Annotated in this window: 55 protein-coding genes (2 of these 55 only partly in view); 20 read left to right on the top strand and 35 right to left on the bottom strand. The window is 57.0% G+C overall.

What is annotated here, in order from left to right; genetic code table 11:
• The 4 genes from galU to cysQ form a co-directional block, all read right to left on the bottom strand.
• Positions 1–289: the beginning of a UTP--glucose-1-phosphate uridylyltransferase GalU gene (gene galU, locus MK745_RS11855; RefSeq protein WP_243613510.1), read on the bottom strand. 605 nt of this gene lie to the left of the window's left edge; 289 of the gene's 894 nt are visible here — the first part of the coding sequence; the start codon lies at positions 287–289; the stop codon falls past the left edge of the window.
• A gap of 205 nt (positions 290–494) precedes the next feature.
• Positions 495–1,577 carry a polysaccharide biosynthesis/export family protein gene (locus MK745_RS11850; protein ID WP_243613509.1) on the bottom strand — a complete coding sequence of 361 codons (1,083 nt, stop codon included), beginning with the start codon at positions 1,575–1,577 and terminating at the stop codon, positions 495–497.
• Positions 1,578–1,745: 168 nt separating this feature from the next.
• Positions 1,746–2,546: a 3-deoxy-manno-octulosonate cytidylyltransferase gene (locus MK745_RS11845; protein WP_243613508.1), complete on the bottom strand. Its 801-nt coding sequence runs from the start codon at positions 2,544–2,546 to the stop codon at positions 1,746–1,748.
• The gene (gene cysQ, locus MK745_RS11840; protein ID WP_243613507.1) at positions 2,547–3,344 is read right to left on the bottom strand and encodes a 3'(2'),5'-bisphosphate nucleotidase CysQ; all 798 of its coding nucleotides are present in this window, start codon (positions 3,342–3,344) and stop codon (positions 2,547–2,549) included.
• Positions 3,345–3,461: 117 nt separating this feature from the next.
• Between cysQ and MK745_RS11835 the strand changes: the two genes are divergently transcribed.
• A complete protein-coding gene (locus tag MK745_RS11835) occupies positions 3,462–4,283 on the top strand; it encodes an ABC transporter permease (protein WP_243613506.1) in 822 nt (273 codons plus the stop codon).
• Positions 4,280–4,918 (top strand): SH3 domain-containing protein, encoded by a 639-nt coding sequence (locus MK745_RS11830; RefSeq protein ID WP_243613505.1) that lies wholly within the window; start codon positions 4,280–4,282, stop codon positions 4,916–4,918. The genes MK745_RS11835 and MK745_RS11830 overlap by 4 nt, the downstream gene beginning before the upstream one ends.
• Here the strand turns inward: MK745_RS11830 and MK745_RS11825 are convergent.
• Positions 4,905–5,516, bottom strand: a complete 612-nt coding sequence (locus MK745_RS11825; RefSeq protein WP_243613504.1) for an alpha-ketoglutarate-dependent dioxygenase AlkB family protein — start codon at positions 5,514–5,516, stop codon at positions 4,905–4,907. The genes MK745_RS11830 and MK745_RS11825 overlap by 14 nt on opposite strands.
• Positions 5,517–5,725: 209 nt before the next feature.
• Between MK745_RS11825 and dnaK the strand changes: the two genes are divergently transcribed.
• The 3 genes from dnaK (at position 5,726) to radC (ending at position 9,839) form a co-directional block, all read left to right on the top strand.
• Positions 5,726–7,642 carry a molecular chaperone DnaK gene (dnaK, locus tag MK745_RS11820; RefSeq protein ID WP_243613503.1) on the top strand — a complete coding sequence of 639 codons (1,917 nt, stop codon included), beginning with the start codon at positions 5,726–5,728 and terminating at the stop codon, positions 7,640–7,642.
• Between the two features lie 78 nt (positions 7,643–7,720).
• Positions 7,721–8,869: a molecular chaperone DnaJ gene (dnaJ, locus tag MK745_RS11815; protein WP_243613502.1), complete on the top strand. Its 1,149-nt coding sequence runs from the start codon at positions 7,721–7,723 to the stop codon at positions 8,867–8,869.
• Between the two features lie 205 nt (positions 8,870–9,074).
• The gene (gene radC / locus MK745_RS11810) at positions 9,075–9,839 is read left to right on the top strand and encodes a RadC family protein (RefSeq protein ID WP_243613501.1); all 765 of its coding nucleotides are present in this window, start codon (positions 9,075–9,077) and stop codon (positions 9,837–9,839) included.
• Here the strand turns inward: radC and MK745_RS11805 are convergent.
• The 3 genes from MK745_RS11805 to secA form a co-directional block, all read right to left on the bottom strand.
• Positions 9,836–11,395 carry a phosphate ABC transporter substrate-binding/OmpA family protein gene (locus MK745_RS11805; protein ID WP_243613500.1) on the bottom strand — a complete coding sequence of 520 codons (1,560 nt, stop codon included), beginning with the start codon at positions 11,393–11,395 and terminating at the stop codon, positions 9,836–9,838. The two genes, radC and MK745_RS11805, sit on opposite strands and share 4 nt — an antisense overlap.
• Positions 11,396–11,417: 22 nt before the next feature.
• Positions 11,418–12,425: a translocase gene (locus tag MK745_RS11800; RefSeq protein WP_243613499.1), complete on the bottom strand. Its 1,008-nt coding sequence runs from the start codon at positions 12,423–12,425 to the stop codon at positions 11,418–11,420.
• 96 nt (positions 12,426–12,521) lie between these two features.
• Complete coding sequence (gene secA, locus MK745_RS11795) at positions 12,522–15,215, bottom strand: preprotein translocase subunit SecA (protein WP_243613498.1); 2,694 nt, start codon at positions 15,213–15,215, stop codon at positions 12,522–12,524.
• Positions 15,216–15,386: 171 nt separating this feature from the next.
• On the opposite strand from secA, the gene MK745_RS11790 reads away from it, so the two are divergent.
• Genes MK745_RS11790 through MK745_RS11780 form a run of 3 tightly spaced genes read left to right on the top strand, consistent with a single transcriptional unit; the run spans position 15,387 to position 17,887 of the window.
• Positions 15,387–16,256 (top strand): peptidylprolyl isomerase, encoded by an 870-nt coding sequence (locus MK745_RS11790; protein WP_243613497.1) that lies wholly within the window; start codon positions 15,387–15,389, stop codon positions 16,254–16,256.
• Between the two features lie 3 nt (positions 16,257–16,259).
• Positions 16,260–17,489 (top strand): bifunctional glutamate N-acetyltransferase/amino-acid acetyltransferase ArgJ, encoded by a 1,230-nt coding sequence (argJ, locus tag MK745_RS11785; RefSeq protein ID WP_243613496.1) that lies wholly within the window; start codon positions 16,260–16,262, stop codon positions 17,487–17,489.
• The gene (locus MK745_RS11780; RefSeq protein WP_243613495.1) at positions 17,486–17,887 is read left to right on the top strand and encodes a (deoxy)nucleoside triphosphate pyrophosphohydrolase; all 402 of its coding nucleotides are present in this window, start codon (positions 17,486–17,488) and stop codon (positions 17,885–17,887) included. Before argJ ends, MK745_RS11780 begins: the two co-directional genes overlap by 4 nt.
• 379 nt (positions 17,888–18,266) lie before the next feature.
• Here the strand turns inward: MK745_RS11780 and infB are convergent, their stop codons facing one another.
• From infB to pip, 9 genes are all read right to left on the bottom strand, one after another.
• Positions 18,267–20,771, bottom strand: a complete 2,505-nt coding sequence (gene infB / locus MK745_RS11775; protein WP_243613494.1) for a translation initiation factor IF-2 — start codon at positions 20,769–20,771, stop codon at positions 18,267–18,269.
• Positions 20,768–21,400: an RNA-binding protein gene (locus MK745_RS11770; RefSeq protein WP_243613493.1), complete on the bottom strand. Its 633-nt coding sequence runs from the start codon at positions 21,398–21,400 to the stop codon at positions 20,768–20,770. The genes infB and MK745_RS11770 overlap by 4 nt, the downstream gene beginning before the upstream one ends.
• A 22-nt stretch (positions 21,401–21,422) precedes the next feature.
• Positions 21,423–23,042: a transcription termination factor NusA gene (gene nusA, locus MK745_RS11765; RefSeq protein ID WP_243613492.1), complete on the bottom strand. Its 1,620-nt coding sequence runs from the start codon at positions 23,040–23,042 to the stop codon at positions 21,423–21,425.
• 2 nt (positions 23,043–23,044) lie between these two features.
• Positions 23,045–23,629 (bottom strand): ribosome maturation factor RimP, encoded by a 585-nt coding sequence (rimP, locus tag MK745_RS11760; RefSeq protein ID WP_243613491.1) that lies wholly within the window; start codon positions 23,627–23,629, stop codon positions 23,045–23,047.
• 181 nt (positions 23,630–23,810) lie between these two features.
• Positions 23,811–25,355 carry an ABC transporter substrate-binding protein gene (locus MK745_RS11755; protein WP_243613490.1) on the bottom strand — a complete coding sequence of 515 codons (1,545 nt, stop codon included), beginning with the start codon at positions 25,353–25,355 and terminating at the stop codon, positions 23,811–23,813.
• A 31-nt stretch (positions 25,356–25,386) separates the two neighbouring features.
• Entirely contained in the window at positions 25,387–27,051 is a 1,665-nt protein-coding gene (locus MK745_RS11750) for an ABC transporter ATP-binding protein (protein WP_243613489.1), read from the bottom strand.
• Between the two features lie 12 nt (positions 27,052–27,063).
• A complete protein-coding gene (locus MK745_RS11745) occupies positions 27,064–28,251 on the bottom strand; it encodes an ABC transporter permease (RefSeq protein WP_243613488.1) in 1,188 nt (395 codons plus the stop codon).
• Between the two features lie 8 nt (positions 28,252–28,259).
• The gene (locus MK745_RS11740; protein ID WP_243613487.1) at positions 28,260–29,258 is read right to left on the bottom strand and encodes an ABC transporter permease; all 999 of its coding nucleotides are present in this window, start codon (positions 29,256–29,258) and stop codon (positions 28,260–28,262) included.
• 108 nt (positions 29,259–29,366) lie between these two features.
• The gene (gene pip / locus MK745_RS11735; RefSeq protein WP_243613486.1) at positions 29,367–30,344 is read right to left on the bottom strand and encodes a prolyl aminopeptidase; all 978 of its coding nucleotides are present in this window, start codon (positions 30,342–30,344) and stop codon (positions 29,367–29,369) included.
• Between the two features lie 49 nt (positions 30,345–30,393).
• Between pip and ubiG the strand changes: the two genes are divergently transcribed.
• Positions 30,394–31,140: a bifunctional 2-polyprenyl-6-hydroxyphenol methylase/3-demethylubiquinol 3-O-methyltransferase UbiG gene (gene ubiG / locus MK745_RS11730; protein ID WP_243613485.1), complete on the top strand. Its 747-nt coding sequence runs from the start codon at positions 30,394–30,396 to the stop codon at positions 31,138–31,140.
• 3 nt (positions 31,141–31,143) lie between these two features.
• On the opposite strand, the gene MK745_RS11725 is transcribed toward ubiG, so the two are convergent.
• The 4 genes from MK745_RS11725 to MK745_RS11710 are packed head-to-tail and all read right to left on the bottom strand — an operon-like array spanning position 31,144 to position 33,454.
• Positions 31,144–31,584: a MarR family winged helix-turn-helix transcriptional regulator gene (locus MK745_RS11725; protein WP_243613484.1), complete on the bottom strand. Its 441-nt coding sequence runs from the start codon at positions 31,582–31,584 to the stop codon at positions 31,144–31,146.
• A complete protein-coding gene (locus MK745_RS11720) occupies positions 31,585–32,415 on the bottom strand; it encodes a carbon-nitrogen hydrolase family protein (RefSeq protein WP_243613483.1) in 831 nt (276 codons plus the stop codon).
• Between the two features lie 3 nt (positions 32,416–32,418).
• The gene (gene grxC / locus MK745_RS11715) at positions 32,419–32,676 is read right to left on the bottom strand and encodes a glutaredoxin 3 (RefSeq protein ID WP_243613482.1); all 258 of its coding nucleotides are present in this window, start codon (positions 32,674–32,676) and stop codon (positions 32,419–32,421) included.
• 40 nt (positions 32,677–32,716) lie between these two features.
• Positions 32,717–33,454, bottom strand: a complete 738-nt coding sequence (locus tag MK745_RS11710; RefSeq protein WP_243613481.1) for a ComF family protein — start codon at positions 33,452–33,454, stop codon at positions 32,717–32,719.
• On the opposite strand from MK745_RS11710, the gene MK745_RS11705 reads away from it, so the two are divergent.
• Both MK745_RS11705 and hemH read left to right on the top strand, forming a co-directional pair.
• Positions 33,425–34,291 carry a methyltransferase domain-containing protein gene (locus MK745_RS11705; protein ID WP_347813652.1) on the top strand — a complete coding sequence of 289 codons (867 nt, stop codon included), beginning with the start codon at positions 33,425–33,427 and terminating at the stop codon, positions 34,289–34,291. The genes MK745_RS11710 and MK745_RS11705 overlap by 30 nt on opposite strands.
• 56 nt (positions 34,292–34,347) lie before the next feature.
• Complete coding sequence (hemH, locus tag MK745_RS11700; protein ID WP_243613480.1) at positions 34,348–35,403, top strand: ferrochelatase; 1,056 nt, start codon at positions 34,348–34,350, stop codon at positions 35,401–35,403.
• Positions 35,404–35,476: 73 nt separating this feature from the next.
• On the opposite strand, the gene MK745_RS11695 is transcribed toward hemH, so the two are convergent.
• Together MK745_RS11695 and MK745_RS11690 are read right to left on the bottom strand one after the other, a co-directional pair.
• Entirely contained in the window at positions 35,477–35,653 is a 177-nt protein-coding gene (locus MK745_RS11695) for a hypothetical protein (protein WP_243613479.1), read from the bottom strand.
• 146 nt (positions 35,654–35,799) lie between these two features.
• Complete coding sequence (locus MK745_RS11690) at positions 35,800–36,396, bottom strand: L,D-transpeptidase (protein WP_243613478.1); 597 nt, start codon at positions 36,394–36,396, stop codon at positions 35,800–35,802.
• A 167-nt stretch (positions 36,397–36,563) separates the two neighbouring features.
• On the opposite strand from MK745_RS11690, the gene MK745_RS11685 reads away from it, so the two are divergent.
• Positions 36,564–37,085: a CAP domain-containing protein gene (locus tag MK745_RS11685; protein WP_243613477.1), complete on the top strand. Its 522-nt coding sequence runs from the start codon at positions 36,564–36,566 to the stop codon at positions 37,083–37,085.
• Here the strand turns inward: MK745_RS11685 and MK745_RS11680 are convergent.
• Genes MK745_RS11680 through MK745_RS11660 form a run of 5 tightly spaced genes read right to left on the bottom strand, consistent with a single transcriptional unit; the run spans position 37,076 to position 41,576 of the window.
• Positions 37,076–37,570, bottom strand: a complete 495-nt coding sequence (locus MK745_RS11680; RefSeq protein ID WP_243613476.1) for a L,D-transpeptidase family protein — start codon at positions 37,568–37,570, stop codon at positions 37,076–37,078. The two genes, MK745_RS11685 and MK745_RS11680, sit on opposite strands and share 10 nt — an antisense overlap.
• A 45-nt stretch (positions 37,571–37,615) precedes the next feature.
• Positions 37,616–38,833, bottom strand: coding sequence for a class I SAM-dependent RNA methyltransferase (locus MK745_RS11675; RefSeq protein WP_243613475.1), 1,218 nt, complete (start codon positions 38,831–38,833; stop codon positions 37,616–37,618).
• A gap of 10 nt (positions 38,834–38,843) precedes the next feature.
• Positions 38,844–39,998, bottom strand: a complete 1,155-nt coding sequence (locus MK745_RS11670) for a CCA tRNA nucleotidyltransferase (RefSeq protein WP_431978972.1) — start codon at positions 39,996–39,998, stop codon at positions 38,844–38,846.
• Positions 39,995–40,591, bottom strand: a complete 597-nt coding sequence (locus tag MK745_RS11665; protein WP_243613474.1) for a CoA pyrophosphatase — start codon at positions 40,589–40,591, stop codon at positions 39,995–39,997. Before MK745_RS11665 ends, MK745_RS11670 begins: the two co-directional genes overlap by 4 nt.
• Positions 40,584–41,576, bottom strand: a complete 993-nt coding sequence (locus tag MK745_RS11660) for an Hsp33 family molecular chaperone HslO (RefSeq protein WP_243613473.1) — start codon at positions 41,574–41,576, stop codon at positions 40,584–40,586. The genes MK745_RS11665 and MK745_RS11660 overlap by 8 nt, the downstream gene beginning before the upstream one ends.
• 75 nt (positions 41,577–41,651) lie before the next feature.
• Here MK745_RS11660 and MK745_RS11655 point away from each other — a divergent pair, with 75 nt between their 5' ends.
• Positions 41,652–42,089, top strand: coding sequence for an NUDIX domain-containing protein (locus MK745_RS11655; protein ID WP_243613472.1), 438 nt, complete (start codon positions 41,652–41,654; stop codon positions 42,087–42,089).
• Here the strand turns inward: MK745_RS11655 and MK745_RS11650 are convergent.
• A complete protein-coding gene (locus tag MK745_RS11650) occupies positions 42,086–43,357 on the bottom strand; it encodes a PP2C family protein-serine/threonine phosphatase (protein WP_243613471.1) in 1,272 nt (423 codons plus the stop codon). The two genes, MK745_RS11655 and MK745_RS11650, sit on opposite strands and share 4 nt — an antisense overlap.
• Before the next feature lie 156 nt (positions 43,358–43,513).
• Between MK745_RS11650 and MK745_RS11645 the strand changes: the two genes are divergently transcribed.
• The 3 genes from MK745_RS11645 (at position 43,514) to MK745_RS11635 (ending at position 45,527) form a co-directional block, all read left to right on the top strand.
• Positions 43,514–43,834 (top strand): Hpt domain-containing protein, encoded by a 321-nt coding sequence (locus MK745_RS11645; protein WP_243613470.1) that lies wholly within the window; start codon positions 43,514–43,516, stop codon positions 43,832–43,834.
• A 105-nt stretch (positions 43,835–43,939) separates the two neighbouring features.
• Positions 43,940–45,166: an argininosuccinate synthase gene (locus MK745_RS11640; RefSeq protein WP_243613469.1), complete on the top strand. Its 1,227-nt coding sequence runs from the start codon at positions 43,940–43,942 to the stop codon at positions 45,164–45,166.
• Positions 45,167–45,245: 79 nt separating this feature from the next.
• The gene (locus tag MK745_RS11635) at positions 45,246–45,527 is read left to right on the top strand and encodes an SCP2 sterol-binding domain-containing protein (RefSeq protein ID WP_243613468.1); all 282 of its coding nucleotides are present in this window, start codon (positions 45,246–45,248) and stop codon (positions 45,525–45,527) included.
• Between the two features lie 16 nt (positions 45,528–45,543).
• Here the strand turns inward: MK745_RS11635 and MK745_RS11630 are convergent, their stop codons facing one another.
• Entirely contained in the window at positions 45,544–46,257 is a 714-nt protein-coding gene (locus MK745_RS11630) for an HAD family hydrolase (RefSeq protein WP_243613467.1), read from the bottom strand.
• Between the two features lie 59 nt (positions 46,258–46,316).
• The gene (locus MK745_RS11625) at positions 46,317–47,231 is read right to left on the bottom strand and encodes a D-amino acid aminotransferase (RefSeq protein ID WP_243613466.1); all 915 of its coding nucleotides are present in this window, start codon (positions 47,229–47,231) and stop codon (positions 46,317–46,319) included.
• A 149-nt stretch (positions 47,232–47,380) separates the two neighbouring features.
• On the opposite strand from MK745_RS11625, the gene msrA reads away from it, so the two are divergent.
• Entirely contained in the window at positions 47,381–48,040 is a 660-nt protein-coding gene (gene msrA / locus MK745_RS11620) for a peptide-methionine (S)-S-oxide reductase MsrA (protein ID WP_243613465.1), read from the top strand.
• A 63-nt stretch (positions 48,041–48,103) separates the two neighbouring features.
• On the opposite strand, the gene MK745_RS11615 is transcribed toward msrA, so the two are convergent.
• Positions 48,104–50,359: an NADP-dependent malic enzyme gene (locus tag MK745_RS11615; protein ID WP_243613464.1), complete on the bottom strand. Its 2,256-nt coding sequence runs from the start codon at positions 50,357–50,359 to the stop codon at positions 48,104–48,106.
• Positions 50,360–50,534: 175 nt separating this feature from the next.
• Between MK745_RS11615 and mutS the strand changes: the two genes are divergently transcribed.
• A complete protein-coding gene (mutS, locus tag MK745_RS11610) occupies positions 50,535–53,150 on the top strand; it encodes a DNA mismatch repair protein MutS (RefSeq protein WP_243613526.1) in 2,616 nt (871 codons plus the stop codon).
• Here mutS and MK745_RS11605 read toward each other — a convergent pair whose 3' ends face one another.
• Genes MK745_RS11605 through hrcA form a run of 3 tightly spaced genes read right to left on the bottom strand, consistent with a single transcriptional unit; the run spans position 53,151 to position 55,876 of the window.
• Entirely contained in the window at positions 53,151–54,200 is a 1,050-nt protein-coding gene (locus tag MK745_RS11605; RefSeq protein WP_243613463.1) for a TPM domain-containing protein, read from the bottom strand.
• 40 nt (positions 54,201–54,240) lie between these two features.
• On the bottom strand, positions 54,241–54,801 hold the full coding sequence (locus MK745_RS11600) for a nucleotide exchange factor GrpE (RefSeq protein WP_243613462.1): 561 nt from the start codon (positions 54,799–54,801) through the stop codon (positions 54,241–54,243).
• Positions 54,802–54,811: 10 nt separating this feature from the next.
• Positions 54,812–55,876 carry a heat-inducible transcriptional repressor HrcA gene (gene hrcA, locus MK745_RS11595; RefSeq protein WP_243613461.1) on the bottom strand — a complete coding sequence of 355 codons (1,065 nt, stop codon included), beginning with the start codon at positions 55,874–55,876 and terminating at the stop codon, positions 54,812–54,814.
• A gap of 114 nt (positions 55,877–55,990) precedes the next feature.
• Here hrcA and rph point away from each other — a divergent pair, with 114 nt between their 5' ends.
• Both rph and rdgB read left to right on the top strand, forming a co-directional pair.
• Positions 55,991–56,704, top strand: coding sequence for a ribonuclease PH (rph, locus tag MK745_RS11590; RefSeq protein ID WP_243613460.1), 714 nt, complete (start codon positions 55,991–55,993; stop codon positions 56,702–56,704).
• Positions 56,701–56,871, top strand: the beginning of a protein-coding gene (gene rdgB, locus MK745_RS11585; protein WP_243613459.1) for an RdgB/HAM1 family non-canonical purine NTP pyrophosphatase. The gene runs 441 nt beyond the window's last position; the window shows 171 of its 612 coding nt (coding positions 1–171); the start codon lies at positions 56,701–56,703; its stop codon lies beyond the right edge, outside the window. The genes rph and rdgB overlap by 4 nt, the downstream gene beginning before the upstream one ends.

Raw genomic sequence — 56,871 nt, 5'->3', positions numbered from 1 at the left:
CCATATTGGTGCTGCGCAAGGTCTTGAGAAGCTCTGTCTTCCCCTTCTTGCGAAGCTCCTGTTCAAGCACCGGGCTATTGTCGAAATAGTCCTCAAGCGCGCTCTTGCCGCGCGACGTCACAAAGATGAATTCCTTGATACCAGCTTCGCGCGCCTCGTCGATTGCATATTGGATGAGGGGCCTGTCCACGAGCGTCATGATCTCTTTCGGGATCGCTTTCGTGGCCGGAAGAAAGCGCGTGCCTAGCCCCGCCACGGGGAAGATCGCCTTGGTGACTTTTTTACGCATGAAGTAACTCGCTGATGTGTGACTAGGGCTTTGCCAAACGGCTTAAATTCGATTGAACCGTATCCGCTAAATCCCACGCGTTCAACTCCGCGTCAGGCAAGAAAACGCCGAAAAACACCTATAAAACAAAGCGTGCTGAAACAGGTATCATAGCAAGCGGCACATCGAATCCAGCGCGGGAATACAGGCCTCCCGCGCTGACACCTTAGTCAAATGCGTTGCTAAGTCCGAACACCGATCCGATAAGCGCCATGACCGACTGCGCCGGCTTGACGGCGGATTCTGTTGCCATGACCGTATCGCCGGGATGGATATAGAAATTCCGCGCACCAAAGATGCCGTCGGCGCTTGTCATGTCCATGGTGAAGACAACGTATTGCTTCTTCGGACCTGTCCCGTCTTCACGCACCTGCGCAGGGGCGTATTCGCGCATCACGAGAAGCCCGGCAGGGTTTGCGCGCGTGTCATTCACACCACCAAGCATCGAGACCGCTTCGAGACCCGAGATTTTTTCCTTGTGAAAGTAGACAAGCTCTTCCCGGGCCGTCGCGCCCAGCGCAACAAAGGATCGGCGGTCCTCGTCGATCAAGACCTGATCGCCGCCACGCACGATGATGTTTTTCGCCGGATCGGCAAAAAGCGCCGGGGCCGGGATCTCATAGGTCTTGCCATTGCGAATAAGACGCACGACCGGGTTCTTGATAGAGGGCGAAATACCGCCGCCTCGCGAAATCAGGCTCAGAATCGAAAAATTGCGGTTCGGAAGCGCCTGCGGCCCTGGCTTGACCACTCCGGACACGAGATCGGCAGAGTTCCCGACCCCTTCGACGAGCTCAAGCTGAACCTGTGCCGAGGGCGCGATCTCGGTCATCTCTTCCTGAATCTTGGCGCGCGCCTCGGTCGCCGTCAGGCCGAGCACATGCACATCGTCGACATAGGGCACAAAGACCATGCCGCTTGCATCGATCTCCACACTGGCGACATCTGCGCTACGCTGATCTTGCCCGGTGATGAGAGAGTTTTCGGAGTTGTCCCAGATCCGAAGATTGAGCGTATCCCCGACACGGAGCACGTTCGACGCCGGGCCACGTTGCCGCGCAAGCCACGAATAGTGCCCACGCCAACCGGTTTGCGGCCACGATTGGATACGACCGGCACTTTCGCGAGTGATTGGGACGACCGAGATATTGTCGGCTTCCGATTGTTCGGCAGAACGCCCTGCAACCTCAGTTACGATCGGCGCGCCGCGCGGCAAGGCGCAAGCGGTCAAGACACAGAGAGCTGCCAACAGCCCGACTTTCCTTGCCACGTCAAAATTCATTCGGAAAATGCCCCAGGTTTGATGACCGCGTTTTAGTCCGAAAAAGGGCAGAGCGGCAACGAAATTCGGCCCTCGCTGGCCCGGTTCTTTTGCTACATCTTGTCTCTTGGCCGGAATTCAGGCGCACTCTGTGGTTTAGGGTGTCCCCATCTCCGCCATCATGGCCTCGATCTTCGGCACGTCCTCGGGGTTATTAAGTTCCCAGAACTGACGCCCCCGCGCTTCAACCTCGACACAGAGAACCCGATGCCCGTGTTCCATGAACCGGAGCTGCTCGAGCCCTTCGAGGCTCTCAAGTGGGCCCGAGGTCCACCGCGGATAGGCGCCAAGCGCCGAAGGACGATAGGCATAGACCCCAACATGATGGAACACCGGGGTCTCCTCCTCGTCGCCATAGGTCTTCGAGGTGAATGGGATAACTTCCTTCGAGAAATAGAGCGCGTGCCGATCCTTGGTGAACACGGCGGTCGTGCCGCCGACACGCCCCGCCTTGCGATCCTCAAGGAACCCGTTGAGCGCCCGTCCGTCACAGCGCAGGACCGGCGTCGCCACCTCCGCCATCGGATCCCCCTTCAAGCCTTCGACAAGCTCTTCTACGAACCATGCCGGGGTCAACGGTGCATCGCCTTGCAGGTTGACCACGATATCGAACCCGCCGCCAAGATTGTCGAATGCCTCGGCGCACCGCTCGGTCCCATTGGCGCACGCCTCTGATGTCATCACGACCTCGGCCCCAAACGCCTCGGACGCCTCGCGAATACGGTCGTCATCTGTCGCCACCACGACGCGATCGACCCCCTTCACCCCACAGGCCGCTTCCCACGACCGCTGGATTAGGCTCTTGCTCTCTCCCGTCGCGCCCTTGAGCGTTGCGAGTGGTTTTCCGGGATAGCGGGTCGACGCATAGCGCGCCGGGATAGCAATCAGGACAGACATTCAGGCCTCTTTCAGAACAACATTCGGCGCATAGGCGATGAAGAACGGATTGGCGAACCCGTCCTTACCATAGACCAGCGGCGTGTGATCGTCGAACCGCACGACATCACCTCCGGCCCCAAGCAAAACGGCATGGCCCGCAGCCGTATCCCATTCCATCGTCCGCCCGACGCGCGGATAGATATCCGCCTCGCCCGTCGCCACGAGACAGAATTTGAGCGACGACCCCGCGCTCTTCATGTCCTTGACGGCATATTTGTTGATGTAGTCATCGGTGGCCTGATCCCGGTGCGATTTCGACGCCACCACGTAGAGCGCGTCATTGTCGCTTTCGGCAACTTGGATCGGTGTCACCTCGCCCACCGTGTCGGGCGCGAAATCCCCGGTTTCCTCGACCGACTGGCCGTCGGCCTGGGTAAAGAACATACGGTTGCGCGCCGGGGCATAGACAACCCCCCGCTGCGGCACACCGTTCTCCACATAGGCGATGTTGACCGTGAAATCGCCCCGGCGGTGGATGAACTCCTTGGTGCCATCAAGCGGATCGACGATCAGAAACGTATCGCCCTTGGCGGCATGGCTCTCCGCCTGTTCTTCGGTCACCAACATCACATCGGGGAATGCCGCACGAAGCCCTGCCGAGATGATCGCATCGGCCGCTTCGTCGGCTTCGGTGACCGGGCTATCATCCGACTTCACCTTCACCTCGAAATCATCTGCGTTGTAGATCTCCATGATCTTCTCGCCCGCTTCGATGGCAAGGCGGCGGATGACGGGGACAAGTGCGTTATGATCCAAGAGATGTCTCCATATGCAGGAAAGTTGAAATAAAAACTCGCGCCCCTTATGCTTTGGTCCTAACGGAACGGCAAGATTTCCCTACTATCCCCCGAGCACACACGGCGTACTGAGGCAATGTTTCAACAAACTGCACCCAAGACCACATTTGCGAGCGCCCTGAACATCGCCGAATTGATCTATCATTCGGTCGTGCACAACATTCGCAAGACGCATGGCAATGCGATGATGTCGATCCTGCGCAACATGCTGCAGGCGGCGGTCTTCGTGATGATGTTCTTCCTGATGTTCTCGATCCTCGGGATGCGGAGCGCTGCGCTAAGGGGCGATTTCCTGCTCTACATCATGTCGGGGATTTTCCTCTTCATGACCCATACCAAGACGCTTGGCGCGGTGGCCGGGGCGGAAGGGCCCTCATCGCCGATGATGAAGCACGCGCCGATGAACACCATCATCGCCATTTCTGCCGCTGCCCTAAGCACACTCTACATTCAAATTCTCTCGCTCTTCGCGATCCTTTTCATCTACCACGCCGCTTGGACCCCGATCACCATCGACCAACCCATCGCCGCCTTTGGCATGCTCTTGCTCGCATGGTTTACCGGAATCGCCATCGGCATGGTCTTCCTCGCATTGAAACCTTGGTTCCCAACCTTCGTGGGCATCATGACAACGGTCTACCAGCGCGCCAATATGATCGCCTCGGGCAAGATGTTCGTTGCCAACACGATGCCAAGCTTCATGATCGCTATGTTCGACTGGAACCCGCTCTTTCATTGCATTGACCAATCGCGCGGCTTTGTGTTCATCAACTACGCCCCGCGCAATTCGAACATCGACTACCCCTTCTGGTTCGGCGTGGTCTTCCTAATGCTCGGCCTCATGGGCGAATTCTATACGCGTCGCCACGTCTCGCTAAGCTGGAACGCCAAACGATGAGACGGTTGGCCTTTCTGCTGGCCTGCCTCTGCGTGCTTCCCTTCATAGCTAAGGCCGATGGTTTTCCGGCTCTGCATGACGTCGTCGATGTGGCCTCGGATGACGTGCTCAATATCCGCTCCGGCCCAACGGCCGGCGCCGAAATCATCGGCACGTTGGCCCCGGATGCCCGCAACATCGAGGTGACGGGAACAAATGAGAGCGGCACATGGGGCCGCGTGAATACCGGCGAACGCGCCGGTTGGGTCTCAATGCGGTTCATGCAAGCCACCGCGCAGGGCCATTGGACCGATCCCACAGCCAAGCTACGCTGTTTCGGAACGGAACCGTTCTGGTCCCTGATCCTATCTCCAGCAACCAAGCGCGCGGACTACATTCGCCCAGACGCCGCACCTGCGACCATAGGGATCACCCAATTTCTGACATCTGCACCCGGCTATCCCCCTGCCGCCTGGATGATGTTTGAAAAGGGAGCGCTCGAATGGGTCCAGCTTGAACAAACGTCTTGCAATGACGGCATGTCAGACCGCGATTTCGGTATTTCCGCGCGACTGGCAGTATCACAGCCCATGAAAGACGCGCTGACTCTCCCCAATTATGTCGTGCACGGCTGCTGCTCGGTTATCCTGCACTGACCGCCCGAAGCGTCACGTTGATCCGCCCACCCTTATCCAGAAGGCGCGATGATCCAAACCGGATGCGGTCAACGCCATGATGGCAAAGCCGCGCCGCACCCCCCATCACCACAACATCCCCTGACTCGAGCCAGATCGACTCCGTCTTGCCGCCTTTTTCCACATTCCCCATCCGGAAAAGCGCACTATCGCCAAGCGACAAGGACACCACGGGCCACGAGAAATCGCCCTCGTCCTTGTCCTGATGCATCCCCATCCGCGCGCCCTCGCCGTAGAAGTTCACCAGACAGCTATCAGGAAGGCGCTCCGCCGCCACCAGATCGCGCCAGATATCGAGAATACCCTCCGGGATCGCGGGCCAATCCATCCCCTCCGGATGATGCGGTTCATACCGATACCCGCGCCGGTCCGTGACCCAACCAAGCCGCCCCGCCGAGGTCATCCGCACCGACATCTTCCGCCCCCGCGCGGTTTCAGGCGCAAAGAACGGCGCGACCTGCGCTACACCCCGCAACGATGCCACGATCTCACGCTGCGCTTCGGGATCAAGATACCCCTTGTGAACCTGAAAACCCCGGATGTTGAGCGGTTCTGCCACGTGCTTCCCCCCTTTGCCGTGCCTACCTTCGGAAAAACCCTTCGATTCTTCACGTTCCCGCGAACACAGACGCTTGCAGGCGCTTTTCCCCCTCCCTATATACCCTGCGAAGCGCGGCTGACGAGTGTCGGTCGCAATCGGAATCGGGGCCCGGATGCCATAACGGGTTCGCGTCCCGGAACATCGCCTTAATTGAGAAGGGATATAAAATGGGTAAAGTTATCGGTATCGACCTCGGTACGACCAACTCCTGTGTTGCCATCATGGACGGCGCACAAGCCAAAGTAATCGAAAACTCCGAAGGCACGCGCACGACCCCGTCGATCGTCGCCTTCACGGATGACGAGCGCCTCGTCGGCCAGCCGGCCAAGCGTCAGGCCGTCACCAACCCGGAAAACACCGTCTTTGGTGTCAAACGCCTGATCGGTCGCCGTTACGACGACGCTGACCTCGCCAAAGACCTCAAGAACATGCCGTTCAACGTCATCAATGGCGGCAACGGCGACGCATGGGTCGAAGCCAAGGGTGAGAAATACTCCCCGTCGCAAATCTCGGCCTTCATCCTCGGCAAGATGAAAGAGACCGCCGAAAGCTATCTCGGCGAAGAAGTGACGCAGGCCGTCATCACCGTCCCCGCTTACTTCAACGACGCCCAGCGTCAGGCGACCAAGGACGCTGGCAAGATCGCTGGTCTCGAAGTGCTGCGGATCATCAACGAACCGACCGCGGCCGCACTGGCCTATGGTCTCGACAAGGAAGAAACCCACACCATCGCGGTCTATGACCTTGGCGGCGGTACTTTCGACGTGACCATCCTCGAGATCGACGATGGCCTGTTCGAAGTGAAATCGACCAACGGCGATACCTTCCTTGGCGGTGAAGACTTTGACATGCGCATCGTCAACTACCTCGCCGACGAGTTCAAGAAAGAGCACGGCGTTGACCTGACCAAGGACAAGATGGCCCTCCAGCGTCTCAAGGAAGCCGCCGAGAAAGCCAAGATCGAGCTCTCCTCCTCGAGCCAGACCGAGATCAACCAGCCGTTCATCTCGATGGACCCGAACGGCGGCCAGCCGCTGCACATGGTCATGAAACTGACCCGTGCCAAGCTTGAATCGCTGGTCGGCGACCTGATTAAGGCATCGCTCAAACCGTGCCAGGCCGCTCTCAAGGACGCCGGCCTCTCGGCCAACGAGATCGACGAAGTCGTGCTCGTCGGCGGTATGACCCGTATGCCCCGCGTGGTCGAGGAAGTGACCAAGTTCTTCGGCAAAGAGCCGCACAAGGGCGTGAACCCGGACGAAGTTGTCGCCATGGGCGCCGCCATTCAGGCCGGTGTTCTTCAGGGTGACGTCAAGGACGTCGTTCTGCTCGACGTGACCCCGCTCTCGCTCGGCATCGAAACGCTCGGCGGTGTCTTCACCCGCCTGATCGACCGCAACACCACGATCCCGACCAAAAAGTCGCAGATCTTCTCGACCGCCGAAGACAACCAGTCGGCCGTGACCATCCGTGTCTTCCAGGGCGAGCGTGAAATGGCCGCCGACAACAAGATCCTCGGTCAGTTCAACCTCGAGAACATCCCGCCGGCCCCGCGCGGCCTGCCGCAGATCGAAGTGACCTTCGACATCGACGCCAACGGCATCGTGTCTGTCGGCGCTATGGACAAGGGCACCGGCAAGGAACAGAAGATCACGATCCAGGCCTCCGGTGGTCTCTCGGACGAGGACATCGAGAAGATGGTTCAGGACGCCGAGGCCAACGCCGAAGCGGACAAGGAACGCAAGGATCTCGTCGAGGCGCGCAACCAGGCCGAAAGCCTCATCCACTCGACCGAGAAGTCGATGGAAGAGCATTCGGACAAGGTCGACCCGACCACCATCGAAGCGATCGAACTGGCCATTTCCGCACTCAAGGACGACCTCGAGAAGGACGACGCCTCCGCCGACAAGATCAAAGGTGGCATCCAGAACGTGACCGAGGCCGCAATGAAGCTTGGTGAAGCCATCTACAAGGCAAGCCAGGACGAAGGCGCGGGTGAGCCGGACGCGGCGGATATGGGTCCGGGCGACGACGACATCGTCGATGCCGACTTTGAGGACCTCGACGACGACAAGCGCAGCTAAGAGGCGCCATCGGAACTGAAACCAGGGCCGGTCCGCTCGCCGGATCGGCCCTTTTCATTCCGGCCAAAGGAGTAACCCATGGCAAAACGTGACTTCTACGAGGTGCTTGGCGTCGGCAAGGGGGCTTCCGCGGACGAGATCAAGAAGGCCTATCGCAAGAAGGCCAAAGAGTTTCACCCGGACCGCAATGCGGACAATCCCGAGGCTGAGACTCAGTTCAAAGAAGCGAACGAGGCCTACGAAGTCCTCAAGGACGCCGAGAAGAAAGCAGCCTATGACCGTTTCGGCCACGCCGCCTTCGAAGGCGGCATGGGCGGCGGTGGCGGCCCGCGCGGTGGCCATCCCGGTCAGGGCGATTTCGCCTCGGCCTTCTCGGATGTGTTCGACGATCTTTTTGGTGACTTCATGGGCGGACGCGGCGGCGGTGGCCGTCAGCGCGCCGCTCGAGGCGCTGATCTGCGCTATAACCTGCGCGTTACCCTCGAAGAGGCCTTTTCCGGCCTCCAGAAGACAATCAACGTCCCGACCTCCGTGCCCTGCGATGCCTGCGAAGGCACAGGCGCCGAAGGCGGCGCAGAGCCAACCACCTGCCCGACATGCTCCGGCATGGGCAAGGTGCGTGCACAACAGGGCTTCTTCACGGTCGAGCGCACCTGCCCGACATGTTCCGGCCTCGGCCAGATCATCAAGAACCCCTGCAAATCCTGTGCTGGCCAAGGCCGCATCGAGAAAGATCGCGCGCTTTCGGTCAACATCCCCGCCGGTGTCGAAACCGGTACCCGCATTCGCCTCGCTGGCGAAGGCGAGGCCGGGATGCGTGGCGGGCCGTCTGGCGATCTCTACATCTTCATTGAGGTCTCCAAACACGCGCTCTTTGAACGCGAAGGCAACAACCTCTTCTGCCGTGTGCCCGTGTCGATGACCTCGGCCGCGCTTGGTGGCGATATCGAGGTGCCGACGATCGACGGTGGCCGCTCGCGGGTCAAGATCCCTGCCGGGTCGCAATCCGGTCGCCAGATGCGCCTGCGCAGCAAGGGCATGCCCGCGCTGCGCGGTGGTGGAGCCGGCGATATGTTCATCGAGCTGGCTGTCGAAACGCCGGTCAACCTCACCAGCCGCCAGAAAGAGCTTCTACGCGAGTTCGAGGATCTCTCGGAAGAGAACAACCCCGAGAGCAGCAGCTTCTTCAAATCGGTGAAGAACTTCTGGGATTCGATGAAGGGCTGACCGGCCCTACATCACCCAATCGAAAGGGCGTCCTTCGGGGCGCCCTTTTCTTTTGCCCGGCGTCCAAAGGTTAACAAATGGACGGTGAGTGAAATCCGCACATATGCAATACCGACGTAATACCGACGTGATACCGACATAAGATTTTGGCGTTAACTTCTGTTCGGTTAACCCTTCTTCAACCATGTTTCACGACCCTTGAAACATGTCTGATCCGCGTGCTTTTGCTGAGGTGCCCTTGCCGCTTTTCCCCTCTGACGAGGCGGCGGAGACGGCCCCTTTGCCTGCGGGAAAGCTGCCTTCCTACATCGCCGATCACCGCAAGCGCCTGCGCGCCCGCTTCCTATCGGGCGGGGCCAATGCCCTCCCGGACTACGAGCTTCTCGAGCTTGTCCTGTTCCGCGCCATCCCGCGCCAGGATGTCAAACCGCTTGCGCATAAACTCTTGGAAACATTCGGAGACTTCAACAGCGTCCTTTCCGCACCCCCGGCCCGCCTTCGGGAGGTAAAGGGCGTCGGAGAGGCCGTGCTTTGCGAGTTGAAGATCGTCGAGGCCGCCGCTCACCGCCTCGCCCGTGCCCGCGTCATGCAGCGTCGGGTCTTGTCGAGTTGGGATGCTCTGCTTGACTATTGCCGCACCACCATGGCGCACCGCGAGGTCGAACAATTCCGCGTGCTCTACCTCGACACGAAGAATACCCTTATCGCCGACGAGGAGCAGGCACGCGGCACCGTGAACCATGTCCCCGTCTACCCCCGCGAGATCCTTAAACGCGCTCTCGAGATCGGCGCCACAGCCTTGATTTTAGTGCATAATCATCCATCTGGAGATCCAACCCCTTCGTCCTCCGATCTCTCGATGACCGAGCAGATCCGAACAGGCGCCGAAGCCTTGGGGCTCGTTCTACACGACCACCTTATCATCGGGAAATCCGCCGAGCTAAGCTTCCGCGCCTCGGGTTATCTCTAGCGGACCCAGATCTCGACGCGCCGGTTAACCTGTCGCCCCCAAGCGCTATCGTCACAGGCCATGGGCAGCGCCTCGCCAAACGCCATAACCTCGATCGTCACTTGCTCAAGGTTTGCAGTCTCCGCGGCGGCAACGACGGCCTGCTTAACGATTTCTGCACGCTTTCGTGCAATGCTCATGTTTCCAGGAGCTGGTCCAACGCCGTCGCTAAACCCGACAAACGCGATCTTGCGCCCGTCATAGATGCCCGCTTCGATCGCTCGGGCAAGTTGTTGCACGTTCGACCGCGACTGCGCGTCGAGCTTTGTTTCGCCTGTCTGAAACCGGAAGGAGGTCGTCAGGCGTTTCATCGGTGCGAGACGCTTTGTCATGCGCTGCAGGCCTTCGAGCGGAAGCTCGTCTCCCGCAACGGATATCGCGTTAACGAACCTGTCACCCTGAAGATCGACGGGGATTTCCTCTGGCGCCTGATCAACGAAACCCGCGCGCCGGATCACGACTTGCGCAGATGGGCTTCTTGTATACGCAAGGAACTCTCGCGCGATCTTCGGCAACCGCCGCGCAGGAAAATAAAGGAACATCGGCGCGGTTAGCGGGTAGTCTTCGGTCTTGAGGGTGCGGCGCGACGCAGCCAACGCGAACCCACATGTCCCCCGAAGCACGATCGTCTGCGCATTCCCTGTCTCTGAAAACGGTGCGATGCCAATAGCAAACGGATCCCGGATTACAGAAGCCACCAAGGATTCGTTCCGGTCATGGCGCTGCACATCGTCACTGATTTCTCGTCTGGACGGCGCCATGAGTTGATCTTCCACGGCCTGCGCTAACCCGGTTTTCTCATCAAGAAGATGCAGCCCAATAGGGGCATCCGGCCCGCCCAGATCGACCCAGTTATCAATCTGTCCCGCGAATACCTGCGAAAGCTGCTGCGGCGACAATGCCCGTACCGGATTCCCCGGCGAGACCACAGCGACAAGCCCATCAAGCGAAAGAACCCGGCTCCGGTTTGTCTCTGTCATGTCTCCAAGCCCGGCATCATAGCCGCGCCGCGCCTCATCCTTCCGAATCTCTCGCAACGACATCGCGATATCCGCCTCATTTGCGAGAAGGTCTGCAAAGCCTTCATCAGAACTGCTCGCATGGAAATGAAACCGGGCGAGCTTTCGATCTGTCTTGCCGTCAGAAAGATGATAGGTGAACCGCCTGTCGCCAAGCGCCTCGCGCGTGACGTCATATCCATGCCGTAGCGAAAAAGCCTCGATCAGCGCAGGCATAAGCACCTCCGCCATAGAGGATGCCCCGGAGACAGACACATCAGCGATATAATGCAACAAGCTCGGGCAGGCAGGCCCATCACAAAGCACTCCCGAGCCATCCACTGTCAACTCACCATAGATCGTCTCGACCCGGTAGAACTCACCATCAAAACCAAGAAGCGTTCCCGTGATCTCGACCTCACCGTCGCGGGACGTCAGGGTAACGTCCTGTGCGAACGCAGGAAGCGTATGGCTAAACAGGAAAAGTGCGGCAAACACTGCCGCACACCACTTGTACATTTGATCGACCTTGTTGCCTGCCTTACTTGCTGGCGATCTTCAGGTCTTGGAGCAGGTTTTTCAACACCAGAAGTTCACCCACCGCATCGCATTCCGGCATTTCGACGCTCAATTGATGGGTCACGGCCGGCTCTGATCGGCGGACTTCTATAGATCCTGCGGAAATCTGTCGCCCGCAATTTGCCTGGCTGACATCTGCCTCCACACTCAGGGCAACTTCACCCGCCTTTTTCGCGGATCCGGTCGGAAAGGTGTAGACCTCTGCAAGAAGCGGCTCTGGTAAATCTGCGTTCCCAAGCCGGACAAGGAACCCCTTGTTACCCTCGACAATCGCCGTCACGTCGCGCCGCGCCTCTCTCCAGACATGTCCTGCGCTTTCGTACTCTGCACCGTATTCCCGCGCATGAAGCGCCAGGCCCGTGTCCCCCTGCCATTGAACGGCAACGCGGTCATAAAACTGAAGCGACGGGACATCCGCCTTGGCAACGGCGCCGTCTCCGTTGGTCAGGACCGCAACAAATGTGGCGCTTTCGGTCAGGGCAGGCACATCCACGCGGAGGCTGCCATCCGGACCAATCGTATCGGCGAACTTGAGATCACCATGGTGCACAACAACCCGCTCACCGGTCAGGCAGGGGGCCGTCAGTTGTAGCGCGACAAGGGCAGCCGGGAGTGGCTCGGCGGTCAGCGACACGTCACATGCGAGGTTCGGAGTCGCGACCTCCTCAGGCATATCGCTCACGGGTGCATCGCTTGAAACGATGAGCGCGACTGTCTTGTGAGACAAGCTCTCATCAAAGCTGACTTCGCGCGGAAGTGCCGGAAGCCCACCGATCTGGACGGTCTCCGAGGTGGCATTGGGTAAGCTCGCCTCGATCACGTTGCCCACCAGGCTGATACCAGGTTCAGGCAGTTGGTGGCCTGCGTATCCAGGTTCGCTCGACTGCATCAAGAACCCGATAGACGCCGCACAAGAAAGCGTTGCACCTGCAAGGGCATACCGACGATACACATTGATTTTTCTTACCATACTACACTCCTGACTCGCGCTGCCCCAAAAGTGTGATGCCAAAAGAAAAGGGCGCTCATAAGGCGCCCTCTTGAAGTTTGTTTGTTGCAGCGCTCTCTACACGAGACGCCCGTGGCAGTGCTTGAACTTCTTGCCAGATCCACAGGGGCATGCCTCGTTCCGTCCCGGATTCCCCCACGTCGAAGGATCGGCCTCATCGAACCCCTCTTTGGCAACACCCTCGGACGGCTGTGCTTGAGGATTCGCAGCCTTCTCAATCTCTGCACGCTGTTCCGCCATTTCCTGTGCGAGCTGCTGTTGCTCTTCTTCGGTCATAGGACGGATGTGCGCGAGGGTCTTGGTGACTTCTTCGCGAAGACTGTCGAGCATGCTTTCAAAAAGCTGAAACGCTTCGTTCTTGTACTCGTTGAGAGGATCGCGCTGTGCATAACCCCGGAATCCGACAACAGAGCGGAGATGCTCAAGCGTCAGGAGGTGTTCGCGCCATTTTGTATCGATCGTCTGAAGAAGAACCTGCTTCTCGATCATGCGCATCGCCTCGGGTCCGAAGTGCACGGCTTTTTGCGCCATCATCTCATCCGACGCTTTCTCGAGACGCTCGATGATATCTTCATCATCGACACCTTCTTCATGTGCCCAATCTGCGACTGGCGCATCCAGACCAAGGATCTCGATGCTGTCTTGCTTCAACCCATCGACGTCCCATTGTTCTGCGTAGGACTTGGGCGGCATGTGATACTCAACCCGGTCTGCGATGACTTCATAGCGCATATCGCGCGCGATCTCTGAAAGGTCTTCAGCTTCCATGATATCACGGCGCTGACCGAAGATAACTTTCCGCTGATCGTTCATCACATCATCGAACTTCAGAAGCTGCTTACGAATATCGAAGTTGCGACCCTCGACCTTTGCCTGCGCGCGCTCGAGGGATTTGTTGACCCACGGGTGCACGATGGCCTCGCCTTCCTTCATTCCGAGCGATGAGAGGACCTTGTCGAGACGTTCCGACCCAAAGATACGCATCAGATCATCCTCGAGCGACAGGAAGAATGCCGAACGACCCGGGTCACCCTGACGACCGGAACGACCACGCAACTGGTTGTCAATCCTGCGGCTTTCGTGGCGCTCTGTTGCAAGAACAAAGAGGCCGCCCGCATCCTTGACCGCCTGTTCGTCGGCTTCATGCTCTGCCTCGATGCGCGCACGGATTTCATCCGGATGCGCCTCGGGTTCTGCCGCGATGGCTTCCATGATCTTAAACTCGACATTGCCGCCAAGTTTGATGTCGGTCCCACGACCGGCCATGTTCGTCGCAATCGTGACGGCGCCGAGTTTGCCCGCATCTGCAACGATCTGAGCTTCTTGCTCATGCTGCCGCGCGTTCAGGACGTTGTGCTTAACCCCTGCCTGCGTAAGCATGTCAGACAGAACTTCGGACTTCTCGATTGATGTCGTACCCACGAGGATCGGCTGTCCCTTTTCATGGGCTACTTTAATCTCTTCGACAATCGCCTCAAACTTCTCGCGCGCCGTGCGATAGACGGCATCATCTTCGTCGATACGCGAAATCGGACGGTTGGTCGGAACTTCGACGACACCAAGGCCGTAGATTTCCATGAATTCTTCGGCTTCTGTCGCGGCCGTACCGGTCATGCCGCCAAGCTTGTTATAGAGGCGGAAATAGTTCTGGAACGTCACCTGTGCGAGAGTGACGTTCTCGGGTTGTATCTCGCAGCCTTCCTTGGCTTCGATCGCCTGATGAAGCCCCTCAGAAAGGCGGCGCCCTGCCATCATACGTCCGGTGAATTCGTCAATGAGAACGACGCTGCCATCACGGACGATATAATCCTTGTCCCGCGCAAAGAGCTTGTGCGCGCGCAAACCTTGGTTGACATGGTGCACGACCGTCGTGCTTTCCGGATCGTAGAGAGATTGCTCTTCGGGAAGGACGCCGTTCTCGTGCAACAGCGCTTCAAGGTAGTCGTTGCCTTCATCTGTAAACGTCACCTGACGGGTTTTCTCATCAATCGTGAAATGCTCTTCCGACAACTGCGGAATCAGCGCATCGATCGCCATGTAGAGGTCGGTGCGGTCTTGGGCCGGGCCCGAGATGATGAGCGGAGTCCGCGCTTCATCGATCAGGATCGAGTCGACCTCATCGACAACCGCGTAGTTGTGGCCGCGCTGGGACAGTTCGCTTAGGTCGCTCCGCATGTTGTCGCGCAGGTAGTCAAAGCCAAGCTCGTTGTTCGTCGCATAGGTGATGTCGCAGGCATAAGCCTCACGTTTCTCTTTGGGATCTTGCTGTGGGTAGATGACCCCGGTCGTCATACCGAGTGCGCCATAGACCTTGCTCATCCATTCCGCATCACGCCGCGCGAGGTAGTCGTTGACGGTAACGATATGAACGCCCTCACCAGTCAGCGCATTGAGATACGCTGGGAATGTCGCGACGAGGGTCTTACCCTCACCGGTCTTCATCTCGGAGATATTCCCCTGATGCAGAAATATGCCGCCCATAAGCTGTACATCGAAGGCGCGAAGACCCAAGGCGCGCTTGGCGGCCTCGCGGCAATTCGCAAATGCTTCGGGAAGCAAGGCATCCAGCTTTTCCCCGCCCTTGGCGCGCTCCGAAAGTTCGCGCGTCTTGGCGATGATCTCTTCATCCGAGAGTTTCTCAAATTCAGGCTCGAGCGCGTTGATCTTGTCGACGAGAGGGCGGGTTGCCTTGATCTTGCGGTCATTCGGTGTTCCGAACACCTTCTTGGCAAGTTTTCCGATACCCAGCATATGCGTTTGTCCTTCGTTGACACAATCTTGCGAGGGACCCGCTTGCCCGTTCAGCGCACTACACCTACAAACGGAAAAGAGCCGGTTCACCCAAGCCTCCAAGCGATGTAAGGGGCGGGCGAAACAGTGTCAACGTCGCCAACCCGCGCGACACCAAACAAGGACCACAGGATGTCAAAACACGTGAAAATCATGCGCTCAACAGCGATGGCGCTTATGCTTGCAGTGCCTGCCGCCGTTGTTGCCGAGCCGACATCCGATACCGTCGTTGCGACAGTCAATGATACCGAGATCACTCTGGGCCATATGATCGTCGTGCGCGAGAACCTGCCCGAGCAGTATCAATCCTTGCCTGATGATGTTCTCTTCAAGGGTATTCTGGACCAGGTCATCCAACAAACCCTTCTGGCGCAGTCTCTCGATGGCCCTGAGCCGAGGAAAGTCACACTCGCTCTTGAGAACCAGAAGCGGCTACTTCTCGCAGACGCGGCGATCAATGCCGCGCTGCAAGAGGGCGTCGAAGCAGACGCCATGCAGGAGCGATATCAAGAAAAGTATGTCGAGAATTTCGAGGGCGCCGCGGAGTTCAATGCTTCTCACATTCTCGTGGAAACCTTGGAAGAAGCAGAAGCAGTGCACGCTGAGCTTCTTGCAGGGGCAGATTTTGCAGAGCTCGCCAAGGAGAAATCGACAGGGCCGTCAGGGCCGTCGGGCGGTGCGCTCGGTTGGTTCGGCGCAGGAGAAATGGTGCCGGCCTTCGAGGACGCCGTCGCCGCCCTTGGCGTTGGCGAAATCTCGGAACCTGTGCAAACCCAGTTCGGTTGGCATATTGTGAAGCTGAACGATCTTCGGACACAAGCAGCGCCGACTTTTGAAGAAGTTCAGGCCGAACTCGTTGCTGAGCTTCAGGAGAAAATCATTGATGCCAAAATTGCAGCTCTGTCCGAGGCTGCAGAAATCGACAAGACGGCTGCGGATGATATCGACCCTGCGGCCCTCAAGGACGCGAGCCTGGTATCCTCCGAGGTTTCTGGAGACTGACACATGGCAAAGATCACACATGTTTCTCCGCTAGCGCCTGCCACCTTCCCGACTCTTCCCGAGATAAAAGGGGCGGATTTTGCCACGGTCGAAGCGGGTATTAAATACGCAGGTCGGAAAGACGTCATGCTTGCACGACTGGCGGCGGGGTCCTCTATTGCCGGCGTCTTCACGAGATCTGCGACTCGTTCTGCCGCTGTGCTTGATTGCCAAGAGAAGATCTCTCTCCAAAGTGATGCGGGTGCAGCGATCATCGTCAATGCAGGGAATGCCAACGCATTCACCGGGCGAAACGGTATTGAGGCGACGAAGGCCGTAACCGGCGCCGTTGCGCAGGCGCTTTCCTTGCCAGAGTCCCGCGTTTTCTCCTCTTCGACCGGCGTCATCGGTGAACCGCTTCCCTTTGAGAAGATCACCAACAAGCTCAGTGAGATGCGTGAGGCGCTCTCACCCGGAAAGATGAAAGACGCCGCAGAAGCCATCCGAACAACCGACACGTTTGCGAAAGCCTCGGCGGCGGAGTTTGAAGTCGACGGACAGGTTGTAAACATCGCCGGGATTGCCAAAGGTTCTGGCATGATCGCGCCAGATATGGCGACAATGCTTGTCTACATCTTTACCGATGCAAAGGTCGAGCAGGCGCTCCTGCAAGAAATACTCTCGGCACTTACTGACCTCACCTTCAACAACATCACAGTTGATAGCGACACATCGACATCTGATACGCTTCTTCTCGGGGCGACGGGTGCGAGCGGTGTTGAGATCAGCAATCGCGAGGGGCCGTTCTATCAGGCCCTTCATCAAGTCATGCTCGATTTGGCGCACCAAGTTGTGCGCGACGGTGAAGGCGCAACAAAGTTCGTCACTGTCAAGGTGACTGGCGCTGAAACGGCAAAGGAAGCGCGCACCCATGCGTTGGCCATCGCCAATTCGCCGCTCGTCAAGACGGCGATCGCGGGAGAGGACCCCAATTGGGGGCGTGTGGTCATGGCGATCGGCAAGTCCGGCGCGTCCGCGGATCGTGATCGGCTTACAATTCGGTTTGGGGATATCCTTGTTGCAGAGAACGGCTGGGTGTCCCCCAACTACATGGAGGCAGACGGCGCGTCTTACATGAAGCAGCAAGACCTCGAGATTTCGGTTGATCTCGGACTTGGCGGTGGAGACGCGACCGTGTGGACCTGCGATCTTACGCATGGCTACATTACGATCAACGCGGACTACCGGTCGTGACGAAGATCATTCTTGTCTCAGCGGTTGCGCTCATCGACGTGGATGGGCGCATTCTTCTCGCTCAACGGCCAGAGGGAAAGTCCATGGCCGGCCTTTGGGAGTTTCCCGGTGGCAAAGTGGAGCCCGGAGAGTCACCTGAAGTCGCGCTTATCCGCGAACTTCAGGAAGAGCTTGGGATCGATACTTGGGAAAGCTGTCTTGCTCCACTAACTTTTGCGTCGCATAGCTATGACGATTTCCATTTGCTCATGCCGCTCTTTGCTTGTCGCAAATGGAAGGGCACGCCGATGTCACGTGAGGGGCAATCCTTAAAATGGGTGCGGCCAGAGAACCTCAGAGATTTCAAGATGCCTCCGGCAGATATCCCCTTGATCCCGATTTTGAGAGACTGGCTATAGGACTGTTCGATGCAAAAATATGCGGTTTGCCATATATTTTACCACAAGTGAGACAAAATCCACTTCTCGGATGTGATTGAACCCGCTAAGTTAACAATGTCCATCGGCCGCTCTTGGTGGTTGGTGAGAAATGAAAACAATCCGATCAAGTCAATCATCGGGGGAGAATTGACATGCTTAGGACGATCACCGTGGGCAGCTGTGTTTCTGTACAAGGAACATTTGTGCGCAAGCTTCCGGGCGGCAAGATCGCTGTGCGCGTAGGCAAGACGGTCTATGCAGGCACACCTATTGCAGCGACTTAAACGCAATAGCTGACACTGCCAAAGAAAAAGGGCGCCTCGCGGCGCCCTTTCTTTTTCGTCTATCCTTTGTCGGATCAGTCCAGCGTCCGCGTGAATTCTTCACGCTCGAAGATCTCGATAACGTCGGCAGGGCGAATATCATCGTAGTTCTCGAACGCCATACCGCATTCCTGACCCGAAATCACTTCGGCGACTTCGTCTTTGAAGCGTTTCAGCGTCTTGAGCGTCCCCTCATGGATCACCACGTTGTCACGCAGCAGCCGCACGCCCGCAGAACGACGCGCAACGCCCTCTGTCACGAGACAGCCAGCGACTTTACCAACATTCGAGACCTTGAAGACCTCTTTGATTTCGGCGTAGCCAATGAATTTCTCACGGATCTCTGCCGAGAGCAGGCCGGACGCAGCCGCTTTCACGTCATCTACGAGATCGTAGATCACTGAATAATAGCGGATCTCGACACCCTTCTGGTTTGCCGAGTTACGCGCCGAGGCGTTCGCACGCACGTTGAAGCCGAAGACCGGTGCACCGGACGCTTCTGCTAGACCGATATCCGTCTCGGTGATCGCACCGACACCAGAATGAAGGACGCGCACGCGAACTTCGTCGTTGCCGATCTTTTCCATCGCTTGAACGATTGCTTCGGCAGAACCCTGCACGTCCGCTTTGACGAGGATCGGCAGTTCAGCGACGTTCTGATCTTCCTTCGCCTTCTGCATGAGTTGCTCAAGGGTCGTCGCTGCGCCTGCTGCGGCACGTTTGTCCTTGGCCACCTGCTCACGGTACTCTGCGATCTCACGAGCTTGCGCTTCGGTTTCGGTCACATTGAGAACATCACCGGCTTCCGGAGTTCCGTTGAGGCCCAGGACCTCTACAGGAACAGACGGTCCAGCTTCTTGGACGCGCTCACCCTTGTCGTTGATCAGGGCGCGAACCTTACCGTACTGCTCACCGACAACGAAGATGTCACCTTGGCGAAGCGTGCCCTTCTGAACGAGGACCGTAGCGACCGGACCACGACCAACGTCGAGCTGCGCTTCGATCACGGCGCCTTGGGCAGCACGATTCGGGTTGGCCTTGAGTTCAAGGATTTCCGCTTGAAGCGCAATCGCCTCGAGCAGCTCATCCATGCCCTGACCGCTAACAGCAGAGACCTCAACATCCTGAACGTCACCTGACATGGCCTCGACGATCACTTCGTGCTGAAGCAACTCGGCGCGCACCTTGCCGGGGTCGGCTTCGGGCTTGTCGATCTTATTGATCGCAACAATCATCGGCACTTCGGCGGCTTTAGCGTGGTTGATCGCCTCAATCGTCTGCGGCATGACCGAGTCATCAGCGGCAACGACGAGCACGACAATATCCGTCACCTGCGCACCGCGTGAACGCATCGAGGTAAACGCAGCGTGGCCCGGCGTGTCGAGGAAGGTCAGGATATCCCCGCCTTTGCTCTTCACCTGATAGGCACCGATGTGCTGCGTGATACCGCCTGCTTCTCCGCCAGTCACGTTTGCATCGCGGATGGCGTCCAGCAGCGAGGTCTTGCCGTGGTCAACGTGACCCATGATGGTAATGACCGGGGGACGCGGCAGGAGATCGGCGTCTGAATCTTCTACGTCCGCGATTACCTCTTCCACATCAGCATCGGAAACGCGCACAACCTTGTGGCCGAACTCTTCGATGATGAGTTCAGCGGTATCCGCATCGATCGACTGGTTCTGAGTGACCATCATGCCCATTTTCATGAGCTCTTTGACGACATCAGCGACACGTTCAGCCATACGGTTTGCAAGCTCGGAGACCACGATGGTTTCCGGCAGCTGAACGTCTCGGATCACCTTCTCGCGCTCAACCGGGCCGCCCATAGCCTTCTGACGTGCGCGCTCTTGCTTCCGCTTCATCGCGGCGAGCGACTTCTGGCGACCACCTTCGCCAGACAATGCCTGGTTCAGAGTGAGTTTGCCAGAACGACGTCCGTCGTCGCGGCCTTTGCCGCGTGCTGGTCTCTGTTCACGATCGCGCTCCTGCTTACGGGGTGCCGCAGCCGGGGCAGGTGTCGTACGACCCGCACCAGGACGACCAGCCGCCTCGGCTTTGGGCTGCGATGCAGCCGCCGCCGCTTCAGCAGCAGCACGCTGAGCGGCTTCTTCCGCTTCGCGCGCTTTGCGCTCTTCTTCTTCGGCCTTGGCGCGTGCACGCTCTTCGGCTTCACGCTGTTCGCGTTCCTTGGCTTCTGCCTCGGCACGGCGACGCTCGCGCTCTTCCGCGCGGGCCTTTTCTTCGGCCTCGCGACGCTCGGCTTCTTCAGTTTCACGGGCTTTGGCGGCCTGAAGTGCCTTCAGGCGACGATCCATCTCCGCATCGGAAATACCCGCCGGGCGGCGCGACGGATCACCCCCAGCTTTCGCCGAAGCTGCTCCGGATTTCGCGGCACCTGGCTTGGGTACAACGACACGCTTGCGCTTGGTTTCAACGACAACATTCTTGGTGCGGCCATGGCTGAAGCTCTGCTTCACATTACCAGGACGCGAACCCGATCCGCGGAGACCAAGAGTTTTCTTTCCGTCACTATCGCTCATCTAGCTGTCTTACCCTTCTGAGCGGCCCCTGCCGCCCCAATTTCGCGTACGCCTTTTAGCCTTTGGGCCTCCTCTACAACACGTAGAGCGAGTCCACCAGACGCAAGCGCCCCATGTATCACAGTTTGTCGCCCAAATGCCAAACCCAATTCATCGGCCTTAAGCCACCCAATATAGGTTCCGCCATAAGGCGTACTCAGTTTCGATTTGCCGCGTCCAGACCCATCCGAAGCCTGAATGAGAACCTCGGCGTAGTCCTTGGCAAGCCAGTCTTTGACTTTCTCGTATCCAGACACAGCGTCACCCGATTTCCGGGCAAGGCTCACGAGATCCACGACACGGCGTGCAAGCTGGGCCTCGACCTGCTGCACCAGATCATCCGGCACCGTCACAGTTTGCTTGGCGGAACGCGCGAACAATCGTTTAGAAACGGCCTTTTCGATCGCCTTACGGTCGGATGACACCCAAATTCCCCGCCCCGGAAGCTTGCCAAGGATATCCGGTACTATTTGTGTGTCTGGCCCGACCACAAAGCGGATCAGCTCCGCCACCGGGCGCACTTCGCCAGTCGCTATGCACTTGCGTTCCGGTCCGTCTATCCGGTCCGCTTTTTGTCCACCACGACCCATTCCGTCAATCCGAAGCCCGAACTCAGGCTTCGGCCTCCTCGGTTTCGGTGACGTCTTCCTCTGCTTCTTCATCTGCAGCGAGTTCGGCCGGATCGACCCAACCCAAGATGATACGAGCAGTCATCACAAAATCCTGTGCCTCTTCCAATGAGAGACCGAAGGGCTCGAGAATGCCATCATCCTTGATACGCTCGCCCTCAGAAGTGGTCCAACCGCCAGCAAGCTCCCAGTCTGCGCAAGTAGCGAAGTCCTCAAGCGTCAGAACGCCGTCCTTGGCCAGTGCTTCAATCATTTGGGGCGTCAGGCCTTCGAATTCAACCAGACTGTCCTCGACACCGAGTGCTCGCGCTGCTTCCAGCGCTTTGCGGTTCTGCTCTTCAATGAAGTCTCGCGCGCGCGCTTGAAGCTCGGCAGCTGTATCTTCGTCGACACCATCAATCACGAGGAGTTCGTCGATCTCGACGTAGGCAACTTCCTCAAGGTTCGAGAAACCTTCGGACACCAGAAGCTGAGCAAAGAACTCGTCAAGATCGAGCGTATCCATGAAGAGCTTAGTACGCTCTTCGAACTCTTTCTGGCGACGCTCGGACTCTTCTGCTTCGGTCATGATGTCGATGTCGAGAGCGGTCAGTTGCGACGCAAGGCGCACGTTCTGACCCCGACGGCCGATGGCGAGCGAAAGCTGCTCGTCAGGCACGACGACTTCGATCTTGCCTGCCTCTTCATCGAGAACCACCTTCGAAACCTCTGCGGGTTGAAGCGCGTTTACAAGGAATGTCGGTTGATCTTCGTTCCAAGGAATGATGTCGATCTTTTCGCCCTGAAGCTCATTTACGACCGCCTGAACACGCGACCCGCGCATACCGACACAGGCACCAACCGGATCGATCGAGCCATCGTAGGAAATCACGGCGATCTTTGCGCGCGAACCCGGATCGCGGGCCACAGCCTTGATCTCGATGATGCCGTCATAGATCTCCGGCACTTCCATCTTGAAGAGCTCAGCCATGAATTCCGGCGCCGTGCGCGACAGGAAGATCTGCGGACCGCGGGTCTCGCGGCGAACATCTTTGATATAGCAACGGATGCGATCGTTCGGACGGTAGCTCTCGCGACCGATCTTTTCATTGCGGCGCAGGATACCTTCGCCGCGGCCGACATCAACGATCACATTGCCATACTCTTCGCGCTTCACGACACCGTTGATAATCGTACCGGCACGATCCTTGAATTCCTCGAACTGGCGATCGCGCTCTGCTTCACGCACTTTCTGAAGAATGACCTGTTTCGCCGATTGCGCCGCGATACGGCCCATTTCAACCGGTGGGACTTCTTCGATGAACTGATCACCGACCTTGGGGTCTTCAAGATACTGCTTCGCCTGATCGACGGTAAACTCGGCCTGATAGTTCTCGAGTTCATCGTCCTCAACAACAGTCCGCACCCGCGTGAAGGTCGCCTTGCCAGTCTTGCGATCAATGCTGACACGAATGTCCATCTCTGCGCCGTAGCGCGACCTGGCGGCGCGGGCGAGCGACTCTTCCATCGCCTCCACGACCAGCGACGGGTCGATCATCTTTTCGCGCGCAACAGCCTCGGCGGTTTGCAAAAGCTCAAGCTGGTTTGCAGAGGTAATCGCCATTCTCAGTCCTCCTCGGAACCGGTTTCGGTTTCAATCTCGTCAAATTGGTCTTCGTTCAGTGTCCCCGCAGCTTTGCGCTGACGGAGCATTTCCTTGATAAGCTCGTCTGTCATTGTGAGCTTGGCATCGGCGAGCCAGTCGAATTGCAATCCGACGGTGACTGTTTCGCCATTCTGCTCGATATTCACGAGCACTTCTTCGCCTTCGACGCCAGCCAGAACACCCTTAAAGCGCTTACGGCCATCGATCAATTCCGCGGTCTCAAGCTTGGCCTCGTAACCCTCAAAGGTATCAAAATCCTTGAGGCGGGTCAGAGGGCGATCGATGCCGGGGCTACCCACCTCGAGCACATACGAGTCGACAAGCGGATCCTCGACGTCAAGCGCTGCGCTAACCGCATTCGAGATATCCGCGCATTCATCGACTTCAATACCGCCATCAGGGCGTTCCGCCATGATCTGTAGCGTCTTGGTATTGCCACCCATGAGACGCAAACGCACGAGTTCGAACCCCATATCATCAATGATCGGGGCGACGATCTCAGCAAGTTTGCGATCAATCGCGGCTTTGGCAATCAGGTCACTCATCGCATCTTCCAAACACAAAAAAACGGGCCAGCGGCCCGTTGCGTTTTCCGGTGGGGCGTTGGAGCCAAGCCCCTTCGCACCGCTGTTGAGAAGGCATATACGCGCGGTGAAGGGAATCCGCAAGTGCAATAAGAAAGCGCCCCGAAATTCGGGGCGCTTTTGTTGGTAATTCTGATTGGCGTTAGGACATCCACCAACGTTCGGCCATGCGGCCATTGTCCATTTGCCAAAGGTTGCCGACGGTTTCAGGCGTTCCAACCTTGTTGGACAGAGCCTGCACATAGTTGGCGAACATCGGAATGATGACAGCGCCATCTGTCCGCAGAATTTCCTGCATCTCACGATACTGGTCACGACGCTTATTCGAATCGAGCTCAGCACGCGCGGTGATAAGCAGTTCCTGGAAGCGCGGGTGATCCCACTGAGAGTCATTCCACGGAGCGCCTGCTTCATAAGCAGTCGAGAACATCCAGTCTTCGGTCGCGCGACCGGACCAGTAACACGCACACCAAGGCTTCTTGAGCCAAACGTTGGACCAATAGCCGTCCGCGGGCTCTTGGACGACATTGATGTTGATCCCCGCGCCCTTGGCCGAAGATTGATAGAGCTGTGCCGCATCTACCGCGCCCTCAAACGCCGCGTTCGATGCGGACAGATCGATATCAAGCGATGAAAGCCCTGCCTCTTTCAAGTAGAAGCTTGCCTTGTCGGGATCGTAAGAAAGCTGCTCTAGATCGCTGGCATAGTACTGGTTGGCCGGTCCAATGGGCGTATCATTGCCGACCTGACCATGTCCAAGCAGGATCTTATCGACCATTTCTTGGCGGTTGATGCCGTACTTCAAGGCGCGGCGCACGTTCACATCGTCGAACGGCGCGGTCTTGGAAAGCATCGGGAACGTGTATTGTTGGTTGCCGGTCACTTCCTGAATACGAGTGTTCGGGTTCGCCTTCAAAAGCGCCTCGGTCTTGAAGTCGATTCGGTTGATCGCATCGACCTGGCCGGTCAGAAGAGCGTTCATGCGTGCGGTCGTGTCGTTGATCGCAATATACTCGATCTCTTCAAAGAAACCGGCGGTGTCACCTTTATAGTGATCATCGACGCGCTTCGCGACCATGCGCACGCCCGGCTCGAAGGACTGAACGGCGTATAGGCCGGTGCCGATGCCTTTTGCGATGGCTTCTTCGATCATGCCTGCCGGATACATGAGGATATGATAGTCCGACATGAGGTATGGGAAGTCTGCGTTGCCGGCTTCAAGCGTGAATTGAACCTGGTGGTCTGTGATCTTCTTCGTCTCGACAATCGACGAAACGATGGGTTTCGCCGCTGATTTAGCGCCTTCTGCCACGTGGATATTCAGCGACTCGATCACATCATCGGCACCAAAGTCTTTGCCATTGTGGAACTTGACGCCCTTGCGAAGGTTGAATGTCCAGGTCTTGGCGTCTGCGCTGGCTTCCCAGCTTTCTGCCAATTCACCACGGAGCGAACCATTCGGTGCCACCTCGGTCAGGCTGTCGAACACAGCGCCCTGAGCCGAAGCGATCATGAAAAGGTCAGAATGCGTACGCCCATCCCAACTGTCAGACGTGTTTGCTCCGCTCAGACCAGCGCGGAGACGGCCTCCACGTTTCGGAGCGGCCATGAGCGGCATACCGGTGGCAGCAAGAACACTGGCTGCTGCGCCCGTCTTGAGAAGGCCGCGTCTACTAATACGTGTCATATTTGATCTCCCTTGTTGTTTCGTCCCCGCTTCAAACGGGTGATTCGTTTTCCATCTTATCAATTGCTGCGTCTCCGATGTTATCAACTCCCCGCTCATTGAGCAGATTGGTGAGCCAATCGGGATCCATTTCCGGCACAGAGCTCAACAAGAGGTCTGTGTAGGGATGGTGCGGTGGGCGGAACATGTCCTCTTTGAGGCCCTGCTCGACGACCCGACCCTCTTTCATGACCACAACCTCATCAGCGATCGAGCGCACGGTTGCGAGATCATGGGTAATGAACATGTAGGTCAGGTTCAATTCATCCTGAAGACGCGCCAAAAGCTTTAGAATTCCTTCAGCCACCAGTTGATCGAGCGCCGAAGTAACTTCGTCGCAAATAATGAACTTCGGTTCGGCGGCGAGCGCTCGCGCGATACCAATCCTCTGCTTCTGACCACCTGAAAGCTCTGACGGCAACCGGTTGAAGTATTGTGACGGTTCGAGCTCTATCTCCTCAAGCAACTGCTCAACGCGACGACGACGATCCGAACCGGTGAGGCCCATGTAGAACTGAACAGGGCGACCGATCAGCTCTCCAATTGTCTTGCGTGGGTTAAGCGCCGTATCCGCCATCTGGTAAATCATCTGCACTTGACGCAGTTGCGACTTGTCCCGCTTCCGATAGTCCGCTGGCAGCGGAATGCCATCAAGCTCGATCTGTCCCTGCACCGGCGGCAACAGACCGGTGATACAACGCGCGGTCGTAGATTTTCCCGAGCCGGACTCCCCCACGACAGCTACTGTCCGGCCTGCGTGCATATCAAAGCTCACATCATGTAGGACGGGAACCTTGCCATAAGCTGCGGTCACGTTCTGCACGGAAACCACGGGCACGGAGGTTGATTGTACGGCGGGCTTTTGTGGTCTCTTGAAGCTACGCACAGCCCAGAGCGATTTGGTGTAGTCTTCTTTGGGATGCGCGAGCATCTCTCGGGTTTCCGCCTCTTCGACCTCATCTCCCTTGAGCAAGACTTTGATCTTATCCGCCATCTGCGCGACAACTGCGAGATCGTGGGTAATGTAGATCGCCGCGGTATCGAACTCTTCCACGATCTTACGAATACTTGCCAAGACCTCGATCTGCGTTGTCACATCAAGCGCGGTGGTCGGTTCATCGAAAATGATCATATCCGGACGGCATGACATGGCCATCGCCGTCATAGCGCGCTGCAGTTGTCCCCCTGAGACCTGGTGTGGATACCGAAATCCAATCTCTTCGGGGTTGGGCAATCTCAGTTTCCGATAGAGCTCGACACCGTCCGCTTCGCTATCACTACGTGACATGACACCATGTTGAACAGGTGCCTCCGTGTGTTGGTCGATCAATCGATGCGCCGGGTTGAAGCTCGCCGCGGCAGATTGCGCCACATACGCAATTCGTCTCCCGAGGAGATCGCGCTTTGTGCTTGCCGCGGCTTGTACGAGATCAATCCCATCAAACTCGACGCTCCCCGCCGATATCCGACAGCCATCCCGCGTGAACCCCATCGAAGCAAGACCAACCGTTGATTTACCCGCACCGGATTCACCGATGAGGCCAAGGACTTCGCCTTTGCATAGATCAAGGTCAATCCCGTTGACGATCGGCGACCATGTTTCATCACTTCGGCCCTCGATCTTCAGACCGCGGACTTTGAGCAGTGTCTCAACCATGCGTGATACCCCTCATTCCTTCAGGCCAGAAGATTTGTGGAGCATCCAGTCCACGACGAAATTCACTGCCACCGTCAGAAGCGCAATTGCACCGGCGGCGAGAAGCGGCGCGCTCGCAACTTGCGGAGCAAACCCTGCGAAGTTGATGAACTGTGCGAGATCGCGCACCATCGTGCCCCAGTCTGCCGTCGGAGGCTGAATACCAACCCCGAGAAAAGACAACGAAGCGATGGTGAGGAACACAAAGCAGAACCGAAGCCCAAACTCTGCAAGGAGCGGCGCATAGGCATTCGGCAGGATTTCTCGGAAAATCAGATACCCAAGACCCTCGCCGCGAAGCTTCGCCGCCTCGATGTAGTCCATGACAACGATATTAAGACCCACCGCCCGTGCAAGGCGGAAGACGCGCGTGGAATCAATCACAGCAATAATCAAGATCATGTAGTAGGTCAGCAGTCCTTTCTCGGACCCCGCCCAAGCACTTGCGATGGTCATCAAGAGAAGCGCGAAGATCAACGACGGAATAGCCATGAGCACATCAACGCCACGAGACAGAAGTTGGTCGAGCCACCCCTGAAGAGTCGCCGCAAGAAAGCCAAGCGTTCCGCCGATGAAGAAGGCAAGGCAGGTCGTTGCAAAAGCGATACCAACGGTATTCTGCGCTCCGAAGATCAAGCGAGACATGATGTCCCGTCCGATTTGATCGGTACCCAAAGGAAAATCCGGATTGCCTCCGATCGCAGGGTTGCCTCCTGGCACGATATTCGCTGAAGAAAGGACTTCCTCTTGCCCATAAGGTGCAAGCCACGCGGCGAAGATCGCAACAAACGCGTAAATCAGGATCACCAAGACACCAAAGCTCGCTGTCAGCGGCATAGACCGGAAGATCTTGCGCGACGCATCTGGCCCGATGTGACGCCCCAACAGGCGGAATATAAACGCCGCAACAGCGAAGATTGCGAACCCCTCTACCGCCTTCCCGAGAAAAAAGAAGTTGTTCGCGGTCGTCGCGTCCGCAGAGTGGGATTGAATATAGGCCCAGACCAACCAGACCAGCACCAGAGCGCCAAATACGTAGCCGAATGCCACGCCAAGCGCCATGTCTCGAAAGAAGGGTTTGTTCCCGGTGAGACGTTGTCCAACAAAACGGAGTAGCCACCCTGCACCAAGCAATCCGATGAGGATAAGGGCGATAGACATCAAAGTGCTCATTTCGGATGCCTCAGTCGCGGATTGGAAAGTATGGATAGCACATCCGCTGTCAGGTTCAGCAGAATGTAGGCCCCAGCAAAGATCAGGCAGCAGGCCTGAACAACCGGGATGTCACGGATTTTCACGCTATCAACGAAAAGCTGCCCGATCCCAGGATAGACAAAAACAACCTCGACCACGACGACACCCGTAATGAGATAGGCGAGGTTCAACGCGATCACGTTGATGATTGGTGCAAGTGCGTTCGGCAGAGCATGCTTGACGATGATCCGAAGCGGCGAAATCCCCTTCAGCCGCGCCATCTCAATGTATGGTGAAGCCAAGAGGTTGATAATTGCAGCGCGCGTCATTCGCATCATGTGCGCTGTCACCACAAGCGTCAGCGTCAAAGCAGGCAGCAACGTTTTCGTGAACCGCTCTCCAAGCGCCATTCCTTCATAGATATTCGAAAGCGAGGGCAGGATGGGGTTCATGACCGCCAAGAAAAGAATCAGGATATAGGCAAGGAAGAACTCAGGTGACGATATCGACGACAACGTCATAATATTCGTCGCGCGATCAAAGACCGAATTCCTATAGAGCGCAGCCAGAATTCCGAGCGTGAGCGAGACCGGCACTGCAAATAGGGCGGTCACACCAGCAAGGAACATCGTGTTCTCAAATCGTGGAGCAATCTGCGTTGCAACCGACGAAAGCCCCGAACCTGTATCCGTACCGACAAAAGCGGCGAAGTTGGCTTGAGCAAAGCTATTTCCGAGATCACCTTGCACTGCACCGGAGAGCCAGCTGATGTATCGCCTGACCGGGTGCTGATCGAGGCCAAGATCCTTGCGAATTGCCTCCACAGCTTCGGGCGTTGCGCCTTGCCCAAGAATGGCTTCCGCGAAATCGCCTGGAAGAAGATTAACGGCTGTGAAGATGACGACGGACACGACAAACATCGTCAAGATGCCCAGCGCGAGACGTTGAGCGATGATTTTTAAGATTGAGGCCACGGGCCCTCACCTGTTGTTTTTCTCTTTCCCTTAAGGGTAACCGGTGCAGCGCCTCTGTAAACCATTTATCTCAAAAAATGTAAGGTGCTGAAAATTAACGATATTACTTCACGAGGCTGAAATTGCGATCTGGTCCATCACTCGAACGAGCTCTGCACTTATCCCCGGTTCCGACAAGGCATGTCCCGCATTTCGAACCATACGCAGGTCGGCGCGCCGCCAACGTTGCGCAAGTTGATAGGCAGTGTGAGGTGGGCAGATCATATCATACCGCCCCTGCACAATGATCCCAGGAATGTGCTGAATACGGTCCATGTCTTTCAGAATCTGACCATCCTCCGAGAGGAAGCCAGCATTGCGGAAATAGTGGTTCTCGAGCCGTGAGAAGGCACGGGCATAGTCTGGCGGCGCCTCTCCTCCGTAGCCCGCGGAGTGCACCGAAGCGAGCGCGTTCTCCCATTTCGCCCAGGCTTGCGCATACCGAATCTCAGTTGATCGATGCCCGCTAAAGAGGCGCTTGGCATAGGCTTCGATAAGGTCAGCCCGTTCTTCCTCTGGTATCAGAGAGACAAACCTTTCCCATGGTTCTGGCCAAAATTTACCTGCTCCCCCAGCATAAAACCAATCAAGTTCGGATTGCTGCATCAAGAAGACACCCCGCAGAACAAGGTGAGAAACTCGATCAGGGTGTGTCTGAGCGTATATCAGTGATAACGTCGCGCCCCAGCTACCGCCAAACACGATCCAGCTGGGTATATCTACCTCGTTCCTGATACGCTCCATATCAGAAACAAGGTGCCAAGTTGTGTTGTTCTCGATTTCTGCATGCGGCCGAGATTTGCCGCAGCCGCGCTGGTCGAAAAGAATGACTCTGTAGACTTCAGGATCAAAATACCGCCGCATCGCGGGGCTGCTACCTCCACCAGGACCACCATGCACGACGAGTACAGGAAGCCCAGTTGGGTTTCCGGACTGTTCAAAATAGACCCGGTGCCCATCCCCCATATCAAGCACCCTCTGGTCAAAGGGTTCGACCGGAGGATAGAGGTAATGTACTGCGCGCTTTTGGCCCGAGTTTTTGTCCATATCCGTCCTATATAGGTTAGGCGGCCCACATGAGCACATGGAGTTCAGAATGCAACCGTCTCACACGACTGTCGACCCCGCGGAAGTTGCGAAGTTCGAAGCTATGGCCGCAGAATGGTGGGATCCGAAGGGGAAATTCAAACCCCTTCACATGCTCAACCCCTGCCGCTTGGACTATATTTCCAAGCAGATCGCGACAGAATTTGACAGAGATCTCGGAACCCATTTGCCCTTCGAAGGGCTAAGACTTCTCGATATTGGCTGTGGCGGTGGACTGCTGAGCGAACCTATGGCGAGGCTGGGCGCCACTGTTGTTGGTGCTGACGCCGCAGCTGGAAATATCCCTGTCGCGCAAGTCCACGCTGCACAGTCGGGGTTAGACATCGACTATCGACATACAACAGCCGAGGCGCTGGCAGAAAATGGAGAGACGTTCGATATCGTGCTCAACATGGAAGTTGTTGAGCATGTTGCCGACCCATTGTCTTACCTGACCGCATGCCAGACGCTTCTAAAGCCAGGCGGCCTTCACATCTGCTCGACGATCAATCGAAATCCCAAGAGTTTTGCCGTCGCCATTCTTGGAGCGGAATACGTCATGCGCTGGCTTCCCAAAGGAACACACGAGTGGCACAAGTTCATCACACCCGACGAACTTTGCAATTTGCTCGACAAATCGGGGGTCTCCCCGATTGACCGGAAGGGCATGGTGTTCAACCCGGTGACTTGGTCATGGTCGATCTCTGACAAAGATCTAAGTGTGAACTACGTAACGGCGAGCCGGAAACCGACCTAGAGATTATTCTGGCCTATTGAGGCGAATACGGAGCTCACGCAGGATCGGAAGGGCCGCACGCACCCGCTCTTCCCCGATTTCATCAACAATTTCCGTGATAACCGGCGCGATTCCGGCCAAGGCTTCGTCGCGTGCGCGCCGTCCCGCAGGACTTATGCCGACAATCTTCCTTCTAGCGTCATCCCAATCCGGGCGCACATGGATATACCCTGCGAGCTCGAGCTTGCTCAGCGTGTTTGTCATCGCGCCGCGCGTGACATGGAAGGCCTTCGCAAGCTGCGCCGGGCTGCGCTCCGCCCCCGGTGGCGCCAGATGGTTCAGAACGGAGAAATGCGACAGCTCCATGCCTTTCGGTAACGCGCGCGTTAGCCGAGAGCGCGCGAGTTGTTCAGACATGAGAATCTCGCCAAAAAGCGAGATCGCAAGAGCATTGGAGTCATTCATTCAGGGGCCCTCGAAACTCCAGTCATGGCTCAACGAAGGCACTCGCCGACGGGCGCTTTCGACTTCTTTGAGATCAATATCCACGTAAGTTATACCCGGATCCGTACCGCCGTCCGCAAGGATCTCTCCCCAGGGTGCGACGACAAGACTATGACCATAGGTCTTGCGTTTGGCTCCGTGTGAGGCGGGATGCGTGCCTGTCTGCGCTGCCGCGACAACAAAACACCCGGTTTCTATTGCCCGCGCTCGCAAGAGCGTATGCCAATGGGCTGCGCCCGTCACATGAGAGAAAGCGGCAGGCACCATGAGCACCTCCGCACCCGCCTGTGCCAACGCTCGGTACAGATGCGGAAAGCGCACATCATAGCAGATGCTAAGCCCAAAACACCCAAACGGAGTCCTGACGATCCGGGCCTCGGTTCCAGGTCGATACCCGTCTGACTCTCGGTATGTTTCCTCTTTGCTGACATCCACATCGAACATGTGGATCTTGTCATAACGGGCGACAATTTTGCCTTCGGGGTTGAGCACGAAGGAACGGTTGGCAAAGCGGCCATCTCCATCGTGAGTCTTGAGAGCGAGCGATCCGATGAAGAGCCAGATCTTCATCTCACTTGCAATCTCACAGAGTGCAACGAGGGATGGGTCATCTGCCTCGTGGTGCAATATTGCCTTCTGATGTGTGCGACTTGTGGAGAGGCAGTTTGTGACCTCAGGAGTGCAGACAATTTCTGCGCCTTCCCCCACTGCTTCGCGAACCAGATCGCGCACAGCTTTCAGGTTTTCTGCTGGATCGTCTGAAGACGTGATCTGTAGAAGAGCGGCGCGCATTTCTTACTTCGCCAGTAGTGGGTCAAGTTTGCCCTCACGCTCGAGCGCGTAAAGTTCATCACACCCACCGACGTGCACCTCCCCAATGAAGACCTGGGGAACGGTATGGGCACCATTGGCACGTTCGATCATCTCGGGTTTGCGGTCAGGGGAGCTCCATACGTCAATCTCATGGAATTCTATGCCCTTCATCTTCAGCAGTCGTTTTGCTGCATGGCAAAACCCACAGAGAGGACTCGTGTAGATTTCTACGTCTTTCATGTTTCACACCCCGAACTTTTCAATACTGGTTGTCAGGGAATTAGTCATTCTTTGCAACACGCGCCAGTGTTACGGTCTGAACATCGCGAGCTCCTGCGTCAAAAGCAGCAAGTGTTGCTGCCGAAAGCGTCGCTCCCGACGTCATCACATCATCAACAATCAGGACCGTCCTGTCTCTCACGACACCTGTCCGTTTGGGGTTCACAACCATTGAACCCTGCATCTTCGCGAAGCGTTCCCCGTGATCCAAACCGCGCATGTTTCCAGACACGGTCGGGCGATGTAGGAGGTCAAGACAATATGGCTTGTTCAGACTTCTCGCCAACGCCCGCGCCAACAGTGCCGACTGATTGAAGCGCCTCTTGAACAACCTTGATCGATGAAGCGGCACCGGCGCAATCAGGATCTGATCATCAAGCTTGCAAAGGAGTGGTTTCGCCGCAAGAGCAAGCCAACGCGCAGCTGGATGCACCACGTCATATCGATCTCCGTGCTTGATCGCGAGTACCAGCTTGCGTCCATTGTCTCGGTAAAGGAGCGCTGTTCGACCATGGCTCCAAGGGCGTTCGTATCGAAGGCAATCATCACAAAGGACCGGTGCTTGATCTTCTTGTCCATGCACTGGGATTCCGCATTTCTCACAGACCAAGCCACCGGCGAACGGCGTCTCGCGCCAGCAAGGCCCACAAAGGCCAAAATCGCTCTCCACCAAATCACCGCATCCAACACAGCGCGGCGGGAAAAGAAGATGAAGCGCCGTTTGAAACTTCGCGAGCATGCCCCTATTGTCCACTCCATGAGCAGTGTTCCCGAAATGACGGATCGCGTAGCGTTGAACCGCCAAAGAAACCGTGTCCCGAACGCCGACAGCTTGTTTCTACAGGCCGTCGCGCTAGAAGAAGTTCAGGATCGCCTCACTTTGGTAAACAAAGGCTTTACAAAAGTTGCTGTCATCACGGCGTTCCCCGAGGTCTGGGCGCGGCTCGCCCCGAACGTACATATCGTGAGCGACGAAGAGATCCTGGATCTTGAAGAAGGTCACTATGATCTTATCGTCCATGCACTTTGCTTGCATTGGGCAAACGATCCTGTGGGTCAGATCATCCAATGCCGCCGAGCGCTAGAAAGCGATGGCCTTTTCATGTGTGTGACCTTCGGTGGCCAGACTCTCCACGAATTGCGTGCGTCGCTCGCTCAATCAGAATCTGAAATTACGGGAGGGCTGTCACCTAGGGTTGCTCCGATGGCAGAGCTACGCGACCTAGGCAGCTTGCTACAGCGAGGTGGTTTCGCACTTCCCGTCGCAGATACTGTGCCCTTAAAAGTGACCTATGAAACGCCTTGGCACCTCTTTCGAGAACTCAGGGAAATGGGTGAAGGCAATGCCCTATCCCATCGGCTTAAGTCCTTCTCTAGGCGCGAGATCTTCTTTCGAACCTCCGAAGTTTACGCTCAGTCCTTCATGGAGAACGGAAGGATACCCGCCACGTTCGAGCTAGTGTTCTTGACGGGATGGACGCCGGACGCGAGCCAACCGAAACCACTGCGTCCCGGAAGCGCGCAGCAAAGGCTGGCAGATGCACTTGGAGTCGCAGAAAGGCCCTTGAAGGATTGACAGGAAGCGCCCGTGCGCTAGGTCTCGAACGCCGCTCTGAAACGAAGGAATACCGCATGGAAGCCAACGCGATCCGCCCCGAAAATAGCCCCGCTGACCATCCCAAAGTGGCGCACGGGAAAACTGGCATCTTGCTGGCCAATCTTGGCACGCCGGATTCCTATACTTACTGGCCGATGCGTCGATATCTGAGCGAATTCCTTTCGGACAAGAGGGTCATCGATTACCCCGCGTGGAAATGGCAGCCCATTTTGCAAGCGATCATTCTCACCAAACGACCATTCTCGAGTGGTGAGGCCTACAAGTCCATCTGGAACCATGATCGGGATGAAAGCCCCCTCATGATCATCACAAAGGACCAAACCGCCAAGATCTCAGACGCTATGAAAGAACGGTACGGCGATCAGGTGATCGTGGATTTCTGTATGCGTTACGGCAATCCCTCAACCAAATCCAAAGTGCGCGAAATGGTAGCTGCTGGCTGTGAGCGAATCGTCTTTTTCCCGCTTTACCCACAATATGCAGGCGCCACTTCCGCGACTGCCAATGACCAATTCTTCAGAGCACTCATGGATGAGAAATGGCAGCCAGCGGTGCGCACCGTTCCAGCCTATTTCGACAATCCGACCTATATCGACGCACTGGCGAAATCAATTGAGCGCGCCTATGCGGCCGTCGAGAACCGTCCAGAGCTTCTCATCATGTCATATCATGGGATGCCAAAGCGCTACTTGATGGAAGGCGACCCCTATCATTGTCAGTGCCAGAAGACGACCCGCCTCGTCCAAGAGCGATTGGGCTGGGAGAAAACAGAGATCCGCACGACCTTCCAGTCGCAGTTTGGCCCAGAAGATTGGCTTCGCCCTTACACTGTCGAAGAAGTTGCGCGGATTGCAAAAGAAGAAGGTAAGAAGCGCATTGCAGTTGCGGCGCCCGCATTCTCTGCTGACTGCATCGAAACGCTTGAAGAGATCAACGAGGAAATCAAAGAGAGCTTCGAGGAAGCGGGTGGGGAAGAATTCACCTATATACCTTGCCTCAATGATGAAGCGGATCACATCGCTGCGCTGTCTGAGATCATTCAGGACAATCTCAAAGGTTGGCTCGACTAGTCTAGCCCAGTAGCCGAAACGAAAAAGGCGGAGCAATTGCTCCGCCTTTTCCAATCTTAACTGTATCGTTGGATTACGATGCAGCTGCTGCCACGAGAGCGATCAGCAGAAGCGGAACCCAAACAGCGGAGCTCGAGGAGCTTGCTGCTTCTTCCACAACCGGCGGCTCAACAACGGGATCTGCCATCGAGCCAGCAAAAGCGGTCGAAGCAGCGGCGGTCAGAGCAGCAGCGAGAACGAGTTTTTTCATGTTATCCTCCAGAAATAAGCTTGCCGCCACAGTTTGAGGACGACGACAAGCACCCAAGACTTACCTCGTATCTTTTTGTAAACAGCAATGCGCTGTAAATGCAAACCTAAGATACACAGAAGTGCCTCGCGAAAAACAAAATGTCGTCAAATTAGCAACACTTGCGTCCCGACCTTGGCCATACCAAACAGCTCCGCAATATGCTCATTATAGAGCCCGATGCAGCCATTCGAAGAACGCCGCCCGATCTTGCGCGTATCATGTGTTCCGTGGATGCGGTAGTAGGTCCATCCAAGGTAGAGCGCATGCGTTCCAAGCGGATTATCTGGTCCCGGCGGGACATAGTCCGGCCATTCAGGGTTGCGCTTCTGCATCGCGGGTGTCGGGCGCCAGCTTGGCCCTTCGACCTTGCGAACCACACTTGTCCGCCCGCGCCGTGTTAGATCCTCGGTCAAAGGTACTGACGACGGATAAAGCTTGTAGGTTTCTCCATCCGCCGACCAATAGTGCAGCGCGCGGGAGGTCACATCCACGAGGATCGCACCGTTGCGAAGCGACGAGAAGTAAGGCTGCCAATCCAAAGACCGGAAGCTCGAAATGTTGCGCACCACCGATTCACTCAAATCACCTTCGACTTCCGTAGTCGAACTTCCGGTCTGAGCAATGGCTGGTGCGCTAAGAAAGGCGGCGCCTGTCACCAAAAAGGCGCGACGACCAAGACGATCATTTGCATTGAAGGTCATGTCAGTCCTCTGCTGATCTCTAGAACGCGTGTGCCTAAGCACGTTATTGCCAGAATGCCTCAGTCGCAATCCAAACACGCCGCATTTGGCAAAGTCACGCTTAAGTGGGTTTTCAAAGCAACGTCGGCTAAGGTAGAGGGGTTTCAGAGTGTAGTGGTGGGATAGATATGACGCGACTGATTTCCATTGTGTTTGCTTCCGTACTTTTGCTGGCAGGATGTGATGCTGGTGGCGGGGGGTATTCCGGCGCGAGCCAGTATCGGATTTCTTCAAACAGCACAGCTAAGGTGCAGTATCGCGTTCTCGACTCTATCAACGCCTTACGGCAAGCCGCTGGCGCAGCGCCTCTCGCTTTCAACGCGAAACTTAACGCTTCGGCGGCTACACACTCGCGCGATATGTCCATCCAGAATCGCCCTTGGCATTTCGGGTCAGATGGCTCCTCTCCGATCCAGCGGGTTAAGCGCGTTGGCTATGAGGGCCGTTTCATGGGCGAAAACATCTCAGAGACCTATGAGAGCGAACTCCTGACCCTCGAAGCGTGGCTTGCTCAGGAAGACACGCGCGCCGTGATCATGAATCCAGAAGCTCAAGAAATCGGCTTTGCTTGGTTCCAAGAAGCAAGCGGCAAGATCTGGTGGACACTTGTTACTGGGCGCTCAGACGCGGCGCCGATGGTTCACGGATAAATCGAAATCAACGTACCGTTTCGCACCATCGCGTAGATGTCTTCGATTTCGTCGTTGGTGACAGCGATACACCCTGCTGTCCAATCTTGACCGCCGGACCTGTACTTCCAGGGTCGACCGTGAATGAAGATATCCCCGCCGGGACGTTCGCCAAGCGCCTTGGCGTTCTCTCTGTCTTCATCATTCGGATATGAGACACCAATCGAGAGATGAAACTCACTATTCGGATTGCGGCGGTCGATGACATAGTCGCCCTCCGGCGTCTTGCCATCTCCTTCGATTTCTTTATCCCCCACTGGCGCGAAACCTAGGCCGATTTCATATGACGCGAGCACCTCTTCGTTGTGCATCAGGTACATTTTTCGGTTCTCTTTGTAGACAAGCACGCGGGTAACTTCTGGCCCGTTGTATGTCTTGAACTTCGACGCACAGCCGCTGAGACCAACTGCAGCCAGTACAAGCATCAAGACTGCCGTAAATCGCATCATACCAAGCCCTATTGATCCTGTTCGCTATCCTTGGGTGTTTTGCTAACCGCGCACGAACTTCGCCGCAAGCTCTACATGTGTGGACCAGCGGAATTGATCCACCACTTGGATCCATTCCAATGCATAGCCAGCCTTGGACAAGATCTCGGCATCACGCGCAAAGGTCACCGGGTTGCATGACACAAACGCTATGGTTCGCAGATCGGTTTTCGCCAACTCTCGCACCTGCGCTTCTGCGCCTGCTCGTGGTGGATCTATCACCGCGAAGTCATAACGTAGATCTTCCGCCAAGATCGGGTTGCGAAACAAATCCCGCGCTTCGGTTGTGACGCGCTTCATTTCGAGAGCTTGGCGCCAGCCCTGATCGAGGGAGTGCAGCATTTGAGCCTCGCCCTCAACGGCATGCATCTCAAATGAAGACGCCAGAGGAAGGGTAAAGGTCCCACAACCAGCAAAGAGATCTATCCCGCGCTTTCCCTCGTTCCCAATTGCGTCCCGAACCGCTTCGACAAGCGCCGCCTCGCCTTCAAGCGTAGCCTGAAGAAAAGCTCCAAAAGGAGGGACAACATCTGCGTTGCCGAATTTCTGCACTGGCGGATGCCGCGTCACCACAACGTCGTCGCCCCATGACAACCGCGCCAGATCCGATCGCTCTGCCTCTTGCGCAAGTAACGTATGCAATGGTCCATCGAGGGGCTTTCCTCCCGTGACTGCGATATCGATACCAGCGGCTGAAAGTGTAGCCGTCACCGAGAGCTCTGCCTTGCGGCTTGCACCAACCATTGTAAGCCGCTTCGCCGCTTCCACCGCGGGTAAGAGCTTTTCAGGAATAAGCTGGCAGTCCGGAACCTCAACGATCACGTCGCTGCTTCGTTGATGAAACCCGGACGTTGCCCCTTTTTTTGTCCTGCGTGCAGAAAGCACAACGCGCCTTCTTGAGTGCGCCGGCGATGTTTTGATTGGAAGAATGTTGGTTTCAAGTCCATGCGCCCTAAGCGCCGTCTCAACGATCTCGGGTTTCCAGCTTGCAACGAAATCATCGCTCGCATGTTGCATCTGGCAGCCACCGCAACTCTTGAAGTGGCGGCAAGGAGGGCGAACACGTTCGGCGGAGGGCTCAACGATCTTCACCCCTTCAAGACGGTTCCCCTGCAAATCTCCACTTACCTTTTCACCAGGCAAGGTCTGAAACGCAAAAACCGGACCCGCCGCGATGCCATCGCCTTGGTGCCCAACTCTCTCAATCAAGAATTCCGGCATGATTTTCCTTTCACACAGAAAGAAGTTCCGTTCTGCCAAGCGTAAAGTCGGACTGCACCCACAACGCCTCTAGCTTCTTCAACTCGCGTCCAAGCGCGGCACCCTCGTAAGACGGCATTAGATCCGCGGGTTGAATCGGAAAGACAGATCCGGCACCTCGCTTGATATCTGACACGCAATCCTCTGGCATCGGTGTTTCCAACAAAGCCGAACGCAAGAGTATGATCGATAGCGCCCTTTCGACACCGTAGCGATACCCAAGTTCTGCCGGACCAGCCCCCAAAGCGATGCCGTTCCGATACTCGGCAAGGCGTTTCGAGGCTTTCTTCGATAACCGAAGTGCCTCTTCGACACCCTGACCGCCGAGCGCAGCTAGGCGGCGTACTGGATCAACGTCAGCTTTGACAAGAGCTTCTAGGTGTACCAACGGCGCAAGGGCGCGGTCATCCGCCCCCGAAAAAATCCAACCCAGCGCTCCGCACGCGCGCATTGCTGCGACCGAAGGCGCTGGATCGGGTGCCGATAGAAGCTTGAGCATCTCCGCACCGATGCGTTCATTTGAAAGCGTTTCGATTCCCGAAGAATTCGCCGCAATCGCTGCAAGCGCGTCTGCATCCATTCCATTGTCTCGATCACCGTAAAACGCATGGAAGCGGAAGAACCGGAGGATTCGAAGATAGTCTTCGCGAATTCTCTGGTCCGCATCATCAATAAACCGCACCCGCCGCGCCCGGAGGTCTTCCAGCCCGCCCAGAGGATCAACCACCTCGCCGTTCGGACGCGCATAGATCGCGTTCATGGTAAAATCTCGTCGCCGCGCGTCGTCTTCCACATCCTCGGAGAAAGCCACAACCGCCCGACGTCCATCTGTTTCAACGTCCTTGCGGAATGTCGTGATCTCGAAAGGCTCATGGTCGCAAACGACGGTGATTGTCCCGTGATCAATACCCGTCGGAATCGCGTTGAGACCCGTTTCTTTTGCAAGCGCGAGGACCTTCTGCGGGCGTGCGTCCGTGGCGATATCTATATCGTTCACGTCCGTATTGTAGAGCGCATTGCGGACACACCCTCCGACGAACAGCGCTTGGTAGCCTGCGCTCGTCAACATGGCGCAAACACGCTGCGTATGACTGCTCTCAAGCCAAGGTCCGTCGATCTGTGTCACTGCTCCATCCTCTCTGCGAGGCCTCGCAAGATACGCGCGGTCGCGCCCCAAATATAGTAGGGGCCGTAAGGAACGGTGAAGTACAAGCGTTGTCGACCTCGCCATCGACGGGATTGCGTCGAGTAGAAACGGCTATTCACAACCTGATCAAGCGGCACGCGGAAGATTTCTTCAACCTCGCCCACCTCTGCCCGAGGCTCGAAGGGAGACCTCACCAAGCCAATCACCGGCGTCACCATGAAGCTCGTCACGGTTTCGTGTGAGGGTAATAGTCCAAGAACCTCAACATTCTCTGTTGGCAGACCTATCTCTTCCAAAGCCTCTCTCAAGGCTGCTGCGGTCACGTCATGATCGCCTTCATCTTGCTTTCCACCAGGGAACGCGATCTGTCCGGGGTGGTGCTTTAGATGCGAGGCCCTCTTTGTGAGGATCACATGGGGGACATCGCCTATCATCTCTACCGCAACCAACACACCTGCCGGCCTCAGAGTGCGGTTCTCGGGGAGCGCAATATCGGGATTCAAGTCGAAATCAGAGGAAGAGGCGCTCTCACACAACAACGCCCTTAAAAGCCTTTCCCTGATCTCAGTCACCCTTTGCCTCTTCCGCTTCGAAACCAACGGTCTTTGGATCAAGCGAGTAATGCGCTCCACAGAACTGGCAATCAGCCGTGACCCGCCCCTCCGGCGTCGTCATCTTCTCAATGTCTTTCGCCGAATAGATCGACAGGCTCTGGCGCACCCGATCTTCCGAACACGTGCAACCAAACTTAACTGGCTGTGAGTCAAACACTCGCGGTGCTTCTTCGTGGAAGAGACGCAACAAAAGCTGCGTTGGCGCGACAGACGGCCCAATCATCTCCAGATCCTCAACGGAATCGAGGAGAATATTGGCGCGGTTCCAATTCTCTTCTTCATCCCCGTCGAGGATATCAGAAACGGCAAGAAGTCCGTCCTCGCCACTTCCACCCTCTTCTGTCGCACCGATCGATGCTTTCGGCATATGCTGAAGCATGATCCCACCCGCACGCCAAGTCTCTGGCGAGCCGGGTTCCTGCGATTTCCCGAAACGGAGGGCAAACCGTGTAGCGAGTTGCTCTGACTGAGCGAAATAGGCTTCTGCGCAAGCTTTGATCGAACCACCGGCCAAGGGAGTGATGCCCTGATAAGGTGCCATTCCCTTCCCTTGGTCGATCATGATCGCAAAATAGCCACTACCAACCTGATCAAACGGGCTACCGTCCGTAAGCCGATCCTCATCGTAGCTCGCATAGGCTCGAATGCGTGCGGGTTCGCCCTCTTTCTCCGGTCCGAAGTAGTCTGTCGCGATCATTCGAACTGGTCCGTTCGACTGCACCTGAAGCGAGAGCTTCCAGCGCAGTTTGATTGTCTGCCCAATCAACGATGTCAGAAGTGCCATTTCCGCGACCAGCGCTTCGACTTGCGGTGGGTAGGCGTGTTGTTTCAATACACCATCGAGCACACCATCAAGGCGCGCGACCCGGCCGCGAATATCGGAACGGTCAAGTTGGAATGGGAGAACCGTGTCGTCCCAAGCGATTTTGTTGCCAAGAGTCATTGGTTTCCTCAGAAGCTTTTTCTTGCCATACCTTGTCAACAAGTAGCCCACAAGGCGAACAGAAGTGAGATAACCGTGATCCGCCGATTTGGAAGCCCCCCGCGAACCGACAAGAAATATACCCTACGTCCGGGGGTCTATGCCCTGATCCGAGACGGTGCCGATTTGCTTGTGACCTTTCAGGAAGAACCTGAACCTGAGCTGCAGCTCCCAGGCGGCGGAATCGACAAAGGCGAGTCACCGCTTACCGCTCTGCATCGCGAGGTCTATGAGGAAACAGGCTGGACAATCGCCCGGCCGCGTCGGCTCGGAGCGTTTCGTCGCTTTGTCTACATGCCCGAGTACGATCTCTGGGCCGAGAAGTTGTGCTCTATCTATCTGGCCCAACCGGGAAGGCGGCTTGGGCCTCCAAGCGAGCCCTTGCATAGCGCCAAATGGGTTCCGCTTGCAGTCGCACGAGATATTCTAGGCAACTCCGGCGATCGACACTTCGCCGCTCTCCTTGCCGGTTAGATCCACGGCCCGCGATACTCAAAAAGAATGCCCGAAACATCGTCTGGCAAACCCTTACCGCCGCTCAACGCATCAAGGCGCCAGTGAAGTGTTTCGAGCAAGCTCTCGGTTGGCTGATCTCTGAGGTCTGCAAGCAAGGCGGCCAGCCCGTCCTCTCCAAGTAGTTGTCCATCCTCATCTGGGCACTCAATCACGCCGTCCGATAGTATGAGCAACCTCTCTCCGGACTCCAATTTCGTCTCGAAATCTTCGAACTGTGCCCCTTCAATAAGGCCAACTGGCAGCCCCCCTCTCCCGACCTCCTCAAGTTGCCCCCCATGACGTAGAACAACGGGGTGTGGGTGACCCGCTTGCGCCATCTCTACGACACCGCTTCGAAGGTCGATCAATGCGAGAAGCATTGTGAAGTAATGCTCGGTCTCCATATCCGAGAACACTATTCCGTTGAGATGCGCGATGACCTCAGATGGGGACAAATAAGTATGGCCTCCACCTGGTAAAGCTCTGAGCGCGATATTCTGCTCCGGTGACGAGGAGGAAAGATATCCCGCCAGTCTCGCCGTTACGAGCGCCGAGCTCACACCATGCCCGGATACATCGATCGAGTAGAGCCCAATCTTGTGGTCGCTGATGCGATAGTGACCAACTAGATCGCCTCCGACGTGACCGCTGGAATGTAACATCAGAGACGCCGCGCCGGTTCCGAAGTCCTTGAATCGCTCTCGCACCAAAGACTGCTGAAGCTTCTTCGCTTCAATGAGATCGTTGTCGAGAGAGTCATATAGGCGGCGCAGTTCGTCGAGCGTTTCAGAGATAACTCGGTTTTTCTGGGTCAGTTCCCGCTGCATCTTGAGGATGCGCTCACCGGCGCTAATGCGAGCACGCAGTTCATGAGCGTTAACCGGTTTGCTTAGGAAATCATCAGCGCCGCTCTCAAGTCCCCTCACAACTTCGGCCTTCTCGCTCTTCGACGTGAGGAGAATGAAATAGCCATAGTGATCCCGCGAAAGAGACCGAAAAGCACGACAGAATTCCAACCCGTCCATCTTCGGCATGACCCAGTCGCTCAAGACAAGGTCAGGTGGTGACTGACGACAAATATCGAGCGCTTCTTCGCCTGTATCTGCCTCAAGTACTTCGTACCCTTCGCGTTGAAGAGATGCGCTCAGAATTCGTCGTTGCAGTCGACTATCATCAACGAGCAAGACCCTCTGGATCGCTTTTGCCTCTACTTCAGCGTCTGGTGTCTTCTGCGAAACCTGCTGCACTCTACACCTTTGGCCCCAAATCATCTCTAACGAATGGCCAGAAGCTAGAACGTTGTTCTAAACAATCTCTCAAGATCGGTTCATTGCAGGATCTTGTTTGTTCGATTTTTATTAACTGCTTGCAGGCCAAGATCGGGCGAACGAGAGGAACAAGATATGATTGATTGGCGGCGCATTGACGAACTGCGTGGTGAAATCGGAGAAGACGATTTCGGAGAGGTTGTTGAGATATTCCTCGAAGAAGTCGAAGAAGGTATCGGGCGTCTTCGGGCTCACCAAACAAATGAAGAGCTAGCGGCGCATCTCCACTTCCTGAAAGGAAGCGCGCTCAACCTCGGATTTCAGAGTTTCTCGACGCTGTGTCAGGCAGGGGAAACCGCGGCTACAGAAGCCACCGGAATCGAAGTTGACCTCGTTGCCCTGGAGGCCTGCTATGAGCAATCAAAAGAGGTCTTCGAGCAAGGTTTGTCCAGATGAAGCACTCGAGACGCGTGAAATGGCACAGGATTCTCTTACCCCTGCTTGCCCTACCCCTGAAAACCCGGTATCGCGCCTGCGATATACGTATGAAGGGAACTCGTCATGTCCGCGCCCAAGAAAGTTGTCCTGGCCTATTCCGGCGGCCTTGATACCTCGATCATTCTCAAATGGCTCCAGACCGAGTATGACTGCGAAGTTGTTACGTTCACCGCAGACCTCGGTCAGGGCGAAGAGCTCGAGCCGGCACGCAAGAAGGCCGAGCTTCTTGGGATCAAGCCCGAGAATATCTACATCGAAGACATCCGCGAAGAGTTCGTGCGCGATTTCGTCTTCCCGATGTTCCGCGCAAACGCCCAATATGAGGGCCTCTATCTTCTTGGAACGTCGATTGCGCGTCCGCTTATCTCAAAGCGTCTCATCGAGATTGCAGAAGAAACTGGTGCGGATGCCGTGGCGCATGGCGCGACTGGCAAAGGCAATGACCAAGTTCGGTTCGAGCTCGCGGCTTATGCGCTGAACCCGGACATCAAGGTCATCGCGCCTTGGCGTGAATGGGACCTGACCTCGCGCACCAAGCTTCTGGACTTCGCCGAGCAGAACCAGATCCCGATCGCAAAAGACAAACGCGGCGAGGCACCGTTCTCCGTCGACGCGAACCTCCTGCACACCTCCTCCGAAGGCAAAGTTCTCGAGGACCCGGCAGAGATGGCGCCCGACTATGTGTATCAGCGCACCGTGCATCCGGAAGAAGCGCCTGACACCCCGGAATACATTGAAATCACGTTCGAAAAAGGCGACCCGGTTGCGATCAATGGCGAGGCGATGAGCCCGGCAACCATGCTCACTGCCCTGAACGAGTATGGCCGTAAGCACGGTATCGGTCGCCTTGACCTTGTCGAGGGGCGGTTCGTTGGCATGAAATCGCGCGGCATCTATGAGACGCCGGGCGGGACGATCCTCATCGAGGCGCATCGCGGGATCGAGTCGATCACGATGGATCGCGGGGCGATGCACCTTAAAGATCAACTCATGCCGCAATATGCCGAGCTGATTTACAATGGCTTCTGGTACAGCCCGGAGCGCGAGATGCTTCAGGCGGCGATCGATAAGTCGCAGGAGTATGTCTCTGGCACAGTGCGCGTGCGCCTCTATAAAGGTCTTGCATCGACTGTTGGTCGCTGGTCGGAAAATTCCCTTTATTCCGAGGAACATGTGACCTTCGAAGATGATGCTGGCGCCTACGATCAGAAGGATGCGGCGGGCTTCATCAAGTTGAACGCGCTGCGGCTTCGGTTGCTGGCCATGCGGGACCGTCGCAATAAGGGCTAAGGCTCCTGCCACGTCACCGTTGAGAGATTGGATAGACCCGCCTACTTCTTGGGCGGGTTTTTCATTTCAGGAGCCAACCATGCTTGAACAGATCGTCGCGAAGATGCAGCAAGAGCTTGAAAACAAAGCGTTTGATGGATCTTTGAAGTTTGATTGCGGGGACGATGGGGTTGTGGTTCTGGCCGATGGGACCGCAGGACTTGAGGATCAGGAGACGGATTGCACGATCCGTATTTCCGAGGACAACCTCGTGAAACTGCTAACCGGCAAGCTTAACCCGATGACAGGCGTCATGATGGGCAAGCTCAAGGTTTCGGGCGATATGGGCGTCGCGATGAAGCTTGGTCAACTCTTGAAATAGTCGCTTTTTCAGACACTTAGAGCTTTACGGCTTTTAGCTTTTCGTAATACGGCATCGCCTCGGCGAGAACATCTTGCAGCGCATCCGGCACCTCGGGGAGAGGGCCTTCGGCGTCGGCGAAGCCGGTTGAGTTCCAGACGGCGGCATACCAGTGCGAGGCCCAGACACCATCATCCTTGTGGCCGCCAGACGGCCAATTTAGCATGGTGGAATCAAAGCCTAAGCCTATGGAATCACATAGGTTTTTGAGCATGCCGCGAGGGTTCTCGCGAATGTCGTGGCTATCGATGACGACAGGCTTTCCGCCCCATGCAAGCGCTTCATCATAGAGCTCGGCCTGCTGGCGGAAGCCGATATCGTCTAGCACCGGGTTCTCACGTTTGGCGGCATAGCTTGCGATGACGCGGGCGGGATGGCGGATCAGGAAGACATTGACGCAGTCCTTGATCCAGTCGCGAGCAATGCCCGGGATCATGTGCTGCGCCATATGCTTCTGATAGAAAACGCTTTTTCCATCCGGCATCGGACCAACCAAAGATCGGATTACGGCGCCGGGGTCTTGTGATTGCGAGGCCATAATCTCGTCGCGCATGGGATGCTCGAGGCCGGTCATGGCAAGGTAGGCAGCGTAGAACGGCTCGTCCACGACGGCGCAATCGGGGCGGTTTCCGAAGGCATACATCATCGCCGTCGAGAGGTTTCGCGGCCCGGACCACATGGCAATTCTCATCAAAAGACCCCTGTCTGTATCGCGTCGGTATTACGTCGGTATTGCGTCCGTGCAGATCTTCAGGCCCGCGCGGCGCTATCTTCAACCAAAGCCTTATAAAGGGCGCGGATACGTTCGGTCATTGGGCCCATTTCACCAGAGCCGATCGGGCGACCGTCGATCTCGCTCACAGGAGTCTGGGCGCCGAACGTCCCTGTCAGGAATGCCTCGTCTGCGCCATAGGTATCGACGAGAGAGTAGTTCCTCTCGAACACCGGGATACCGTCGGCACGGCACACGTCGATGACTTTCTGCCGAGTGATACCGTTCATGCAGTAGTCGCCGGTTGAGGTCCAAACCTCGCCTTTGCGGACGATGAAGAAATTGCAGGCATTGGTCGTGTTCACGAAACCATTCACATCGAGCATCAGCCCCTCATCCGCTCCAGCCTTTTCGGCGGCGATGCACGCTAGGATACAGTTCAGCTTGGAATGCGAATTCAGCTTGGGATCCTGCGTCATGGGTAGGCCACGGATATGCGGCACAGTCGCGAGACGGATCGGTCGCGGGATCGAGGGGCGCGAATGTTCCATGATGATGGTCACGGTCGGCCCCTTTTGAGAGAGGCCGGGGTGTTGGAACGGCCGGGATTTGACGCCGCGCGTCACCATGAGCCGCGCATGGGCATCAGTCGTCATGTCATTCGCGACGCGCGTCTCCTCGAGGGCCTGCACCATGCAGGCGGGCGTCATGCCAATGTCGAGGTCAATTGCTTTGGCCGCTTCAAAGAGGCGATCCATATGCTCGTCAAGAAAGGCCCAATGTCCATCATAGAGGCGCAGCCCCTCCCAAACGCCATCGCCAAGCATGAAGCCTGAGTCATAGACGCTCACCACAGCTTCGGCCTTGGGAACAATCCGACCGTTGAGGAAGATCAAGATCTCTTCGTTGCGGGCGTCTTCTTCGGCCTGATGGGTTGTGACGTGATCGGACATGCGCGCTCCTCTTTTGGCGGAACGCTAGTGGCGGGGGCAGAGCATGCCAAGCAGTAAATTGTCCTCACCAAGGCGTGACATTCTCTTACAGGGGATTGTTCAGACTCGGCCTTCGGATCAGGGTCTTCTTAACGTAGGAGACCAGACTCATGCACCGTTTGAGCAAACCACAACCTTTTTTCCTTGCCGCTCTCATCTTGATCGGCCTCTTGGCCCATGGCACCCGCGCAAAAGCTGCGACCGAAACGCTTACGGTCGCGGGCGGATGCTTCTGGTGCGTAGAGAGCGATTTCGAATCCGTGAAGGGCGTGCGCGAAGCTGTGTCCGGCTATACCGGTGGCAAGACGAAGAACCCGACATACAAAGAAGTGTCGCGTGGCGGTTCTGGCCACTATGAGGCTGTGCGCATCACGTTTGACAACGCGGTCGTGACGCGGGATCAGCTTCTGAACCTGTTCTTCCGGTCGGTTGATCCGACCGATGCAGGCGGACAGTTCTGTGACCGCGGTGAGAGCTATCGCACGGCTGTTTTCGTCTCTAACACTGTGCAAAAAGCGGCTGCAGAGAAGGCGAAATCCGATGCTGCGGCTGAACTTGGCCGCAAGATCGTCACCCCGATCCTCGGGAAATCTCCCTTTTACAAGGCCGAGGACTACCACCAAGACTACTACAAGGGGACCAAGCTTGTCCTGACGCGATTTGGTCCGAAGAAGCAGTCGGAAGCCTATAAGCGGTATCGCAAGGCATGTGGGAGAGACGCGCGGGTTGAGCAGCTCTGGGGGAGTGACGCGCCCTTTATCGGGCACTGATCCATTGAAAAACGGGCCGGCCAATATGGCGCGGCCCGTTTCTATTTCGCAACCTCGAACGGATCAGCCGACCTTGCAGGCCGCGAGGATCGCCATATTGAGGATGTCGTTCGCGGTCGAGCCGGTCGAACAGATCTGAATCGGTTTATCGACGCCCGAAAGGATCGGACCGATCACCGTCGCGCCTGCCATTTCCTGCATCAGCTTGGTCGAGATCGACGCGGAATGGCGCGCGGGCACGACGAGGATATTGGCAGGACCGGTCAGGCGCTGGAACGGGTAGTTCTCTTGCGCCTTCTTGTTGAGGGCCACATCGACGGTCATCTCGCCTTCGTATTCGAAATCAACGCCGCGTTGATCGAGGACGCGGGGCGCGATGTGCATTTTCTCGGCGCGTTCCGACACCGGATAGCCAAAGGTCGAGAAGCTCACGAAAGCAACGCGCGGTTCGAGGCCCATGTGACGTGCCACACCTGCAGCGCGTTCGGCGATGTTGGCGAGATCGTTCTCGTCCGGCCATTCGTGCACAAGCGTATCCGAGACAAGCACGATACGGCCATTGTGCAAAAGCGCCGTCACACCCACCGCGCCATGCGCAGCGTCGGCGTCAAAGACGTGATTGACCAGATCGAGCACATGAGCGGATTTCCGGGTTGCGCCCGTGACAAGGCCATCGCCGTGACCGTGCTGAAGCATCAGCGAGGCAAAGACATGCCGGTCACGCGCGGCCATCTTGAACACATCGTGGCGATCAAAGCCTTTGCGTTGCAGGCGATTGTAAAGGAAGTCCGTGTAGGTCTCGAGGTGGCGGGTGTTCTTGGCGTTGACGACCTCGATCTCGCGCACCGCATCGCCGAGACCGGCGGCTTCGAGCTTAATCTTCACGTCATCTTCGCGGCCCACGACGAGCGCTTTGCCAAGGCCCGAGCGTTGATAGGTCACGGCGGCGCGCAGAACCCGTGGGTCGTCGCCTTCGGCAAAAATCATGCGGGCTTGGGCGTTGCGCGCGCGCGCGTTGAGGCCGCGCAGGATCGACGCGGTTGGATCCATGCGGGATTTGAGGCTTTCCTCGTATCCGTCCATGTCGATGATTGGACGACGCGCCACACCTGTTTCCATGCCCGCCTTGGCGACAGCTGGCGGAATACGGTGAATGAGGCGCGGGTCGAACGGTGTCGGGATGATGTAGTCGCGACCGAAGGAGAGCTTGCGGCCATAGGCCATCGCGACCTCATCCGGGACATCTTCGCGGGCCAGTTCGGCAAGCGCCTCGGCGCAGGCAATTTTCATATCGTCATTGATCGCGCGGGCATGAATGTCGAGCGCGCCGCGGAAGAGATAGGGGAAACCAAGGACGTTGTTGACCTGGTTCGGGTAGTCCGAACGGCCCGTTGCGACGATCGCGTCGGCGCGCACGGCATGGGCCTCTTCGGGGGTGATCTCTGGATCGGGGTTGGCCATCGCAAAAATGACCGGATCATCCGCCATCGCGGCGATCATTTCGGAGGTCACGGCGCCTTTGACGGAAACGCCGAGGAATACGTCCGCACCTGCCATCGCCTCTTCAAGCGTGCGCAGGTCCGTCTTGATCGCGTGGGCGGATTTCCATTGGTTCATGCCCTCGGTGCGACCTTGGTAGATCACGCCCTTGGTATCGCAGACAATGCAGTTGTCGTGCTTGGCGCCCATCGATTTGAGCAATTCGATACAAGCGATCCCGGCAGCCCCTGCCCCGTTGAGGACAATCTTGCAGTCTTCGATCTTCTTACCCGAAATATGCAGCGCGTTGAGTAGGCCCGCGGCACAGATCACAGCGGTGCCGTGCTGGTCGTCATGGAAGACCGGGATGTCCATCTCTTCCTTGAGGCGCTGCTCGATGATGAAACACTCGGGCGCCTTGATATCTTCGAGGTTGATGCCGCCAAAGGTCGGCCCCATGAGTTTCACGGCCTGACAGAAGGCGTCCGGGTCTTCGGTATCAAGTTCGATATCAATCGAGTTCACGTCGGCGAAACGCTTGAAGAGAACGGCCTTGCCTTCCATCACAGGCTTGGAGCCCAGCGCGCCGAGGTTGCCAAGACCAAGGACAGCCGTCCCGTTCGAGATCACGGCGACGAGGTTGCCCTTGTTGGTATAGTCATAGGCGGTCGAGGGATCTTCGGCGATGGCTTCGCACGGCACAGCAACACCCGGCGAATAGGCAAGCGAGAGATCCCGCTGGGTCGTCATCGGCACGGAGGCCTTTATCTCGAACTTGCCTGGCGTCGGCTCCAGATGGAATGCGAGCGCCTCTTCGTTGGTGATCTTGGTTTTTGCCATTTTTTGCCGTCCTTCGATACCGTTTGCGCCTCTTACCGCAAGGGCGTGTGGGCCTCAACTGTCTTGGCATCTGCGTGACACTTTCGCCTTTCGTCTGGCGCGTCGGGTTTGTTATGAAAAACAGACCACAGGGGGAATTTCAGACGTGAACGCAGCGAAGCCAGCCGTCACGCCGATGATGGCGCAGTATCTCGAGATCAAGGCAGAGTATCCGGACGCGCTCTTGTTCTATCGCATGGGCGATTTCTATGAGATGTTCTTTGACGATGCCGTCGCCGCGGCGGAGGCGCTTGATATTGCCCTGACCAAACGGGGCAAGCATGACGGGGCCGATATCCCGATGTGCGGCGTTCCGGTGCATGCCGCCGAGGGCTATTTCCTGACCCTGATCCGCAAAGGATTCCGTGTCGCGGTCTGCGAGCAAATGGAAAGCCCAGCCGAGGCCAAAAAGCGCGGGTATAAGGCGGTCGTGAAGCGCGAGGTTGTGCGGCTTGTCACGCCGGGGACGCTTACCGAAGATTCCCTTCTCGATGCGCGGCGCCATAACTTTCTTGCCGCCTATGCTGTTGTCCGAGACGCGGCCGCACTTGCCTGGGCAGATATTTCCACCGGCGCGCTTCACGTGATGCCGGTTTCGCCTCTGCGCCTTGGTCCGGAACTCGCCCGCCTTGCACCGTCTGAACTCCTCATTGCGGAGGGAACAGAGACGGATTTAGGTGAAACAGTCTCTGATCTTGGGATTCCGCTCACACCGCTTTCGCGCGGGTCGTTTGACTCGACAGAAGCCGGAAAGCGCGTCGCGGGGCTATTTAAATCGGCCTCTCTCGACGCGTTCGGGTCGTTCAGCCGGCCAGAAACCGGGGCCCTTGGTGCGATTGTCGACTACCTCGACATGACGCAGAAGGGAAAGCTCCCACTCTTGCAGCCACCCCAGCGCGAAGCGACGAAGGGCGTGATGCTCATCGATGCGGCGACGCGGCGGAATCTCGAGCTCACCCATGCGCTTTCAGGGGGGCGTGCCGGTTCGCTTCTTGCCACGATTGACCGGACGGTGACCGCTGGGGGCGCGCGGCTTCTAGAGCAGCGTGTCTCGAGCCCATCTCAGAAAATAGATATCGTGCGGCAGCGGCTCGACTCGATCGATCACATGGTTGAAGATCGTGCGCTTGCCAAGGATTTGCGTGAAGCACTGCGCAAAGTGCCTGATCTTGATCGCGCTCTATCGCGTCTTTCTCTTGATCGCGGGGGGCCGCGTGATCTCGCGGCGATCCGAAATGGGCTTGAGCAGGCCGAAGCGCTTCATCGACGGCTTGAGGATATGGCGCTTCCGGATGCGCTTGCCGCGGCGGTGCGCGCTTTGAGCGGACATGAAGCCCTTCTCGATCTGCTCGATCAGGCGCTCATCGCAGAACCGCCCCTTCTTGCGCGGGATGGCGGGTTTATCGCGCCGGGCTATGATGGCGAACTTGATGAAAGCCGAGAGCTTCGTGACGAGGGGCGCGGCGTCATCGCGGGGATGCAAGCGCAGTATAGTGAGGAGACGGGGATTTCTTCGCTCAAGATCAAGCATAACAACGTGCTTGGCTATTTCATTGAGACCACTGCGACGCATGCCAAGAAGATGCTGTCCGAACCCTACTCCGAGACTTTTATCCATCGCCAGACCACGGCAAACCAGGTGCGCTTTACCACCGTCGCTCTCTCGGAAATGGAGACGAAGATCCTCAACGCTGGGAACCGGGCACTTGAGATCGAAAAGCGTCTCTATAACAGCTTAAAAGACTCTATTCTTGCGTCGTCTGCTGCGATCTCTGCGGCGTCGAAAGCGCTTGCGGAGATCGATCTTGCCACGTCCCTTGCGGGTCTGGCGGTCGAGGAGGGCTGGTGTCGGCCGGATGTCGATGAAAGCCGGGATTTCCATATCGAGGGCGGCCGTCATCCGGTTGTTGAGGCGGCGCTTCGTCAACAGGACGGGGCACCATTTGTCGCCAACGACTGTGATCTTTCCGGCGACGATGAGGGGCGTATCTGGCTTTTGACCGGTCCGAACATGGCCGGTAAATCGACCTTCCTTCGACAGAACGCTCTGATTGCCCTTCTTGCACAGATGGGGAGCTTCGTACCTGCAACCAAGGCGAAGATCGGGATTGTTTCACAACTCTTCAGCCGGGTTGGAGCGTCGGATGACCTTGCGCGCGGACGGTCGACTTTCATGGTCGAGATGGTCGAAACGGCGGCGATCCTAAATCAAGCGGATGATCGGGCGCTTGTTATCCTTGACGAGATCGGGCGCGGTACGGCGACCTATGATGGTTTGTCGATCGCTTGGGCGACGCTTGAGCATTTGCATGACGTGAACACGTCGCGCGCCCTGTTTGCCACGCACTATCACGAGATGACCGCGCTTTCGGAAAAGCTCGACGGGGTCGAGAACGCGACGGTGACCGTTCGGGAATGGGATGGCGAGGTCATTTTCCTTCACGAAGTGAAGAAAGGTGCGGCGGATCGGTCCTATGGTGTGCAGGTCGCTCAGCTTGCCGGTCTTCCGCCCGTGGTCGTTGAAAGGGCGCGCGTTGTTCTGGAGGCCCTGGAGAAGGGCGAGCGGGAGGGATCTGGGCAGAAGGCGCTTATTGATGATCTTCCGCTTTTTGCGAACACCCCGGCGCCCGCCCCGGCAGCGGCGAAAGGGCCTTCGGAGGTTGAAGAAATGCTCGACGGGATCCACCCGGATGATCTTTCGCCGCGTGAAGCGCTTCAGCTCTTGTATGATCTCAAGGCGAAGCGGGTCTAGTTACCAGCTCCCGCTCGCGCCGCCGCCGCTTGAGGAGCCGCCGCCGAACGAGGAGGAAGAAGAAGAGGATTCCGTGACGCGCGGGATGGTGCGTTCTTCGGAATATTCATGGCCACAGTGGAGGCAGTGATAGTCGATCCGCTTGAGCCCCTCCGAGGACTTCGTTGCGCTTCGGATCACGGTTGTGTCGCCTTCAACGGTGCGGAAACTACAGCTTGGGCAGGCGCCATAGGACGAGAACCACGCGCGATATGCCTCGATCTTGATGTGATCGCAGGTCGGACACTTCCAGACATCGTAGTCCACGCTCTTGAGGGTTTCCTCCATGATCTGCCCCGGCACGAGCCGCGCATCATCGGCATCCTCGTCAAGCCGGACCATCTTTTTGCCGTCGCGCAGGCAATACCGCGGTTTGTTGCGTTTCCAGCGGAAATAGAGACGCACTGGGACCAGAAGAAACGGCGCGAGAATGGCGTAGATCCAGTTGCCGATCCAATCCAAAAACCGTTGAAAAGCGCTGAAGGCGCGCTCTGCCCGTGAGGCATCATATTCGCCCGGCCAGTACCCCGTCAGATCGTGGATCACCGAGTCCACGCCAACCGAAATGCCCTCGGCGTAGTTGTCCTCTCTGAAATACGGAAGAATGTCACCCTCGATGATTTCCTTCATCGCGAGGTTCTTGTTCATTCCATAGCCCGCACCAACCTCTATCCGCATGTGGCGGTCGTTGCGGGCGATGAGCATCATCACGCCATCGTTGCGGTCCGCGTTCCCGACACCCCAGTCATTGAAGAGCCCGGTTGCGAAAGGTTCGATGGGGCCATCGTGGCCATAGTCTCGCATGGAGCGGATCGTGATGACCGTGAATTCGATGTCGCGTTTGTCCCGCAATTCCTTCAGGCGGGAGCGGATATCAGACTCGATCTCATCAGGAAGAAGATTGGCGAAATCGTTGACGTAGATTTCGCGATAGTCGGGGTAGTTGACCTGTGCCCCGATCGATGTGGCAGAGAACAGGAGGCAAGACAGTAAGATCTGAAGAAGACGCAAAGAGAAAGACCCCCGAACGATACGGGGGTCTTTTATCAGATTAGCCGGGGTTTGACGACACGCCAACCTGAGCCGGCCGCAAGAGCCGATCATGAAGCATGAAGCCCTCGGCAGAAACCTGAATGATTTCGCCAGCAACCGTGCCGGGCAGCGGGGCTTCGAACATGGCTTCGTGCACTTGCGGATCGAATTTATCGCCGACTTGCGGGGAAACGACTTCGATCCCGTGTTTCTTGAACACGTTGAGCAGCTCTCGCATCGTCAGTTCGATGCCCTCAATCAGCGCGGCAGACGCTTCTTTCTGTTCGTCGGTGATCGTCTCGAGCGCGCGCTTCATGTTGTCATGGACCGGAAGCATGTCGCGGGCGAGCTTGGAGCCGCCATATTGCTCGGCATCGCGGCGCGCCTTGTCGCCACGCTTGCGCGCGTTTTCTGCATCGGCCAGCGCCCGCATGAACTTGTCTTTGTAGTCGTCGCGCTCGGCCCGAAGTTCGTCCAGTTCGACCGCTTCGTTCTCAAGCTCATCAAGGCTCTGAGACATTTCTTCTGCCTCCGCCTGTTCGATGTCGTCCAGGAAATTATCGTCTTTCGGCTCTGCCATTGTTCTACCTCTAACCCCGGTCGGAGATCAGCTTGCCGACCAGTTGTGCCGTGTAATCCACAATCGGAACGATGCGCCCATAGTTGAGGCGTTTGGGTCCGATGACCCCGACCGCACCGACAATCTTTCGATCCGCGTTCATATATGGAGAGACCACCAAAGAGGAACCCGAAAGTGAAAAAAGTTTGTTCTCGGAGCCAATAAAAATGCGCACACCGTCGCCTTCTTCGGCGAGTTCGAGGAATTCGGCGATATCGCGCTTGCGCTCAAGATCATCAAAGAGGGTTCTGATGCGCTCGAGGTCGGCTTCTTCGGCCTCTCCGCCTAGCAAATTCGCCCGGCCACGCACGATCAGGCGCTCTTGTGTTTCGCCATCATTCGCCCACAGCGCAATACCATTCTCAACAAGGTCGGCAGCGAGGGAATCGATTTCCTGACGGCGGGCCTCGATTTCTTTGCGGATCACTGTGCGTAGGTCAGAAAGGGTCCGTCCCTCCATCACCGCGTTGAGAAAGTTCGCTGCTTCGCGCATTGAACTTGGTGTTTGACCCGGCGGCGGTGTGAACAAGCGGTTTTCGACATGGCCATCTGCAAACACAAGCACGACAAGTGCACGATCTGCGGCGAGATTCACGAACTCGATATGCTTAATCGGTGCCTCGTGCTTTGGTGCGAGGACAAGAGACGCGCCATGTGTCACGCCGGACAGCGCCGAGCCGATCCGGTCAAGCATGCCCCCGACATCCGAAGAATTGCTTCCGAGAGTCGCATCGATCTTCTGGCGGTCGCTCACGTCGAGATCGGACACCTCGAGAAGGCCATCCACGAACATGCGCAGACCTGCCTGTGTCGGGATTCGCCCGGCGCTCACGTGAGGGCTGTCGAGAAGACCAAGATACTCGAGATCCTGCATCACATTGCGGATCGTCGCGGCGGAAACCTTTTCGGACATAGCGCGTGTCAGAGTGCGCGATCCCACGGGATCGCCGGTATCGAGGTAGCCTTCGACCACCCGGCGAAACACTTCACGGGACCGGTCATTTAGCTCTTCGAGAAGGCGGGCGCTATCACTCATGTTTCTTTCCTGTCTTCCTTGTCATTAAAGTGCGCCACGCTCAAAGGTCAATCGGGGTTGCGCTTATGGCGAAGGGGCCTGTATCCCGTGGCCAAGCAACAAAGGATTTTCACGATGCGCCCTTCTGGAAGACAACTGAATGAAATGCGTCCGATCTCGATCGAGACCGGGGTGACGAAACATGCGGAGGGTTCCTGCCTCATCAAGGCCGGGGATACGCATGTGCTCTGCACCGCGACGATCGAGGACCGCGTGCCTCCGTTTATCAAAGGCTCTGGTCTCGGTTGGGTCACTGCGGAATACGGGATGCTGCCGCGCTCGACCTCGAGCCGGATGCGGCGCGAGGCAACCGCCGGCAAACAAGGCGGGCGAACCGTCGAGATTCAGCGCCTGATTGGGCGAAGCCTGCGCGCCGGGGTCGACCGGGTTGCTCTTGGTGAACGTCAGATCACTGTGGACTGTGACGTGATTCAGGCCGATGGCGGGACGCGCTGCGCCTCGATCACGGGCGGTTGGGTTGCGTTGCGCCTTGCGGTCAACAAGCTGATGAAGGCTGGCGATGTGATCTCTGATCCGCTGGTTGAGCCGGTCGCGGCGGTGTCCTGCGGGATCTACGCGGGTCAGCCGGTGCTTGACCTCGACTACCCGGAGGACTCCGAGGCAGGTGTTGACGGAAACTTCATCATGCTCGCCAATAAGCAACTTATCGAGGTGCAGATGAGCGCTGAGGGGGCGACCTACTCCCGTGCACAGATGAATGAACTTCTCGATCTTGCCGAGAAGGGCGTTGATGAGCTTGTCGCGGCGCAGATGGCAGCGGTGAAATGACCCGGAAGTTCGACGGCAACCGCCTTCTGGTGGCGACACATAACAAAGGCAAGCTTGAGGAGGTCGCGCATCTTCTTGAGCCCTTTGGTGTGTCGGTTGTCGGCGCGGGTGAGATGAACCTACCGGAACCTGCAGAAACCGAGGACACATTCGTCGGCAACGCCCGG

Source organism: Shimia aestuarii, from assembly GCF_022814865.1.
Classification (GTDB): Bacteria; Pseudomonadota; Alphaproteobacteria; order Rhodobacterales; family Rhodobacteraceae; genus Shimia; species Shimia aestuarii_A.
The sequence above is the reverse complement of the archived record's forward strand: the minus strand, read 5'-3'. Positions and strand labels throughout refer to the sequence as shown.

What these genes read in the sequence shown, in the direction of transcription:
- MK745_RS11845 (WP_243613508.1), bottom strand. Translation starts at nt 2,546, where the DNA reads ATGTCTGTCCTGATTGCTATCCCGGCGCGCTATGCGTCGACCCGCTAT.
- MK745_RS11835 (WP_243613506.1), top strand. Translation starts at nt 3,462, where the DNA reads ATGTTTCAACAAACTGCACCCAAGACCACATTTGCGAGCGCCCTGAAC.
- MK745_RS11830 (WP_243613505.1), top strand. Translation starts at nt 4,280, where the DNA reads ATGAGACGGTTGGCCTTTCTGCTGGCCTGCCTCTGCGTGCTTCCCTTC.
- dnaK (WP_243613503.1), top strand. Translation starts at nt 5,726, where the DNA reads ATGGGTAAAGTTATCGGTATCGACCTCGGTACGACCAACTCCTGTGTT.
- dnaJ (WP_243613502.1), top strand. Translation starts at nt 7,721, where the DNA reads ATGGCAAAACGTGACTTCTACGAGGTGCTTGGCGTCGGCAAGGGGGCT.
- radC (WP_243613501.1), top strand. Translation starts at nt 9,075, where the DNA reads ATGTCTGATCCGCGTGCTTTTGCTGAGGTGCCCTTGCCGCTTTTCCCC.
- MK745_RS11805 (WP_243613500.1), bottom strand. Translation starts at nt 11,395, where the DNA reads ATGTACAAGTGGTGTGCGGCAGTGTTTGCCGCACTTTTCCTGTTTAGC.
- MK745_RS11800 (WP_243613499.1), bottom strand. Translation starts at nt 12,425, where the DNA reads ATGGTAAGAAAAATCAATGTGTATCGTCGGTATGCCCTTGCAGGTGCA.
- secA (WP_243613498.1), bottom strand. Translation starts at nt 15,215, where the DNA reads ATGCTGGGTATCGGAAAACTTGCCAAGAAGGTGTTCGGAACACCGAAT.
- MK745_RS11790 (WP_243613497.1), top strand. Translation starts at nt 15,387, where the DNA reads ATGTCAAAACACGTGAAAATCATGCGCTCAACAGCGATGGCGCTTATG.
- argJ (WP_243613496.1), top strand. Translation starts at nt 16,260, where the DNA reads ATGGCAAAGATCACACATGTTTCTCCGCTAGCGCCTGCCACCTTCCCG.
- infB (WP_243613494.1), bottom strand. Translation starts at nt 20,771, where the DNA reads ATGAGCGATAGTGACGGAAAGAAAACTCTTGGTCTCCGCGGATCGGGT.
- MK745_RS11770 (WP_243613493.1), bottom strand. Translation starts at nt 21,400, where the DNA reads ATGGGTCGTGGTGGACAAAAAGCGGACCGGATAGACGGACCGGAACGC.
- nusA (WP_243613492.1), bottom strand. Translation starts at nt 23,042, where the DNA reads ATGGCGATTACCTCTGCAAACCAGCTTGAGCTTTTGCAAACCGCCGAG.
- rimP (WP_243613491.1), bottom strand. Translation starts at nt 23,629, where the DNA reads ATGAGTGACCTGATTGCCAAAGCCGCGATTGATCGCAAACTTGCTGAG.
- MK745_RS11755 (WP_243613490.1), bottom strand. Translation starts at nt 25,355, where the DNA reads ATGACACGTATTAGTAGACGCGGCCTTCTCAAGACGGGCGCAGCAGCC.
- MK745_RS11750 (WP_243613489.1), bottom strand. Translation starts at nt 27,051, where the DNA reads ATGGTTGAGACACTGCTCAAAGTCCGCGGTCTGAAGATCGAGGGCCGA.
- MK745_RS11745 (WP_243613488.1), bottom strand. Translation starts at nt 28,251, where the DNA reads ATGTCTATCGCCCTTATCCTCATCGGATTGCTTGGTGCAGGGTGGCTA.
- pip (WP_243613486.1), bottom strand. Translation starts at nt 30,344, where the DNA reads ATGGACAAAAACTCGGGCCAAAAGCGCGCAGTACATTACCTCTATCCT.
- ubiG (WP_243613485.1), top strand. Translation starts at nt 30,394, where the DNA reads ATGCAACCGTCTCACACGACTGTCGACCCCGCGGAAGTTGCGAAGTTC.
- MK745_RS11725 (WP_243613484.1), bottom strand. Translation starts at nt 31,584, where the DNA reads ATGAATGACTCCAATGCTCTTGCGATCTCGCTTTTTGGCGAGATTCTC.
- MK745_RS11720 (WP_243613483.1), bottom strand. Translation starts at nt 32,415, where the DNA reads ATGCGCGCCGCTCTTCTACAGATCACGTCTTCAGACGATCCAGCAGAA.
- grxC (WP_243613482.1), bottom strand. Translation starts at nt 32,676, where the DNA reads ATGAAAGACGTAGAAATCTACACGAGTCCTCTCTGTGGGTTTTGCCAT.
- MK745_RS11705 (WP_347813652.1), top strand. Translation starts at nt 33,425, where the DNA reads ATGAAGCGCCGTTTGAAACTTCGCGAGCATGCCCCTATTGTCCACTCC.
- MK745_RS11710 (WP_243613481.1), bottom strand. Translation starts at nt 33,454, where the DNA reads ATGCTCGCGAAGTTTCAAACGGCGCTTCATCTTCTTTTCCCGCCGCGC.
- hemH (WP_243613480.1), top strand. Translation starts at nt 34,348, where the DNA reads ATGGAAGCCAACGCGATCCGCCCCGAAAATAGCCCCGCTGACCATCCC.
- MK745_RS11695 (WP_243613479.1), bottom strand. Translation starts at nt 35,653, where the DNA reads ATGAAAAAACTCGTTCTCGCTGCTGCTCTGACCGCCGCTGCTTCGACC.
- MK745_RS11690 (WP_243613478.1), bottom strand. Translation starts at nt 36,396, where the DNA reads ATGACCTTCAATGCAAATGATCGTCTTGGTCGTCGCGCCTTTTTGGTG.
- MK745_RS11685 (WP_243613477.1), top strand. Translation starts at nt 36,564, where the DNA reads ATGACGCGACTGATTTCCATTGTGTTTGCTTCCGTACTTTTGCTGGCA.
- MK745_RS11680 (WP_243613476.1), bottom strand. Translation starts at nt 37,570, where the DNA reads ATGCGATTTACGGCAGTCTTGATGCTTGTACTGGCTGCAGTTGGTCTC.
- MK745_RS11675 (WP_243613475.1), bottom strand. Translation starts at nt 38,833, where the DNA reads ATGCCGGAATTCTTGATTGAGAGAGTTGGGCACCAAGGCGATGGCATC.
- MK745_RS11660 (WP_243613473.1), bottom strand. Translation starts at nt 41,576, where the DNA reads ATGACTCTTGGCAACAAAATCGCTTGGGACGACACGGTTCTCCCATTC.
- MK745_RS11645 (WP_243613470.1), top strand. Translation starts at nt 43,514, where the DNA reads ATGATTGATTGGCGGCGCATTGACGAACTGCGTGGTGAAATCGGAGAA.
- MK745_RS11640 (WP_243613469.1), top strand. Translation starts at nt 43,940, where the DNA reads ATGTCCGCGCCCAAGAAAGTTGTCCTGGCCTATTCCGGCGGCCTTGAT.
- MK745_RS11635 (WP_243613468.1), top strand. Translation starts at nt 45,246, where the DNA reads ATGCTTGAACAGATCGTCGCGAAGATGCAGCAAGAGCTTGAAAACAAA.
- MK745_RS11630 (WP_243613467.1), bottom strand. Translation starts at nt 46,257, where the DNA reads ATGAGAATTGCCATGTGGTCCGGGCCGCGAAACCTCTCGACGGCGATG.
- MK745_RS11625 (WP_243613466.1), bottom strand. Translation starts at nt 47,231, where the DNA reads ATGTCCGATCACGTCACAACCCATCAGGCCGAAGAAGACGCCCGCAAC.
- msrA (WP_243613465.1), top strand. Translation starts at nt 47,381, where the DNA reads ATGCACCGTTTGAGCAAACCACAACCTTTTTTCCTTGCCGCTCTCATC.
- MK745_RS11615 (WP_243613464.1), bottom strand. Translation starts at nt 50,359, where the DNA reads ATGGCAAAAACCAAGATCACCAACGAAGAGGCGCTCGCATTCCATCTG.
- mutS (WP_243613526.1), top strand. Translation starts at nt 50,535, where the DNA reads ATGATGGCGCAGTATCTCGAGATCAAGGCAGAGTATCCGGACGCGCTC.
- MK745_RS11600 (WP_243613462.1), bottom strand. Translation starts at nt 54,801, where the DNA reads ATGGCAGAGCCGAAAGACGATAATTTCCTGGACGACATCGAACAGGCG.
- hrcA (WP_243613461.1), bottom strand. Translation starts at nt 55,876, where the DNA reads ATGAGTGATAGCGCCCGCCTTCTCGAAGAGCTAAATGACCGGTCCCGT.
- rph (WP_243613460.1), top strand. Translation starts at nt 55,991, where the DNA reads ATGCGCCCTTCTGGAAGACAACTGAATGAAATGCGTCCGATCTCGATC.